The 57671-nt window shown below is 50.2% G+C and carries 40 protein-coding genes (2 of these 40 cut by a window edge); 18 read left to right on the top strand and 22 right to left on the bottom strand.

Annotation, left to right across the window (positions count from 1 at the left end; translation table 11 throughout):
• Both ACYVGO_RS15165 and ACYVGO_RS15160 read left to right on the top strand, forming a co-directional pair.
• Nucleotides 1-768 carry the 3' portion of a hypothetical protein gene (locus tag ACYVGO_RS15165; RefSeq protein ID WP_460970001.1) on the top strand. 576 nt of this gene lie to the left of the window's left edge, so the window shows 768 of its 1344 coding nt (coding positions 577-1344); its start codon lies beyond the left edge, outside the window; it ends in the stop codon at nucleotides 766-768.
• A 23-nt stretch (nucleotides 769-791) separates the two neighbouring features.
• Nucleotides 792-1790 (top strand): vWA domain-containing protein, encoded by a 999-nt coding sequence (locus ACYVGO_RS15160; protein ID WP_460970000.1) that lies wholly within the window; start codon nucleotides 792-794, stop codon nucleotides 1788-1790.
• On the opposite strand, the gene ACYVGO_RS15155 is transcribed toward ACYVGO_RS15160, so the two are convergent.
• From ACYVGO_RS15155 to ACYVGO_RS15070, 18 genes are all read right to left on the bottom strand, one after another.
• Complete coding sequence (locus ACYVGO_RS15155) at nucleotides 1787-3157, bottom strand: histidine kinase (protein WP_246859252.1); 1371 nt, start codon at nucleotides 3155-3157, stop codon at nucleotides 1787-1789. The two genes, ACYVGO_RS15160 and ACYVGO_RS15155, sit on opposite strands and share 4 nt — an antisense overlap.
• Before the next feature lie 237 nt (nucleotides 3158-3394).
• Nucleotides 3395-5065 carry an alpha-amylase family protein gene (locus ACYVGO_RS15150; RefSeq protein WP_460969999.1) on the bottom strand — a complete coding sequence of 557 codons (1671 nt, stop codon included), beginning with the start codon at nucleotides 5063-5065 and terminating at the stop codon, nucleotides 3395-3397.
• 129 nt (nucleotides 5066-5194) lie between these two features.
• Entirely contained in the window at nucleotides 5195-6211 is a 1017-nt protein-coding gene (locus tag ACYVGO_RS15145) for a zinc-dependent alcohol dehydrogenase (RefSeq protein ID WP_460969998.1), read from the bottom strand.
• Between the two features lie 35 nt (nucleotides 6212-6246).
• On the bottom strand, nucleotides 6247-6642 hold the full coding sequence (locus ACYVGO_RS15140) for a VOC family protein (protein WP_460969997.1): 396 nt from the start codon (nucleotides 6640-6642) through the stop codon (nucleotides 6247-6249).
• A gap of 47 nt (nucleotides 6643-6689) precedes the next feature.
• The gene (locus ACYVGO_RS15135; protein ID WP_460969996.1) at nucleotides 6690-8792 is read right to left on the bottom strand and encodes a heparinase II/III domain-containing protein; all 2103 of its coding nucleotides are present in this window, start codon (nucleotides 8790-8792) and stop codon (nucleotides 6690-6692) included.
• Nucleotides 8792-9499 (bottom strand): RraA family protein, encoded by a 708-nt coding sequence (locus ACYVGO_RS15130; protein WP_142774922.1) that lies wholly within the window; start codon nucleotides 9497-9499, stop codon nucleotides 8792-8794. The genes ACYVGO_RS15135 and ACYVGO_RS15130 overlap by 1 nt, the downstream gene beginning before the upstream one ends.
• Nucleotides 9496-10200 carry an SDR family oxidoreductase gene (locus ACYVGO_RS15125; RefSeq protein ID WP_460969995.1) on the bottom strand — a complete coding sequence of 235 codons (705 nt, stop codon included), beginning with the start codon at nucleotides 10198-10200 and terminating at the stop codon, nucleotides 9496-9498. Before ACYVGO_RS15125 ends, ACYVGO_RS15130 begins: the two co-directional genes overlap by 4 nt.
• Before the next feature lie 32 nt (nucleotides 10201-10232).
• Nucleotides 10233-11951, bottom strand: a complete 1719-nt coding sequence (locus ACYVGO_RS15120) for a sodium:solute symporter family protein (protein WP_142774924.1) — start codon at nucleotides 11949-11951, stop codon at nucleotides 10233-10235.
• Between the two features lie 2 nt (nucleotides 11952-11953).
• Nucleotides 11954-13465 carry a glycoside hydrolase family 28 protein gene (locus tag ACYVGO_RS15115; RefSeq protein ID WP_460969994.1) on the bottom strand — a complete coding sequence of 504 codons (1512 nt, stop codon included), beginning with the start codon at nucleotides 13463-13465 and terminating at the stop codon, nucleotides 11954-11956.
• Nucleotides 13466-13487: 22 nt separating this feature from the next.
• Nucleotides 13488-15119, bottom strand: a complete 1632-nt coding sequence (locus ACYVGO_RS15110; protein WP_460969993.1) for a glycoside hydrolase family 28 protein — start codon at nucleotides 15117-15119, stop codon at nucleotides 13488-13490.
• Between the two features lie 115 nt (nucleotides 15120-15234).
• On the bottom strand, nucleotides 15235-16761 hold the full coding sequence (locus ACYVGO_RS15105) for a GH39 family glycosyl hydrolase (protein WP_460969992.1): 1527 nt from the start codon (nucleotides 16759-16761) through the stop codon (nucleotides 15235-15237).
• Between the two features lie 90 nt (nucleotides 16762-16851).
• Nucleotides 16852-18372 carry a GH39 family glycosyl hydrolase gene (locus tag ACYVGO_RS15100; protein ID WP_460969991.1) on the bottom strand — a complete coding sequence of 507 codons (1521 nt, stop codon included), beginning with the start codon at nucleotides 18370-18372 and terminating at the stop codon, nucleotides 16852-16854.
• Nucleotides 18373-18455: 83 nt separating this feature from the next.
• The gene (locus ACYVGO_RS15095) at nucleotides 18456-19607 is read right to left on the bottom strand and encodes a hypothetical protein (protein WP_460969990.1); all 1152 of its coding nucleotides are present in this window, start codon (nucleotides 19605-19607) and stop codon (nucleotides 18456-18458) included.
• A gap of 49 nt (nucleotides 19608-19656) precedes the next feature.
• The gene (locus ACYVGO_RS15090; RefSeq protein ID WP_460969989.1) at nucleotides 19657-20589 is read right to left on the bottom strand and encodes an alpha/beta hydrolase; all 933 of its coding nucleotides are present in this window, start codon (nucleotides 20587-20589) and stop codon (nucleotides 19657-19659) included.
• Nucleotides 20590-20602: 13 nt separating this feature from the next.
• A complete protein-coding gene (locus ACYVGO_RS15085) occupies nucleotides 20603-23398 on the bottom strand; it encodes a GH39 family glycosyl hydrolase (protein WP_460969988.1) in 2796 nt (931 codons plus the stop codon).
• Entirely contained in the window at nucleotides 23395-24093 is a 699-nt protein-coding gene (locus tag ACYVGO_RS15080) for an SGNH/GDSL hydrolase family protein (protein WP_460969987.1), read from the bottom strand. The genes ACYVGO_RS15085 and ACYVGO_RS15080 overlap by 4 nt, the downstream gene beginning before the upstream one ends.
• Before the next feature lie 51 nt (nucleotides 24094-24144).
• The gene (locus ACYVGO_RS15075; protein ID WP_460969986.1) at nucleotides 24145-25557 is read right to left on the bottom strand and encodes a RagB/SusD family nutrient uptake outer membrane protein; all 1413 of its coding nucleotides are present in this window, start codon (nucleotides 25555-25557) and stop codon (nucleotides 24145-24147) included.
• Between the two features lie 14 nt (nucleotides 25558-25571).
• A complete protein-coding gene (locus tag ACYVGO_RS15070) occupies nucleotides 25572-28712 on the bottom strand; it encodes a SusC/RagA family TonB-linked outer membrane protein (protein ID WP_460969985.1) in 3141 nt (1046 codons plus the stop codon).
• A 278-nt stretch (nucleotides 28713-28990) separates the two neighbouring features.
• Here ACYVGO_RS15070 and ACYVGO_RS15065 point away from each other — a divergent pair, with 278 nt between their 5' ends.
• The 3 genes from ACYVGO_RS15065 (at nucleotide 28991) to ACYVGO_RS15055 (ending at nucleotide 33432) form a co-directional block, all read left to right on the top strand.
• On the top strand, nucleotides 28991-29761 hold the full coding sequence (locus ACYVGO_RS15065; RefSeq protein WP_460969984.1) for an SDR family oxidoreductase: 771 nt from the start codon (nucleotides 28991-28993) through the stop codon (nucleotides 29759-29761).
• Between the two features lie 86 nt (nucleotides 29762-29847).
• Nucleotides 29848-30588, top strand: a complete 741-nt coding sequence (locus ACYVGO_RS15060) for an IclR family transcriptional regulator (protein ID WP_460969983.1) — start codon at nucleotides 29848-29850, stop codon at nucleotides 30586-30588.
• Nucleotides 30589-30996: 408 nt separating this feature from the next.
• Nucleotides 30997-33432 carry an ABC transporter permease gene (locus ACYVGO_RS15055; RefSeq protein ID WP_460969982.1) on the top strand — a complete coding sequence of 812 codons (2436 nt, stop codon included), beginning with the start codon at nucleotides 30997-30999 and terminating at the stop codon, nucleotides 33430-33432.
• A gap of 35 nt (nucleotides 33433-33467) precedes the next feature.
• Here the strand turns inward: ACYVGO_RS15055 and ACYVGO_RS15050 are convergent, their stop codons facing one another.
• Both ACYVGO_RS15050 and ACYVGO_RS15045 read right to left on the bottom strand, forming a co-directional pair.
• Nucleotides 33468-34370 (bottom strand): hypothetical protein, encoded by a 903-nt coding sequence (locus ACYVGO_RS15050; RefSeq protein WP_460969980.1) that lies wholly within the window; start codon nucleotides 34368-34370, stop codon nucleotides 33468-33470.
• A gap of 378 nt (nucleotides 34371-34748) precedes the next feature.
• The gene (locus ACYVGO_RS15045; RefSeq protein WP_460969978.1) at nucleotides 34749-36434 is read right to left on the bottom strand and encodes a PQQ-dependent sugar dehydrogenase; all 1686 of its coding nucleotides are present in this window, start codon (nucleotides 36432-36434) and stop codon (nucleotides 34749-34751) included.
• 264 nt (nucleotides 36435-36698) lie between these two features.
• Between ACYVGO_RS15045 and ACYVGO_RS15040 the strand changes: the two genes are divergently transcribed.
• From ACYVGO_RS15040 to kdpA (ACYVGO_RS15010), 7 genes are all read left to right on the top strand, one after another.
• Complete coding sequence (locus ACYVGO_RS15040; RefSeq protein WP_460969976.1) at nucleotides 36699-37712, top strand: zinc-dependent alcohol dehydrogenase; 1014 nt, start codon at nucleotides 36699-36701, stop codon at nucleotides 37710-37712.
• Nucleotides 37713-37808: 96 nt separating this feature from the next.
• Nucleotides 37809-39125, top strand: coding sequence for an MFS transporter (locus ACYVGO_RS15035; RefSeq protein ID WP_460969974.1), 1317 nt, complete (start codon nucleotides 37809-37811; stop codon nucleotides 39123-39125).
• A gap of 134 nt (nucleotides 39126-39259) precedes the next feature.
• Nucleotides 39260-41824, top strand: coding sequence for a TonB-dependent receptor (locus ACYVGO_RS15030; RefSeq protein WP_460969973.1), 2565 nt, complete (start codon nucleotides 39260-39262; stop codon nucleotides 41822-41824).
• Between the two features lie 55 nt (nucleotides 41825-41879).
• A complete protein-coding gene (locus ACYVGO_RS15025) occupies nucleotides 41880-42593 on the top strand; it encodes a LolA-like protein (RefSeq protein ID WP_142774944.1) in 714 nt (237 codons plus the stop codon).
• A gap of 210 nt (nucleotides 42594-42803) precedes the next feature.
• The gene (locus tag ACYVGO_RS15020) at nucleotides 42804-44603 is read left to right on the top strand and encodes a sensor histidine kinase (protein ID WP_460969972.1); all 1800 of its coding nucleotides are present in this window, start codon (nucleotides 42804-42806) and stop codon (nucleotides 44601-44603) included.
• 403 nt (nucleotides 44604-45006) lie between these two features.
• A complete protein-coding gene (locus ACYVGO_RS15015; RefSeq protein ID WP_020599353.1) occupies nucleotides 45007-45087 on the top strand; it encodes a potassium-transporting ATPase subunit F in 81 nt (26 codons plus the stop codon).
• Between the two features lie 19 nt (nucleotides 45088-45106).
• A complete protein-coding gene (gene kdpA / locus ACYVGO_RS15010; RefSeq protein ID WP_460969971.1) occupies nucleotides 45107-46822 on the top strand; it encodes a potassium-transporting ATPase subunit KdpA in 1716 nt (571 codons plus the stop codon).
• On the opposite strand, the gene ACYVGO_RS15005 is transcribed toward kdpA (ACYVGO_RS15010), so the two are convergent.
• Nucleotides 46809-47096: a hypothetical protein gene (locus tag ACYVGO_RS15005; RefSeq protein ID WP_460969969.1), complete on the bottom strand. Its 288-nt coding sequence runs from the start codon at nucleotides 47094-47096 to the stop codon at nucleotides 46809-46811. The genes kdpA (ACYVGO_RS15010) and ACYVGO_RS15005 overlap by 14 nt on opposite strands.
• Nucleotides 47097-47127: 31 nt before the next feature.
• Between ACYVGO_RS15005 and kdpB the strand changes: the two genes are divergently transcribed.
• The 6 genes from kdpB (at nucleotide 47128) to ACYVGO_RS14975 (ending at nucleotide 56365) form a co-directional block, all read left to right on the top strand.
• Entirely contained in the window at nucleotides 47128-49197 is a 2070-nt protein-coding gene (kdpB, locus tag ACYVGO_RS15000) for a potassium-transporting ATPase subunit KdpB (RefSeq protein ID WP_460969968.1), read from the top strand.
• A gap of 18 nt (nucleotides 49198-49215) precedes the next feature.
• Entirely contained in the window at nucleotides 49216-49779 is a 564-nt protein-coding gene (locus ACYVGO_RS14995; RefSeq protein ID WP_460969967.1) for a K(+)-transporting ATPase subunit C, read from the top strand.
• 55 nt (nucleotides 49780-49834) lie between these two features.
• Nucleotides 49835-51547: a potassium-transporting ATPase subunit KdpA gene (kdpA, locus tag ACYVGO_RS14990; RefSeq protein ID WP_460969966.1), complete on the top strand. Its 1713-nt coding sequence runs from the start codon at nucleotides 49835-49837 to the stop codon at nucleotides 51545-51547.
• Nucleotides 51548-51741: 194 nt separating this feature from the next.
• Nucleotides 51742-52863, top strand: a complete 1122-nt coding sequence (locus ACYVGO_RS14985) for a porin (protein ID WP_460969965.1) — start codon at nucleotides 51742-51744, stop codon at nucleotides 52861-52863.
• Between the two features lie 587 nt (nucleotides 52864-53450).
• Nucleotides 53451-54581 carry a sensor protein KdpD gene (locus ACYVGO_RS14980; RefSeq protein WP_460969964.1) on the top strand — a complete coding sequence of 377 codons (1131 nt, stop codon included), beginning with the start codon at nucleotides 53451-53453 and terminating at the stop codon, nucleotides 54579-54581.
• A gap of 2 nt (nucleotides 54582-54583) precedes the next feature.
• Nucleotides 54584-56365 carry a sensor histidine kinase gene (locus ACYVGO_RS14975; RefSeq protein WP_460969963.1) on the top strand — a complete coding sequence of 594 codons (1782 nt, stop codon included), beginning with the start codon at nucleotides 54584-54586 and terminating at the stop codon, nucleotides 56363-56365.
• A 12-nt stretch (nucleotides 56366-56377) separates the two neighbouring features.
• Here the strand turns inward: ACYVGO_RS14975 and ACYVGO_RS14970 are convergent, their stop codons facing one another.
• Nucleotides 56378-57671, bottom strand: partial view of a PVC-type heme-binding CxxCH protein gene (locus ACYVGO_RS14970; protein ID WP_460969962.1) — the end only. Its footprint extends 2171 nt past the window's final position; only the last 1294 of its 3465 coding nucleotides appear in the window; the start codon falls outside the window, past its right edge; its stop codon occupies nucleotides 56378-56380.

Below are 57671 nucleotides of genomic sequence, written 5' to 3'. Positions count from 1 at the left end.
CACTTATTGACCTTCGATTTCGGGAACATAACTAGCCTAGATAATCCAGAGGTAGCAATTGCCAAGCAAAAGACACTGAACAATCCAGCTAATATTCAAAACTGGAAAGCTTCGGTTGGTACACTGGAAGTACATAGTTCAAAAACCCTGGCTTCTTACACGGCACCAGCAGAGGTACCAGACTATGGGTTAACTGCACTGATTACCGTAGAGGTGGCCAACTTTATTCCCCCTGGGCAGGTCAAACGTATAGGAGGCACCGGCCGCGTTACAATGCTCACTACGATTATCATTGAAGGCCAAACGTATTTTCACCTCTTCGAAGATGACGATTCAAGACTGGATGTGACCTATGGAGCCTTTATTTCGGCAGAAGAAGGGGGTGTTATTACCGCATCCATGCGCAATGACCAGGCTTTGGCCATCGTGATCTACGCCGATCCAAATGATTATAGGCGTAGTTATCCCTACTATTTCAGCGAACGGGATGCGACTAAGAATCACAAGGCCGAAATCAGTATGGGAGCACCGGGGAGCCCAGAAAATTGGATAAGTCGCTACGAGGGTTGTACATCAACTGGTGAATTTGACCCGCACGTATCGCCCGGTAGCGTTCAAATTACGGGGCAGGTTGTCCTGAACGGAAAGATGTACCTGACGGGCAGCTTTATAGCTACTCTATATTTAGAAAATGGGGTTTGCGGAAAAAATTACACCCGACAGGAGCGATCGGTGCATGGTGATTTCAGGGTGCAAGTACTTAACTAACTATCCTTTTTTGAACGAACAACATGAAAACAAATCACATTCTCCTGATAGTCTGGGTGCTATTGGCTTCCCTCACCGCCTGCAAACATGAGCCCGACGTTCCACCGAATCCGATTGATGAGTTACCTGACGAGCAGCCTGGTACTGAGTTTATGGCAACAGCGAGTATGGACAAAGGCTTAGCGGTGAGCCTGACCTGGGATGCCCAGATGGGAAATCCTACCTATCGAATTTTACGAGCGTCGGCCAACGATATATACAGTGATCCAACAACAATGACTTACCAGCAGGTAGGGGAAACAAAGGAGCATTCGTTCAATGACACGCAGGTTAACCCGAATTCTGTTTATTACTACAAAGTACAGGCGCAATACAGCGCGTCAACGGTAGTGACGAGCATCGTTACCGTTGGGCGAACCACAAAACCGTCTTACGAAGAATTAGCCGATGTACTTTACACCCGACTCGGTGAAGGTACGGGCGGTAAACGATACGACGCCGATAGCCCCAATGCTGTTTTAGCAACCATTTTCACCATCATACAGGAACAGGCGGGCACTAAGGGGGCCGATGTCGTGATTCTGCTCGATGATACAGGTAGTATGGGCGACGACATTGATGCTGTAAAAGCGGGTCTGAATAAAATCATTAGTGCACTCCCCCCCTCCACCCGATTGGGCGCAGCCACCTACAACGACCTGAATGAACTACCGGATAGCTGGTATAACTGGCGGGATTTAACCACCGACTTTGCGTCGATCCGAACATTTATTAATGCAGCCAGAGCATATGGGGGTGGCGACCGGCCAGAGTCTGTTTATGATGGCATTTACGAAACCCTAACGCGGGTTAGCTGGACTAGTACTAAACGAATTATGATTGTAGTAGGTGATGATCCCCCGCTGGAAGGCAGCAAAACCAAGCATAGCTATGACGATGTGGTGGCAACCTGCAAACAAAAGGGTATTGAGGCCAATCTGTACCCCATTCTGATTAAAGAGGACAATAACAAGAGCAACTAAGAGGCTATTATTTCCCTGCTTTCCAATGGCATAATTAGCGGTAGACGAACAATGAAGAAACCATCCTCTTCCTCAACAACAGGGGCTGGTTGCTCAAGATTACGAAGTTGGCTGGCAATGGTTGATAAGCCAACCCCGTTCGATAATACCCGTACCTGTTTACGCTGAAGGTTGTTACGTACCAGTAGATATCCATCCTCATCGGTATAAACCCAAATGCTTAAGGGACGCCTGGGCAAGGTCACATTATGTTTGACAGCATTCTCCACCAGGAGTTGTAAGGTCAGTGGAGGTAGTAATCTCGTTAGGTGGTCGGCCTTGACCTGAATCGTCAGGTCAAGGCCGCTGCCATAACGGGTTTTTAGTAAACGATAGTACGATTGAATAAAGTCTAATTCGTCCGCTAAGGTGGTTAATACCTGATCATTCGCTTTCAATAAGTAGCGGTAGACTACGCTCAGCTCATCAACGAACTGGCCTGCCCGCTGGGGCTCGTCGTCAATTAACGACGACAGTGAGTTAAGGCTATTGAATAGAAAATGTGGGTTAACCTGCGCCTGTAGGGCTCGGAGTTGCACATCCTTTTTTTCTTGTTCCAATCGCTGTTGGGTAAGCTCGGCTATCAGACTCTCGTGCTGACGCTGTTCACGTTCGTGGCGGAGTTGCTCTTCCACGCGCGTTTGCTCAACGGCACGAGCCACAGCTAGCTGTCGCTGACGGAGCAGCAGACATAGCGAAAAGCTCAGTAACTCAAAAATAATAATGACCTCCATGGAGAGTAATAACCAATTGGCCGTTGCCGATGGGGGACCTATCGGCGTAGCCCAAATTAATCCGCTGAAGGAAATAAGGGCCCGCGCTTCATCCAGAAATACCAAAAAGCTACCCAGTAGAAAAAAACGTCCGACCAGATCCCGGCGCTGGGCCGCCACCCACATGCTGAGCGCGCAGCACCCCACAAAAAAAGCACCCGATAGGACGGTCAGGGACCATACTATCAGATTATGATGTCGGTCGGCACCAGAAAGGTCGATTACAAAATCGACTATCAGGAGACCAACCAGCACCCGCTGGACAATTAAAAACCAATGATGCAGGCGGGAATGTTGTTCTTTAAGGTTGAACAGGCGGTCGACCAGGGCGATGTAACAAATGTGTATTGCCGTCAGAGTTACATCATAGATAAGGTTTCGTTCCAGATTCGTTAGTACCAAATTGAATACCACCGCATTTATTAGCGATGGGAACATTTGAAAGGTGAACAAACCATAGATTGAATCCCGGGAAATCCCCCATTGAACAGCGTTGAGTATGACAATAGACCCAACCGATCCTAAGTAGAAAAACATGACTTCTTGGCCAGCCATATAAACGATATATGTAGTTGCACGTATGATGAAACGTTAAAACTACACCAAAAAACATACTAGGACCAGCTCTTTCGCCACTCAGTAAAAATCTACCTATCGTCCGATGCATTACCTATACGAAAGAACTCCTGAACTGTAGGCTATGGGTTGATTTGTCTCAGACCAGTTCCTTTCCTACTCAAAATCGTTTTTAAGACAAGCTAGTAACGTTATTACTTAAAGACTGAAAAAGCATTACGTCCAGTTAAAGTCAACGACTTTGCCATTTAGTTTCCACTTCTGAGGTAGTGGGTTCGTTAGCCAATCGATCGGTTCGGCCAACGGTTGTGAGTTGGCTGCCTGGGCAAACGCTTTTTTTACGGCTATTTTTTGCGCTTCACCCATAGCTTCCGGCTGGGCCGAAATGAAAAGTGGCGACCCACTTTCAGCTAAGAGTCTAAGCCATTGCTGATTTTTGTCCCAGGCTATGTTGGTTGTCAGGCCAACACAATCGCCATCCACGGCGTAAAACTTATTGTGCTGGGGCAGCCGAAACGCCAGTGTATTCACCCCCATTTTCAAGGTGCGGCTCCATTCCTTACCACTGGTATCGTCCCCAATCCGGCAAAGCTCAACCAGGCCTGCACTCAGGTGGCTCATGGTATTACAGCCAATTATATAGATGCCATTACCTGCCGCGTCTCGGATGGATTGGTAGAGGTGACCTATAATCTCAGCATTGGTTTTACTACGGTCGTAAAAATTCCACCCGGCGGCCGTAAGGCTTTCATTCATCGAAAATCCCCATCGACCCAGTATATCATAAGTCGTAAAATCGTGTTTTACCAGCTCAAACCCCCACGTTTTATACGAATCGAAATTGCGTTTTATCCGCTCAATGTTTTCTGGTATGGTAGGATCGAGAACCGGCATTTTGGGGTTATTACGACCGGCAATTTTGGGCGCCAGCAGACTGGCTTTCTCATCATGGCGCGCACAGAGTGGCCGCATCCACAACCCCGGCCGCATGCCTTCTTTCCTAATGGTATCGGCCATCAGGTGCATGTCTTTAAACTTAGCATTCGGTCTACTGAAATCATCATTCCAGCCCCCATCACCAGGCAACAAGGGCGAGTACGTTGCCCATCCGGCATCAATGACCGAGAACGGCCTGTTATTCACATCAGTTACCAGTTCGGCCATCAGGGCCGTTGTTTTTTTGATCAGCTCAAAGTTATTTGCCCCGTACGCGAAGTACCAGTCATTGATCCCATACACAGGTTTTTTAGGTAACCGTGGCTTGTCGCACATCAGCCCACAGAATCGATGGTCGACCTGATACGGGCTTTCACCCGAGCGACTTTGCATAGTTACCACATCAGCCGCATGTAGCGTACGCTCACCCAGTAACACGCCATTGCCGCCCGAAAGTGTATCACAAGTAAGCTCCAGACTCGTGTTGCTCAATTGCCACCAGCAGATACTGCCAGAGCCGGTTTTAACCCCAAAACAGGCCGTCTGCTTCCCGTCGTAAATGAGTATATACCAGGGATTTCGGTTGGCTTGTGAAAGGGGCTTCCAGCTCAGATCACCGTAGGAACGCTCAAAATGATCACCGACGAACTGGACGTTGGGTTTCGGCGAATAACGCCAGGATAACCGAATAGCCTTTAGGGGTTGCGAAGGCGATTGCAGATAAATTCCACTGGCATTTCCGTTCGTTTTAACCGTAACGACCACATCCTGATCGCTGAATGTATCACCATTGGTGCGTTTCAGACTGATCCATTTATCCTCAAGTTGGGCCCAAATGGCATCGGGTGCATTTAATGCGATTGCCTGAGATACAGAAGCATACGTTAGCCCGCCCGATAAAGCCGCTACTGAAACTGTTGAAGAGAGTTTAACAAATTGTCGTCTGTGCATACTACTTAATCTGTTATTAGAATACCTACGACCGTCTCTTATCCATTACAAATTCTATGATCCTAAACGGAGTAGCCGTTCGCTTGTTTATGCCGCTACGTTTACACGTCTGATTTAAAGGCTTTTTCTTTAGGTAGTGCATTGAAGCAAATATTTCATACCCGCCGGGTTATTGTCGATGGTCTCAAAAACTGCTTGAATATCTTCCAGGGGAGAAATTTGTGTGATAAGCTGATCGAGCGGCAGTTCGCCAGATGCCGCTAGCCGGATGGCTTCATCGAAATCCTCGGGTTCATAGACACGTGTGCCAATGAGCTGTAGTTCCCGCCAGAAAAAGCGAAAGAGATCAACCGGCTTAGGTTCACTATGAATGGCCACCATGACAATCCGCCCCCGCGCCCGCGCCAGCTGCGTCATAACCGCAACCCCCGCAGCCACGCCCGACACCTCAAAAACAACGTCGGCCATTGCGCCATTCGTAAACGTTTCTACAGCCTTCACTAGATCAGTAGTCACAGGATTCACGGCAGACAAATCCAGTTGACGACACAAGGCTAGCCGGGTGGCATTCGGCTCGGAAGTGAGCACATGAGCTCCTTTGTGCCTGGCGACAAGGGCAATCAATACACCAATGGGACCACCCCCAATAATTACCGCATGTTCACCCGGTTGCAGTCGACTGAGTCGGACGTCGTGACAGGCAACCGCCAACGGTTCGGTTAGTGCACCTAGCTGCAGCGGCATTGTTGCGGGCAAACGGTGTAGTGTATACGCCGGAACATTCCAATACGTCTGCATCCCGCCGGGGGTATCAATACCGATAAATTTCAGGTTTTTACCAATATGCTGCTGGCCATTATCCGATGGATCGTTGGCACCCGGCTGTAGCGGTCTCACAGCAACCCGATCGCCCACCTGCCATCCTGAAACACCCTCGCCCAGTTCCGCGATTTCAGCCGATACCTCATGGCCAATTACCTGCGGCATCTGAACGCGCTGATCCATTTTGCCATGATAAATGTGTACGTCGGTGCCACAAACACCGCAGTAAGCCACCTTAAGCCGAACCATACCCGCTGGAATCGGCTCAGGGTGCACGGGCTTCACTTCAAACTGCTGATTACCAGAATAATAGGCTGCTTTCATACGTAATGAGAAAAAGATTTACTTAATAATGTCGTTTATGACTGGATAGGGCCACGTTCCAGAATTTGAAGCATGTTGCCTTCTGGATCAAAAAAATTGCGAACACGACCTCCGCCAATGGCGTTGGTTAACTCTCCTCCCCACTTAACACCCTGCGAATCGAGCCAGGCAACGGCCTGATCAATATTTGCTACACGCAGCGCTACGTGCGACCATCCGGGCGTCCACGTAGTCCGGGCAGGACGTAGCGTCTGATCTTTCGGCATGATTTCCAACAGGGTTTGGTCGGGAGCCAGCAGCATCCAGACCGGCTTGTCGTGGCGAAACCAGCGTTGATAGCCCAGCACCTGGCAGTACCAATCGGTTAGGGCTTCGACATCATCGGCGGCAACAGCGGGGTGATCGACGCCCAGAAAAAGGGATTCGTTCATAGTAGGTAAGGTTTCTGAATGTTGAGAGTTCTGCTGATCCCGAATGGTCAGCCAGGGGTAAGGGTAAAACCGATTTCGTTTTCAGTTAGCGTGTAAATCGTTGTGTTGACAGTCAGCGTAAGCGATAATTTATTTTCGTAAGAACCGGTCAGTTGGCTGGTAAATCCCGGCTTGCTGATTGTCCAGCTTTGATTACCTGTCTCTGCTTGCCAACGGTCAATCGCTGCCAGATCGTCGGCGGCCAGTACGTGAAGTTGATGGATGGATGTCGCTTTTTGCGCAGCTGTGTGGCGAAACACTAGACCGCTTCCGGGCTGCCCTTCGCCCTGTTGAGCTGGCTCAGGATGATAAGCATCGTGCAAATACCCGTAAACGGGGCCAGCTAGTGTACCCTGACCGATATGCCAGAGCTTGAGTCCCGTCTGGTGGCGGTAGAGCGTCAACCTGTTCCCATCGGTTTGTACAATCGATTCGCCGTCCCGATTATTCAGTAGCCAGTTCCAGACAGTACGAACGGGTTCGCTCGCCCGTATACGGTCAATCACGAACGTAAGGTGGGGGCCAACCTGAATCCAGCAGCGCGTAAATTCCTGAATGGGGTAGCCATAGGAAGCGGCTACTTCTGATACTACCAGCGATACGTCGTCAATTCGTTGAACTGTAATCAGTTGCCCCCCTCGTTCAACCGGTGAGCTGATGGAGCCGTCGGGGTGAATTCGCCGGCGAGCCAATACATTCCGCTGTTCCAGTAGCTTGATTTTCGCCAGATCTTCCTGTAAACCCAACGTGTCCTGCTCCAGCAGAAACGTACAGGTAGTATGCGTTTGCGTAGCGCATTCTAGTCCGTGAATCAGATTTCGGTAACAACTGTGACCGGGGTCGGCCAGCAATCGTTCGTGATTATGCACGAGCATAAAGCTATTTAAATCGCCCTGCAAATGACCGGGCGCGTATACGCAATCGTTGTTCCCGCCCTGAATAGCCAGCACCGATTGACCGTTCCAGGCATCGCGTACCAGTGTATTTCCATTTGAAAACGATACGGTCAGGGGCAGATTTGCTTCCTCTGGCGACATTGCGTTTTGGGAACGTAGCAACAAAGGCAATGTTAAAAATCCCCAGTCATTCACCATGCCGAACGTAGCGAGATCGTGCGGCCCCTGCGTTGGATCAGGTTCGTAATAGTCCTGAAATAACCAGCGGGCTAGTCCGGCCTGGCGTGGGTCATTCGAACGGGCCGCTACATGAAGGAGCAAATCGCCAGATGGCCGAAAAAGGGCTGCGGAGTCATTGAAGTTGACCGCTCTGGCTCGTGGAGAGTCACCCCAGTTGCTCATCGGTTTACGGTACAGCATGCTTTGTGCCATCCAGCTCATCCCACGTCCGTAGGCATCCACATCGAGTTGCTGTGCCAGATCAGGATAGGAACGTATCAGTGATTCGTAAGCCAGCATCAAAGCGTTGGCCAGGTAATTGCCGTATTGCAACGACTCACCATACGAGCCATCCGGCTGGAATGCCTGCGCCATACGGACTACGTCTGGAAGTAACGCCACGAGCAATTCTTCATCGGCCAGAGCCGCTGACGCCACCAGTGCACCAGATGCCATAATACCCCGCCAGTTGGCCAGATGGCTGTTTTTGGCCAGCCAACGCTGACAGAGGAGAATACCTTTTTCGTACAGCACCTGACGTACCTCTTCCCGTTCCGTTTCGGTAAACACCGCACCCGCTAATGTCAGCACAGCCGCTACGCCCCAGCAAACATGCGCTGTTTCCAGATGCCCCATAAACGGTTCTGCGTGACTGCGAAACCACGGGCCAACCCAATCCGTTACTGGCAACCGGGCAATATGGAGCGTAGTACTTCGGAGCCAGGATGCCAGAGCATCGGTGGGTTCGAGCGCATAGTGCATAGCTGCGTCAGATAGATACTCGGCCGCCGGATACCACCAGCCAAGCTTGGCCCGGCCCGGCGTTGCCTGACCAAATGCCGTACTGTCTGCCTGAAGGCCAGGTACGGCCAGACGCTGCGTGACTCGAAGGGCAAGCGCCCGCCGAAACCGCCGGATAACCGTATCGTGGCTGGACAGAATGGCGGTTTTTTCAGCTTCTGTCAAAAACAAGGCCGTGGCTCTGACTACCTCCATCAGAAATAGCCGCCGTTTTTAACCACTTCCGTTGGCGTCATGCCACTTTCAACCATTTCCTTAATACCTTCTTCTTTGTGTACAATTTTTTCGGCGGCTACCAGCACATCGTAGGCAATGGCCTGTGGGATAGCGATAACACCGTCGATGTCGCCGAAAATCCAGTCGCCAGGTTGTACGATCACTTCGCCGATTTGCACCGGTTTCTGGTAATAATACATACGGAATCGACCGAGCATTCCCGTGCTGGTTTTGTACTTGTGAAAGACCGGAAAGTCCAGAGACAGGATGGCTTTGGTATCCCGAATACCATTGACGAGCGCTCCCCGGCAACCGGCTTTGAGCGCTGCCATCGTCATCACCTCGCCCCACTGTGAGGTAACTGTGTCGCCCGTACAGTCCCAGATAACAACTGAATCCTGATGCAGATCTTCAAGCATTTGCGCCCGCAGCTCAAACTCGCCATCGGTCGTAATATCAGGGCCACCTTTGACGGTGAACGCCATACCTGCCATTTTCATTTCTTCCCGAAGCGGGGCAAAGGCGGCCGGTAAACTGGAGGCATGCATGTTGTAATTGAAGCGCAGTACATCGTTGATAGCCCCCGTAAAGAGCTGCATGTATCGGATCCGCATTTCCGACACCGGAATCGGGAAGGGAAGAACAGGCTGTTTGCCGTCCAAATGGTGTTTTCCGTTGGATTTCATGATTGTGCCAGAAATTTCATATTGTCAAAATTGATTTCCCGAATGAGGACATACTCCGGCTGGTTGAGCACGAAGAGAATAACCCGGGCTACGTCCTCTACTTTCAGAAATTTTTCGCGCGCTACGTTCCGATCGCCCCAGTAGTTGCTATCGGTTGGTCCCGGATTCACGTCCGTTACCCGAATTCCTTCTTTCAGAACCTGATCGGCCAGACCACTGCTCAGGCCGCGGGCCCCGAATTTGGAGGCACAGTAAACCGGAGCGGTTGGATTCGTCCGTTGTCCAACCATCGAAATGACGGTTACGATATGCCCTTGTTTACGGGGTTTCATCTGCTTCAGTGCTTCGCGGTTGCAGAGGAATACACCCCGCATATTGATGGTAATCATCCGTTCATAGGTCTCCAGATCGGTCGTGGACAAATCGGTGGTAGTCAGACCGATGCCTGCGTTATTGAGGAGAATATCGACCGGGCCAAAGGTTTCCTGGCAGGCCGTAAAACCCGCTACTACGTTGGCTTCCTGACTAACATCTCCTGTAAACGACCGAAGATTTTCGTGGCTCACGTCGTCGGTTAACTGATGAGTTCGGCTAAAATCAAAGACTTTAGCACCTTGGTCCAGCAGCGTGATGGCGGCCGCTTTTCCTATTCCACTCGATGCGCCGGTGATGAAGACGACTTTGTCTTGTAAATAATTCATAGTCAGATTAATTCGCGTGTGTCGTTCATTTTTTAATGCTCATTGACCGTTGTGCCCATGGGTGTTTGGCGATGCGTTGTGTTTTTGATCGGTGCGCCGGGAATCGGTCGGCTGGCTCGATACCAAATTATTGCTGAAAGGACCAGGCAGAGTAGTCCGGCACCCATAGCGACCCGGCCACTGGTTTCGCCCAGCGAGGGTAGGCTCATGGCCATAAATAAACTACCGGTTACGACCAGTGCGACGGCATATAACCGGTTCATGGTCTGCATAAAGCCTGGATTTTCGGCGGGCTTTTCGGCTTCAGTCAAGGGTGTGCGAAGGCGACGAAAGAAGGCTTCGACACGCTGGCGATAGGCATCATTTTGCGAAACGACGACGCCCGAAAGAAGGAATACTACTACGCAGGAAATGATTTCGATCAACGTAGCCCATTCCCACGAAACCTGCGGCATAGCGTTGAGTACCAGCCCTAAAGCCACACCAACAACCAGGGTAGCAAACGCGCCCCAGGGTTGCGGTCGTTTCAGGACAATGCCCAGCACCAGCGGCAAAGTCATTGGAATGGCGAACAGGCCTGTAAAGAGTTTATTCGCTTCAAACGCACCGCCGAAGCCCCCTACATACAACGCACCCAGTGTGACCAGTGCGCCCAGAACCAGCGTCATTAATCGCCCTACCCAAAGCATTTCGTTGTCGGCCGCTTTGGGGTTGAACAGTCGCTGGTAAATATCCCGCGTCAGAACGCCCGCCGTTACGTTGTATTCGCCACTCAGGACAGACATCGTAGCGGCAAACATGGCGGCTACCATCAGGCCCATGATCCCTTCGGGCAACAGTTTCAGGCAGACGCTTACATACGCCATTTCCGGATTTTCAAGGTTCGGTATCAGGGCTTTAGCTGCAATGGATGGGAATAAAAAAATGACAGGGAACAGAAAGAAAAATACGGCCGTCAGCATCCCTTGTTTCTGGCTGGCACGTTCATCGCGGACGCTGTAAAACCGCTGAATAAACGTCCAGTTGCCACTGTATTTAACCAGAATCATCAGGTAATACACCATCAGGTACAGTGGCATTCCCTTCGGCCCGTTGAACCAGGTGAAATGATCGGGAATAGCGGCCATCATACCAGGCAAGCCACCAGCCGCCTGGATCGTCAGCGGGACCAGTATCAACGTAGCAACGATCAGGATGATAAACTGCACGACATCCGTCACGACCACGGCCCATAACCCACCGACCACCGTATAAAGCGCGACAATGATTCCGCAGGCCAGGATGGAGCTTTCCAGCGAGAGGCCCGTGGCTGCTTTCACAAACAGCCCCAGCGCATACAACCGGACCATGTTGTCCAGAATCTTGAAGAGCACGCCCATCCAGGAAAACGTTTGCCGGACGGGCGCATTGAAGCGGGTTTCCAGAAACTCCATGGGGGTCATGATCCCCGCCCGTCGCCAGCGTTTGGCAAAGATGGCTACGCCCAGTAAGGCGGGTAAAACGGTGCTCCAGATCAGCGTCAGGGCCACGAACCCATGTTGGTAGGCAATCCCCGCATAGGCTACGAAGATAAACGTACTGAACTTGGTCATGAAGTTACTGATGGCCCCCGACACCCACGGAATGGCATTCCCCCCCTTGAAATAATCGCCGATGTTTTTGACGAATTTGCCTAAAAACAGCCCAATGCCCGCCATCAGGAGCATGTAAATGGCAATGGCCCAGTAATCCAGTTGTTGTAGCGTTTGCACGGTTAGTTTGATTTAGGCATGTTAGGAGAATTTCGAACGTTTTTAAGCTGCACAGACTCCGGGACAGCCGGGCTTTGCTTCGCTTTCAAACCATTGACTTCCAGCGTATCGACGTCCTCGGCGAAAATGGCCGGGCGGTTTTCCTCGTCCGCGTAATCGAGCGTAAGATTGTCCAGAACTATATTCCTGCCGTGCCGGATATAAAAACCGTAAGCCGGTAATCGGCCGAACATTTCACCGCGTGGGTAGGCATCCGTTTTTTCAGGGACCACCTGATTAACAGGTGGTGGCGCGATGGGTACAGGTTTGCGGGTATCATCGTCGCCCAGTAAAGGTTTGTTGCTTCCATCAAACCGAAGCCGGATTTGTTTCAGGGTTATGTTTTCGACGGGGAAACCCGGAATTCCGGTAATAGAACAACCATAGCCGCCAATCCGGGTCCCCTGCACATTCTCGATCAACACATCTTTTAAGATGCCCGTGGCCGCTTTGGCATTTTTTCGATACGTCCGGTTTCGGGCACCCAGCCGAACGAAAATGGCAGTGCCTTTTACGTTACGTACCGATATGTTCGAGATGTTGATCCGTTCAATACGGGCACCGTCTACGGTCATTAGGCTGATCGCATCGACGCGGGTGTCGAAAACCGTACAATTTTGAACGGTAATATCTTCAAAGGCTCCACTTGTTTCCGTGCCGATTTTGATGCCCGACGCATTGGTACTAACAATGCAGTTGGTAATGGTAATATCGCGGCAGCTTTCGCCGGGTGATAAACTTTTCAGGCAAATGCCGTCGTCGCCACTGGTAATGAAGCAGTTGGATACGCGCACAACCTGACAATCAACCAGATCCATCCCGTCTGTATTTCGGCCTTTGGCGTCCGCATGACGGGATTTTTCGATGTCTTTATTTTCCCGGCTGTCGACTGTAATTCCGTCAATGACCATGTTCCGGCACGACTGGTAAAACTGCACCCACGATCCCGAATTACGCAGCGTAACCTCCCGAACCTGTAGGTTCTCACAGTTCCGAAAATGGAGTATACGGGGTCTGCCACTAAAGGAAGGCGACAGATAAGGCCCGTTAAACTCATCGCCCCGACCATCTATCGTCCCTCGTCCGGCAATTGAAATGTTGTGCGCGTCTTCGGCGTAAATGAACATTTTATCCGTTACCAGCTCCCCTCCGTAGGTCGGATAGTTTGAGGGAATGCTTGGGTAATCCGCTACGTTAGCGCTCCCCAGCAAGGTAGCCCCCGCTTCGACGTAGAGCGTTACGTTACTTTTCAGGTAGATCGTACCCGACAGAAACGTGCCGTTGTGCAGGTACACTTTTCCACCGCCCGCTTCGTGGCAGCGGTTGATAGCTAGTTGAATAGCCTTCGTATCCATCGTTTTACCATCGCCATTGGCCCCATACGCAAAGGCATCCCATACACCGGTGGGTTTCTGGCAAAAACCGGCCGTCGTGAGCATCAGGCAGAAAAAAAAGATAGTGGCTAGGCTATTCATGGAAGCAGGGGAGTTTAACCGATTACTGGATCGTTCCAGATTCTTTGACGGATGCTTTTAAGGATGGGGCTTCTAAAAAGTACATTTGCGCTGATTGCCCCAACTGATTATTTATCAAGGTAATAGCGGATGATTTGTCACCGTAAATCGATAGAAATGAGGTAACAGCTGCCGTTGGTCGCGAATCGGCAATAAGCGTTTTACGGGTATTGATAAGTCGAATCAGTTCCGGTGTTTGCGCTACACTCTGCGCTTTTAAGCCCCTAATTTCCAGCTCTTCCGTATCATCGAAAACCATCGCCGGTCGTTGATCTTCGTTCGCGAAGCGCAACTGTACCTGATCGAACGTAACGTTTCGGGCGTGCCGAACGTAAAACCCATACGCAGGCAACGTAGTACCGAACATCGTTCCAACCGGGTAAGCATCTGATTTTTCAGGTACCGCAGTTGGCTTAAACCCAGTAATTCCCCCTTCGAATTCGAAGTTCAGATTGCGAAGGGTCACATGCTCAACCGGATAGTCGGGCAGGCCCGTAATTGAACATCCCAAAGTGGCCAGTCGGCTCCCCTGGATATTGGTAATCAGGATGTCTTGCAAAGCCGGTGTATTGTTGGTTGTGTTTGTACCGTACTTCTTGTTGCGGGTATTGAGTCGAACAAAAATTCCGGCGCGTTTTATGTTCCGCAGGCTAATGTTTGAGATTGTTACACGCTTTATCTGAGCGCCATCTACCGTCATAATCGCCAGACCATCCCCCCAGGTATCGAATACGGTGCAATTCTGAATGACGATGTCCTCAAAACGACCAGCGGTTTCGGTGCCAATCTTGATGCCACTAGCCCCGGAACTGACGTGACAATTCGTGATGCTGATATTCCGGCAAACTTTGTCGGGCGAAAAACTTTTGATACAGATGCCATCATCACCACTGGTAATAAAACAGTTGCTCACGCGCACAAGCTCGCAATCGACCAAATCCATACCGTCTGTATTTCGGTGCTTAACGGCGTGTTCGCGATTCGGATTCTCAACGTCTTTGTTCTCCCGGCTGTCTACTGTAATGCCATCAATCACCAGGTTTTTACAGGCCTGATAGGTTTGCACCCAGGAAGCCGAGTTCTGTAGCGTTACTCCTTTGATCAGGACGTTTTCACAACCCCGTATGTGAAGGATTCTCGGGCGGTATTTAAATGATGGGCGCAGGTACGGATCATTGGGGCCTCGGTTGTCGAGTATATCACCTCGTCCGTCGATGGTTCCTCGCCCTTCGATACTGATGTTTCGACAGTTTTCTGCGTAGATTAAGGCTTTGCTGGTCAGCGGATGTTCGTCGTAGGTTGGGTAATCGGAGGTCTGGTCTGGAAAGTCAGCGACTTTAGGGCTTCCTAGTAACGTAGTCCCTGCGTCGAGGTAAAGCGTTACATTACTTTTCAGGTAAATCGTACCTGATAGAAACGTACCATTGTGCAGATATACTTTCCCTCCTCCGGCTGTATGACATTGATCAACAGCCGTTTGTATAGCTTTGGTATCCATCGTTTGGCCATCACCTTTGGCTCCATACGCCAGCACATCCCAAACCCCAGAAGGTTTCTGAGCAAAGGCGCTGGTCGTAAAAAGCAGGCAGAATAATAAGTGCGTTACGTATGACATTTAGTTTTGATGGGTTTGAATTTCACCCCTAAATCCCCTGAAGGGGACTATGTCTATGAGCGAACCAAGTCCCCTTCAGGGGATTTAGGGGTCGCGCGCGACTTTGGGGGTTAGGTTACCCAGTTACGTTACTTTTTTCCATAATTAGCATAGGGTAATCGTACAGCGGAAGCTGACGGAAAATCTGGGCTTCGGCACCAACCCGCCATTTGTCATTGTCGAATAGCTTCTCCTGATTCGGAATTTCGAGGATTTCACCGGATAGTAGGTCAACCAGAACCGGGTGTGTAAAGCCACGATCTTCCCAATCCCAGAGGAACAGGTGAACGCTGTCGGCGGGCGGGTTGTCGGCCGCTTTTTGGTCCGACCAATAGGCCAGCACCAGACCATTATCGGTGTTCAACGTAGCGGTGCAGACGCCTTCCAGACTCTTTTTCGTTCCATTGCCAAACGCCTGATATTCTTTCTCCGTCGCGGATTCCTTTCCCGACAACGTATTGACCGTAGCACTACGGGTATGTACGTCACCATGTACCAGACTACCTAAATGTTGTAGCGCCTTATAAGCGATTTTAGGCTTGATTTCGGGCTTCTGCCGCAGAATACCTTTGTAATTCGTGTTGCCTGATCCTTTTGGGTAATCGTGCAGATCGACGATCAGGAACCACAACGTCATGGGTAAGTTGAGCGAGCAATCGGTGAGCAATCGACGTAGCATGACTTTGGCCTGAATAGTTTCCGTCCAGGGCCCTTCGCCCGAAAACCCGGTGCTATTCGGATCAGATGGGAAGCCGTTTTCGCCCTGCCAGATCTTGATGTTCGGATTATAGCGGTCAATTAACTGGCGTAGTCCTTTCGTCCGCTCGGTATAAGCTTCGGGTACCGTCGTGTAGGGATGGAACGAAAAAATATCGATCAAGTCCGCTAATCCTGCTTTAAATAATTCCTGCACGTACAGAATGGGCATTCGCGAAACCACACCGCCGACAATGATGGCGTCCGGGTTATTTTTTCGGATCAACGGCGCCGTTTCCCGTACTAATTGCACGTATTTTTTAGGGTCGGGCTTATCTGGTTTCCAGAAACCCGACAGGTTCGGCTCGTTCCAGATTTCGTAGTGCTGTACTTTTCCTTTGTAGCGTTTGGCAACGGCAACCACAAATTTCTGCCAGGCTGCATTGGCCACGGGGTTGGCCGTTGATGGATAGAAGCCAACTTCGCCCTCCTGATAATTCGTGTTTCCATACCCCACGTTAAAGAATGGCTTTACACCCCGGCTCACCAAGCCATCCACGCTTTCGTCTAGCCACGCCCAGTCGTACTTGCCTTTTTCGCGCTCTACCCGTGCCCAACCCGTTTGCAACCGCCCCCATTTGACCGGCAGATCGTCGATCCAGGGATAGACTTCTTTCGGTTTCCACAGATCCCGATCAAGTGTTTCGCAGCCGATACCGAAGGGTGAGTTTTTGATTTCGGTTGGTTTTTTCAAACGAACGGTGCCGATTTTTTTCAACGGTGCAACTGTAGCGTCCTCACGCGCTGACGTTATCGTTTCTGCCAATCCTGATGTTGGATCGGTTAGTGAAGTCGATAACGGAAGGACGGATAAGGTCTTTAGAAAGGTACGACGGTTATTATCCATGATTGGTTTCGGTTTTACCCCTAAATCCCCTGAAGGGGACTTTGTCTAAGCACGAGCCAAGTCCCCTTCAGGGGATTTAGGGGTAATTATTCACACCACGTTACTTTTTTCCATAATCAGCATGGGATAGTCCTGCAACGGCAATTGCCGAAATACCTGAGCCTCCGCATCCACTCGCCATTTGTCTTTATCGTATATTTTTTCGTGTTCCGTCAATTCGAGAATATCACCCGAGATTGGATCGACCAGAACGGGTTCAGTAAAGCCCCGGCCTTCCCAGTCCCAGAAAAATGCGTGAATCGTGCGGGCCGCTGGTTGGTCGGCCGCTTTGGCTCCCGACCAGTAGGCAAAAACGGTTCCGTTATCCGTATTCAGAACCGCTGTACAAATACCGTCCAGACTCTTTTTTAACCCATTCCCAAACAGGCGATACTCTTTCTCGGTAGCGGGTTCATTACCGGCCACGGCGTGTACAATTGAACTGCGGGTGCGAACGTCGCCGTGAACCAGGCTGCCCAGGTGTTGCAGCGCTTTGTAGGCAATCTTGGGTGTAACCTCCGGCTTTTGCCGCAGGATGCCTTTGTAATTCACCTTCCCGGAGCCTTTTGGGTAGTCATGCAGATCAACAATGAGAAACCAAAGCGTCATGGCGATATCCAGTGAACAATCCGTCAGCAACCGTCGCAGCATGATCTTGGCCTGAATGGTTTCCGTCCAGGGCCCTTCTCCACCATAACCCGTGCTGTTTGGGTCGGATGGAAAGCCGTTTTCGCCCTGCCAGATTTTGAGTTTCGGATTGTGCTGGTCCAGCAATTTGCGTAGCGCTACCGTACGCTCCGAATACGATTCAGGGATGGTTGTGTAGGGGTGGAACGAAAAAATGTCGATCAAATCGGCCAGACCGACCTTCAGCATTTCCTGTATGTAGTAGGTCGGCATCTGCGAAACGACACCCCCTACGATAACCGCTCCAGGGCAGTTTTTTCGGATTATGGGTGCCGTTTCCCGCACCAGTTGCACATACTTTTGCGGATTGGGTTTATCCGGACTCCAGAACCCCGCCAGATTGGGTTCATTCCAGATTTCGTAATGCCTGATCTTGTTCTTGTAACGTTTGGTCAGGGCGGTCACGTAGCGTTTCCAGGCCTCGTTTGCTTCGGGCGAGTCCAGCGGATGATATCCAACCTCCCCCGCCATATAATTCGTGTTGCCGTAGCTGACATTGAAGAATGGCGTTACACCCCGACTTATTAAGCCATCTACACTCTCATCCAGCCAGGCCCAGTCATACTTCCCCTTTTCCCGTTCAACCCGTCCCCAACCCGTTTGCAGCCGTCCCCATTTGATCGGCAAACTATCGACCCAGGGATAGACTTCTTTGGGCTTCCACAGGTCCCGATCAAGTGTTTCGCAGCCGATGCCGAAGGGTGAGTTTTTGATTTCACCTGGCTTTTTCAAGCGAACCGTCCCGATTTTTTTCAAGGGGGCAACGGCTGGATTATCACTCGCAGGCGTTGCCGATTCTGCCAAGCCCGATTTTATATCCATTAACGAAGTCGATAACGGAAGCACTGAGAGTGTCTTTAGAAAATTACGGCGGTTGTTTTCCATACGTTGGTTTAGGTTTGAGCATTATCCCTAAATCCCCTGAAGGGGACTTTGCTTGTGCTTGAAAAAAGTCCCCTTCAGGGGATTTAGGGGTAATTCAATGGTTCGTTGAACACATTGCAGACATGTAATGAATGACTGTTAAAGTGATACGGGCCTTCATAGCCGGTGTCGCCGAGCAGGTGGCTTACCAGCGCGATGGAAAGTGGATAAAACCAGGAACCCAGCATAATGTGGGTGCGATTTGGGTCTTCGTCGCGTAGTTCCGCCCGGGCAGACGTTTCGCCTTCCTGCCAGATCCAGTGAGGGCGCGGCACCCAGTCTTTTGGCTGGCTATCCCGACGATGCAGCAACCAGCCAACGCCATCCGGGCTTTCATGCTGAAGCGCATGGGCCAGATAACGACGACAAGCCGCTTCAACATCGTCCCGACGATAGTCAGTCAATGAGGCTAGATTAACTAATTGATAGGCCCCATCGAAATCGGGGCAGTCAGAGCCACCCGGCCAGAACGAACCATCGGGTAACTGGCAAGCCAGTGTTGAATCGATGGAACGTTCCAGGTGCCGAAGTGGCCAACCTAAGGCGAAATAAATGGGCACGACGTGAATGGTACCAAATAAACCATTCGCGCGATCTGCGCCGAACTGCGTCCCCCAGTAACCGGTCTGGCTGTCCTGCAATTCTTCGAGCGCCGGAAACATCGCTTTCTCCATCAGCGAATCCACTTCCGATGCCCCAAACCAATCCCGCAGCGCAAACAGAGCCGTAGCGGCAGCCAACACCTGGTTACCTGCAGACCACGAATTACGCCAGTCGTAGTGTTTTACCCAGCGGTACAGCCGGTCGGCATCGAGCAGCGGCTCCAGGAAGCGAAGTTCCCGTTCGGGCTTACGATCGAGCATGCGGAGCGCCCAGATGTTCCCACGGGTGTAATGCCAGACGGGTTCCAGTTCGTCCAGCGTCCGGAAACGATTGAATTCCGAGGCTTTTCCTGAGAAAAAGCCCTGTTCGGTCTGCCGACTCTGGAATTGATTCGCCCAGCTATCCAGATCGGCGGCTGGTCGGTTCTGTAATTCACCAAATAAATCCAGCACATGGGCGGCATGATAGGAGCCGTAAAAGCTTTCGCCTTCGTCCTTTTCTTTGCGGTACACACCGGGTTTATCGCCAATTTTCATGGCGTTGACGAAGTTCAGCGATGCTTCCTTAATGCGTTGATAACCGGGCGTTTCCATCTTATTGTTAGTTGTATTCGGACTATAGTTTACGTATGTCTTTTCCTGATCAGGACCGATGTAAAAAGCCTCGATTGCGCAGCCAGATTTCCAGTTGCGTCATCCAGGAATCGGGTAGGTCAGGTTTGATGCCGAAGCCGTGACCTCCTTTTTCGTAGAGGTGTAGTTCGGCAGGTACATTCACCTTTTTGAGCGCTTCGTAGAAACGGATGCTATTACTGAATGTCACCGTCGGATCATCACCAGCATGGACCAGGAATGTCGGAGGTGTAGCGGCTGTTACGTGTTCTTCAGGTGAGTAATCGGCCAGTTGCCCGGCGGCTGGATGATCGCCCAGCAGGTTTTTTACCGAACCCTGATGGGCAATGTCGGGCCGGAAGCTGACGACAGGCCAGCATAAGACCAGAAAATCGGGCCGTAGGGCGGTGGTGTCTTTCCCCAGCTCAAACGCCTTTGTAAACCGGGTTGCTGCCATAGCGGCTACATGTCCACCCGCCGAAGAACCCAATATTCCCACTCGATTAGGCTGAAGTTGCCATTCTATTGCTCGCTGGCGCACCACACGAAGCGCCTGTTGAGCATCCTGAAACGGCCCCACTGTCCGATCCTGCATCAGGCCATCGGCGGGTAACCGATATGTTAAAACGAAGGCTGTAATGCCCCATTGATTGAGTCGCTGGGCGATGAACCGGGCATTTTCGGTATTCAGATTCCGGTAGCCACCACCCGGACAGATGATCAAACCTGTCCCATTGGGGGAGGCAGCCCGGTAAACGATCAATCGCGGAACAAGCACATGGGATACGGCTGTCAACCGTCCAGCCTCATCGTATGTCCGTTTTTCGGGCTGTTTAGTGGCCACCGAGTTTGGAACACCGTTTGGATACAAGGGCACTTCTGGCTCTTGCTGGGCCATCATTCGCCCAGGCAGCAGGATGGCTGCCAGCAGAAGATAGGGTATTCGTGCCCTTGTTGTGTTCATGACGCGTTAGAACTTATTGATTTTCAGACAGGCTAATGATCGATCGGTCGGCAATCAGAATGGGTGAATCGTAGAGCGGAATCTGACGAAATAGATTCTCCTTTTTCCGCCAGCTATCTTTCGGAATTTCATACACAGTTCCGGCAATCAAATCCACCCAAACCGGGTTTTTGAACCGGGCATTGGCAAAGGTGAGATCACACAGGATTTGCTCGTTGTTGTTGGACGGTACATTGTCTTTGATCCAGACCGTTACGGCCTGAAGCTGGCTGGCTTTATCCGCAAAGGCATATACTGATAGGCTGCTGTTATCCTCTTTTTTAGCCGAATACGGATACGTATCTAAGCGGCCCAGGCGGTCGTCGAATACCGAAATCAGATTCTGAAACGCGTAATAAGCGGGTTTGGCATAGGCCACGGTCATATCCTCTTTCGCTTGAAGCAATCCTTTATGGTTCCATTCCTGCGGGGTTTTGGCATCCATGATCGTAAAGCAGCACGACTCTTTATCATGGCCCAGATCGGTCAGCAGTCGGCGCAGAATGTGTTTTGATTGTGTCAGTTCCGTCCAGGGATAGTTGTTCATGGCGAAATTTTTATTCCACTCCGACGGGCAACCGGCTTCACCCTGACGAATCCGGATTTTCGGAAGACCAGTGCTCCGATTGTATTTGGCCACAACCTTCTCCAGTTCGATCTCGGGTTCCCGGTTGTCGGGATTTGCAATGTGCCGATGATGACTAATTTCGTCTACTAAATCGAGCTTACCTTTTTCCTTAAGGATTTTCAGTACGTTATCGGCGAATTTGTAATCGACTCCACTGCCGAGGGCAAACGCAATAATACGTGCCTTAGGTTGTATTGATCGGACGGTTTCGGCGCTCGTAATAAAGAAGTCGGCATAATCAGGAATGGCAATCTTATAGTTTGGTTCGTTCCAGATTTCCCATTCAGTTACCTTATCGCGGTAGCGATTGACGATGGCGGCCACGTAATTCTTCCAGCCTTCCAATGCTTCGCCCGAGTAGGGAATTGCTGCATTCAGCGTAGTACCGCCCCCGCCCGAATAAATGGGATTACCGTACGACAGATTGATCCAGGGCGTTACGCCTTGTTTCACCATGTCGTTCACAATCTCATCCAGCCACGCAAAATCATACTGTCCCTTCACCTTCTCGCACTTCGCCCAGCCCGACTGAATGCGCGCTTTTTTGACACCGAGTTTGCCCAGATAGTCTTTCCAGTTGGCGTAAACCGTGTAATCCCGGTCCATGTATTCGGCCCCCACCGACCAGTTAGACGAACGAATATCGCGTGACTGTTTTGGGGCTAGTTTTCCCAAATAGTTAAAGTTCGGATTGGCCGATTGACCCGTAGGCGTTGTAAGCGATAACGCCGATTTTTCGGCAATTACCAGGGGATAATCCACCACCGGAATGGCGGTAAATGTGTAGCTATTGCCCGATTTTTTCCAGCCGCTTTTCGGGATCTCATACACACGTCCTGTGATCAGATCGGCCAGAACAGGCATAGTAAATTTCCCTTCGATCGTTACGTCGGTCAACTTCGGCTCATAGGTTTCGGCGGGTCGCGCTTCACCACTCCACAGCGTAATAAGGCTGCCCCCATTTTTCCGGTGGCGGTACTGAAAAGCGGATACGGTTGCCTGGCTGACAGTCGGTCTGGCTTTATCAAGAAGCTCAAGCTGGTCATCGAACGTAGTAAATACGTGTTGGGCCGCTTTGTAGGCTAGTTTAGGCCGGTCGATGGTTTTGTCGGGGTTGGTTTTTAGCAAGCCTTTTGTATTGACACCCGTCATGTGGTCGCCCGCTGCGTAGTGAATATCGCTGATGGTAAACAGGTTGGTTGCGATACCCCGGCCATGATCGCCCAGCATTCGGCGTAAATCCCATTTGGCCTGGCTAAGTTCGGTCCAGTCGTACTGTCGTAGTGCCCCGATAGTGACGGCACTTGCCGTTGACGGAGCACCGTTTTCGCCCTGCATGAAAATAACGTTTGGATTATACCCCCAAACCAGTTTGCGCATTTCTTCGATCTTTGGGTACGATTCATCAGGATTCGCGGCATAGCCGTGATAGGTTAGAATGTCGATCAGATTGAGCGCGTTTTCCTTTTTGAGCCTGTCCAGGAAAGGTTTCATGAACGTCTCGCGTGGCACCCCGGCCATACCCAGCGCAATCAGTTTGGCATTGGGCTGAATCGACTTCACCAGCCTGGCCGTTCGGATGTAAAATACAGCCACTTCGTCGCCGGTATTCTCTTTATTCAGATCCGGTTCGTTCCAGATTTCCCACTCCGGCACCTGAGCTTTATAGCGATTCACGATGGCTTTCACCCAATTGTCCCAGGCCGTGAGTCCTTCCTCCGACGTTGGAATCCGGCCGCCTAACTTCGGCTCGCCACCACCCGCGTAAAGCGGGTTGCCATACGACAACTCGACCCAGGGTGATACGCCCCGTGCGTGAGCATCCGGGATAACGGCATCGAGCCAGGCAAACTCATACTCACCCTTTACTTTCTCACACTTGGCCCAGCCGCCCTGCAATCGGATACGTTTAGCGCCTAATGGCCCCAGATACGGTTTATAGGACTGATAATCGGTGTAATCGCGATCCAGGGTTTCGCCCCCAATGGACCAGGTTGAGGCATTGATTTCTTTCGCTGATCGCGGACGCAACTGCCCGATCTCCCGAAAACCTTTGGGTTCGGGAGGAGCCTGGCCAAAAGCTGTTGGCAGGCTTATACTGAGAAGACTTACAGCGAGAATAGAGTGATTGAGTAGGCTCATTTTCGTTTAGGCGTTAAGGGAAGCAGGCCTTGTAAAAAACCAGCGATGTAGCCCGCCTGTAATTGCATAGCCGAATCATCGTAGTGCACATGATCCACGAAATGCTCGCTGCCCAGACTCCGTGTGAAGGTGTACAGGTCAATGATCGAAACGCCATGTTTCCGCATTACGTCATCCGCAATGGCATTGTAGGCATCCAGATCACGGGCATACCGTTTGAACGCTTTCGAGCGGGTGTTATGCCGTTCGTCCTCCACCGAAGTGGTACGCATCCATACCAGCCGGATATTCCGTTTATGAAGCAGTTGATAAATGGCTTCCAGGTTTTTGCGATAACTAGCCGAATCTACCTGAATCGCGTTCGTTTCCGGATTTCGTTTAATGTCGTGCAGGCCACAGTTCAGGAGCAATACATCCGGTTGAAAGGACTTGTCGGGCGCTTTCAACTTCAGGTATTCCAGTACCATACGGGAATCCCCCCCGTTGGCTCCGACGGGTACGTCCAGATTTTTGGCGGCCTGTCCATCATCACTTTTCCGGTCGTACTGCCAAACCCCCTGTACGTATTTTTCCAGGAATGGCCCGTATCGCATCGAAATACTGTCGCCAATGACGTATAAATTCGGCAACGATGGAGCAGCACCGAGGAGCAAATAAGCAAGCAGGACAATGGGTATGATTTGGGGAAGTTTCATAGAAAACAAGCGTTATAATCGGAATCGACTGCGAGCTGATTGAGCATAAACTCAGTAACCCGGATTCTGCTTCAGGCTTTTATTTAAATCAATCTCCCGCTGTGGAATCAGAAATAGCGTGTTGAAGTCCTGAACTTTAAGCCCTTTCGCGTTCATAACTGTAACGTACCGGCCCGTCCGAACCAGATCGAACCAGCGCTGATTCTCAAAGGCAAACTCAACCCGCCGTTCCTGCTCGATGGCCAGTCGGAAACTGGCCTGATCCGCGGCTTTCGTATCTGCCAAACCGGCTCGCTTACGGACCTGATTCAAATAGGTTACGGCCTCCGGATTAAAGTCCACTTCGTTGAGCGCTTCTGCATACATGAGCAGTACATCGGCGTACCGAAGCACGGGGAAGTCGATATCGGAATCGCTGGCTAAGGCACCGAACTGAACGTATTTGCTGACGTAACGCTGATTAACAAGTTGCCCGGTAGCGTCGAGATAGGACGATTTCATCGAGAAGCTTTTGCGCTGATCACCAGCCTCGTAAGCCGTTTCCATATCGGCCGTTGGGTACCGCATACTACCGCCGGTAATGCGGGCTCCTTCACTGGCCTGCACAGGTCCGAAACCGCTTCCCTGACCTGTATTGCCCGATTTATATTGGACGTTGAACAGGATTTCGGCGTTCGTTGGGGTAGCGTAGCTGAACACATCGGCGTATTTCGGTAATAGTTGGTATTTACCCGACGTGATGACTTCTTTTAATTTGGCAGCCGCCGTAGCCCAGTCTTTACGCGTCAGATACACCTTACCCAGCAGGGCCTTGGCTGCGCCTTGTGGCACCCGCCCAATATCCGCAGTTCCGTAGGAAATCGGTAGCGCTTGTTCCGCACTTTGCAGGTCGCTGATGATCAGCTTATACACGTCCTCGGCTGGTGTCCGGGTTAAACTGCTGGCGCCATCAGGGGTTGTAATTTCAGTAGTGATCAGCGGAATATCCCCAAACAGGCGGACCAGGTCGAAATAGAACAGGGCTCGTAAGAACTGCGCTTCGCCTTTGTACTGCATTTTCAGGTTATCCGCAATTTTGGCGCTTTCAATCCGGGTCAGGATAGCATTGGCGCGGCTGATACCTCGGTAGTGATCCCGCCAGGCCGAGAAGATAATGTCATTGAGCGAGGTATAGGTATGATCGACGAACTGAAAATTATCGACGTTAACAGCCTGTCGGGTGTTTACGCCAAAGTCGGTGTTATCAGTCGATACTTCACCCATCCAGTACAAGGATGTGCCGTATACGCCCGACAGTTTGAGCGCATTATAGGTACCAACAACCGCATTATTAAAGTCGGCGGCCGTCTGATAAAAATTGGTGGTGTTCCGATCCGTTTCCGGCGTGAGCGACAGAAAATCGTCGTTACAACTGGCCAGCGAAAGCAGACTCAATAGCGGTATAAAAAGATGCTTGATTTTCATGATAAATGGGCTGGCTAGAAGGTGAGACTTAAACCAAGCGTGTAGGAACGAGAGGGTGGATACCCCAGGTAATCAATGCCGGAAGCCAGCATATTGTCGCCCGAGTTACTGATCTCGGGATCGTAGCCAGGATATTTTGTGAAGGTGTACAGGTTGTTGGTGGTCAGATAAACCCGTCCGCCCTGCATCCCAATCCGTTTCGCCAGATTTTGCGGCAGATTGTAATTCAGCGTTACGTTCCGAATCCGCAGATAAGATCCGTCGAAGTTGAAAAAAGAGCTGTAACGCAGGTTGTTATTCAACGCGCCCCGGATAATGCGGGGAGAATTGCCATTGCCGGGTTGCGAGGGCGATTTGTAGTAGTTTTCGATGACTTCGGCGAGGTTGTTCTGTACGCCATGATACCCACGCACAAACACGGCACCCGCCCAGAATACGTCTTTGCCCTGAACACCGTTCATCAGAATGTTCAATGACCAGTTTTTATAGGTGAACGTATTGTTGAAACCGTAATAGGCTCTGGCCTGCGGATTCCCCAGAATGGTCCGGTCGGCGTCGCTGATTACCCCATTCCCGTCAATGTCTTTGTACATGAAATCGCCGAGCTTAGCCCCCGTTTGTTTAGCATGCGTTGATAGCTGTTCCTGGGTCGTGAAGATACCTTCAACCTGGTGGCCGTAGAAACTACCGATGGGTTGGCCTACCTGCGTGATGCTGACATCGCCCCGGCCACCGTCGGAGAAGAGCTGTTCACCTTCCGTACCGAGACGTAGCACTTTGTTCCGGTTGAAGGTGATGTTGAAGCTACTGGTCCAATTGAAATCGCGCGTGGCGAGCGGTTTGCCCGACAGTGCCAGTTCGACGCCTTTGTTTTCCAGTTCGCCGATATTGACCCAGGCGGAGGTATAGCCCGTTGTCGACGGAATAGCTTTATTGAGGAGCATATCCGTGTTACGGCGGTTGTAGTAATCGCCAGTGAATTGCAGACGACCATTGAAAAAGGCCAGGTCTAGACCAATATCCACCTGCTTGCTGGTTTCCCAACCCAGGTTATTATTTGTGAAACTTGCTTGCGATAGTCCCGGAACCTGCGTGTTACCCAGCACATAATTGGTTGCCGACAGTAAGCCCAGGTAGCGATAATTGCCAATGGAGTTGTTACCGGAAAGCCCATAACCGGCCCGAATTTTGAAATCGTCGAATAGATTCAGGCTTTTCAAAAAAGGCTCTTCTGATAAGCGCCAGCCAACGGAGAACGAAGGGAACGTACCCCAGCGATTCGCCGAACCAAACCGGGACGAGCCATCCGAACGAACGGTCGCGGTTACCAGATAGCGGTCATTATAGGCGTAGTTGACCCGGCCGAGATAAGACATCAGCGACCACTGTCCTACGCTATAGCTACCACCCGTAATCTGTCCACCATTGATATTTTCGAGGAGGTCATCGGCGAAGTTCGTAGCGTTCGTTGTGGTTGCGGTTCCGGTTGATTTCTGGATGGTGAAGCCACCCAGCGCATCGATGGAGTGAGCGCCAAAGTTTCGGCGGTAATTGAGCGTATTTTCATTCAGCCAGTTCACATCCGACGAATTGACGATGCTGGCGGTGGCTGGTGATACGGAGGCACTCGTCGATAAGGTCGACGGTTTAAAACTATTCGTTGTGAAGTAGTTAAAATCCGTTCCTACGCTCACTTTGAACTTAAGGCCTTGGATAATCTCATATTCACCAAATAGATTACCCAGTATCCTGAATTGCGAGTTGGTGCTTTTGTACTCGTTAGCGGTTTGAACCGGATTGGGGATAGCCCCCATCCCTAGGTTTGTCAGGGCATTGGTATTGCCATAGGTACCGTCTGGATTGTAAACCGGAATCATCGGAGGCATAGACAAAGCCTCGGCTACAATATTAAAATCGCTGTAGTGGCCTGACGATGGTACGTTGTCGGTGGCCGTATACGTAGGTGCTAAATTCATGCTGACCTTTAACCGGGGAGTAAGCTGACCGTCAAGATTGATGCGGGCTGAAAAACGCTCAAAACCGGAGCTGATAAGAATCCCTTTCTGGTTGAAATACCCGCCTGACATAGCATACCGTAACTTATCATTGCCGCCCGTGGCGCTGATCTGATAATTCTGGATGGGAGCTGTACGAAAAATGACCTTTTGCCAGTCGGTATCCACCTTTGGGAGATTGTTCAAGTCCTGCCATTCTTCCGGTATCCGGTAGGAAGTAGACCGTACGCTGTTAGGGTCGGTGATTTTAGCGTTAGGACCGCCATTGTCGAGCCACCCATTGTTATGCCCTTCAATGACGAATTCAGCAAATTGCCGGGTGTTCATCATCTTTAGCAGTCGGGCGGGTTGCTGAATACCAGTATAGGCATCTACTGTAATCTGCGCCTTGCCTGATTTACCACGCTTGGTTGTCACAATAACGACGCCATTAGAGCCCCGTGACCCATAAATAGCCGTGGCAGATGCATCTTTCAGCACTTCTATGGATTCAATATCACCCGGATTGATGGTGTTCAGCGGATTCCCCACGCCCGCATTGTTGATTGGAAATCCATCGACGACAAACAAGGGGTCATTCCCACCGGACACCGAACCGATACCCCGTACCAGAATATTGGTGTTCCCTCCCGGTGCACCCGATGTGGAGGAAATCTGTAAGCCAGGAACCTGCCCCTGCAACGCCTGATCCAATCCCGAAACGGGCAGTCGCTGAATATCTTTAGCGGTGACTGAAGCTACAGCCCCGGTCAGGTCTTTTTTCTGCTGCGTACCATAGCCAATGACGACCACTTCGTTCAGGGCTTTATTGTCTGGTGCCAGCTGAACATTAATGACTGAACGATTATCAATAGCAACTTCCTGACTCGTATACCCAACATACGAAACAACCAGCGTTGCATTTCCAACCGGTACCGATAGTCGATAATCACCTTTGGCGTCGGTGGTGGTACCGTTACTACGGTCCGCCGATGCGGTATTCTTGACAAGTACAGTAACACCCGGTAGGGGCTGCCCCGATTCGTCGGATATCCGCCCTGCAACTGTGTTGTTAGATTGGGCTAGCAATTGGCTTATGGTCAGAAGCCAGCTCAATCCTAACAGCCAGGCTCGACTTCGATAGAGTGAAAGGTTATGCATGAGAGTTTAGTTATTATTTATCATTGATAAATTAATATTTATCAATGCAATACTATATTCTAACAGGGTATTTGTCAACTTTTTCACTTATTATTTTTTTTATAGAACTATTCTCATTTGATCCACTACTCGAATAATTACAACCTACTCTATTTTTACCGCCAGTATCCTTAATTTGTACTTAGAAAAGTACAAATAGCTCATCTTATACTTAATTATACTCTTTGTAATTCCACTTTAATCATGTAATCTTGCGATTACTATCACAATGATACAGTATGAGTATTTTGCAATCTTTTGATTTATCGGGTAAGACAGCAGTAGTTACAGGCTGTAAACGAGGAATTGGCCGAGCTATGGCAGTAGCCCTGGCCGAGGCAGGCGCTGATATACTTGGCGTATCCGCATCGCTCGAACTTGAAGGCAGTGCCGTTGAACAGGAAGTACGGAAACTGGGTCGATCGTTTCGGGCCTATCAGGCTGATTTGAGTAGTCGGTCGGGCGTGTATACGTTCCTGGAAGCCTTGCAGACCGATGGCGCAGTGGTTGACATTCTGGTAAATAATGCCGGAACCATTCTACGAAAACCTGCCGCCGAACACCCCGATGACTATTGGGATACCGTCATCAATACCAATCTAAACGCTCCCTTTATTCTGACTCGCGAAATTGGTCGGGGTATGATTGAGCGCGGTTCTGGCAAGGTCATTTTTACGGCTTCCCTGCTGACCTTTCAGGGCGGCATTACCGTACCTGGCTATGCGGCTAGCAAAGGGGCTATTGGCAGTTTGGTAAAAGCCTTTGCCAACGAATGGGCGTCAAAAAATGTCAATGTCAACGCCATTGCACCGGGCTATATCGCAACTGATAACACCGAAGCCTTACGCCAGGACACCGAACGCAGCCAAAGCATTTTAGCTCGTATACCGGCGGGGCGTTGGGGTGAGCCGGAAGATTTTAAAGGGATTACCGTTTTTCTTGCTTCTGAAGCCTCCCGATACGTTCACGGCACCATAATTACAGTAGACGGCGGATGGATGGGCCGATAATCCGTAGGATGTATGCCGTAAACGTCGACGTTTACAGCATACATCCTACAGCGTACCTCTTATATCTCACATCATACATAGTCAACATGGTATTAGTTATTGTAAAGGCACTGGACATTCTGGAGCTTGTGGCGCAGGATCCTGGCCGGGCACATTCGCTTACGGAGATTGCCGAAACACTGCAAATGAACCAGGCAACCTGTGTTAACATCCTGAAAACACTCGTTGATAAAAACTATCTGGAACACTTGGGCCGGAAGAAGGGGTACCGTTTGGGGCCAATGGCGTACAACCTGACGAACAATCTTTCCTACAGCCAGGATTTAGTGCTGGTGGCAAAAGATATTATGCAGGACTTGACCCATCGGCTCAACGAAACGTCTATTTTGGGGATTATTCGCAATCAGAAACGATTCATTGTCCATTTAGTCAATAGTGATCAGGATCTCCAGGTACGAAGCCGCACGGAACGCAACATTTATGAAACAGCATCAGGGCGATTACTACTGGCTTTCATCTCTGGCAAAGAGTTGGAGAGTCTAATTAACTCTATTGGCTTTCCCACCCCTGACATTTGGCCCAATGCTACCACCCCACAGGGTTTAGACGCTGAGTTAGCAAAGATTCGCGTTCAGGAGCTATCCATGACTCGCTCTCAAACGCATATCATTGGTCTGGCTGTACCCATCCGTCGTCAAAATCTGGTGATTGCCAGCCTAAGTATATTCCTGCCCGAGATTCGCTGTAGCGCCAGTCGCCAGAAAGAAATTGAATTGGAATTACGATCAGCAGCCCAATTAATTAGTCGGCGACTTTCTGTGTCCTAACTGTCGTACGCCAGGGATTAAGTTATCCTCCGTATTCAATGATGCCTGCACAATCCGATGATTTCAGAACGGGTCGACGGAACCACCCGCTCAGCTCTGACCAAACCAAGTCAAACCAATAAAAGACGCTCGATCCTTTACCAAGTTAGTGTTGTGGCGCCAGTTTTGACCGGTGGTCACCTTCATCCCATTTTTTGCCCAATTCGCCCCATTTTTTCATTCTGCTTGTACTAGCCGGGTATACTTGCATCAGGTTCTCGTGCCGTCAAAGCGAATACGTCGGGTGGATTGTACGATCCCACCAGGCCGCGTCGAGCAAAGCTGATCTATAGTGTCGATGCGGTTAAGTTTATCAGAAGTTATCGAGTACGAAGACCAAAATGGGTTAACCTGTTTATCAACTGGATCATGATCGGAAGCTACATCAAAACATCGCGACGCAACTTAATGCGCAACAAGCTGTTCTCGTTCATCAATATTGTTGGCCTTGCCATCAGTATGTCCGTCGGGTTACTACTGATTGCCTTCCTGTTCGACCTGCATTCGTACGATAGGTTCCACGAGAATGGAGAACGGATCTATCGCATCACCAACGTGCTGACTACCAATGGTGAACAGAGGGGCAAGTTTGCCACCACATCCATAAAGACAGGAAAGCGTATCCGACAGAGCGTGTCCGGAATTGAGGCCGTAGCTATTGTGCGCAACGACTTTTCGAAGGACGCGACGGTTGGCGACAACACGCTCCCGATCAAGGGCTTCTGGACGGAACCGTCATTCTTCAGCATCTTTACTTTTCCGATGCTGGAAGGCAATCCCGAGACGGCCCTGAAAGATCCTTACTCGATCGTTCTTACAGAAACGGCCGCCAGGAAACTGTTCGGTAACCAATCGGCACTGGGTAAGGCAATCCGGTTCGATACACTCGATTATCAGGTAACCGGCGTTATGAAGGATGTTCCGTTCTTTTCGCACATCAACTTCGAAGCCCTGATTTCGCTCTCAACGGCCGAGCAGCTCAATAAGAACAACGGCGAAAAATGGGCAAACATGCCGTCGAATTACGTGTACCTCCGGTTACCTGCCACGGCCAACGTAGCGTCGATCCAGTCGCAGCTCAACGTCCTTGCCGAGGAGGAAAACCGCGCTGATGAAAACACGAAGATCCAACTTGAGCTGCTGCCTTTATATCAGATCGTAGTTGGCGAGAGCCTCCGCCGTTCTGAGGGGGGCGCTGGCTCGGTAGGCCCGCATATGCCTCCGGTTGTGCTTTGGATACTCGGCGGGCTGGCACTCGTTGTAATCCTGTCGGCCTGTTTCAACTATACCAATCTGTCGATGGCACGAGCTATGCGCCGTTTTAAGGAAGTCGGTCTTCGCAAAGCGATCGGAGCCGGAAAGAGCCAGGTATGGCAGCAGTTCCTGGTGGAGGCAATCATGATCTCCCTGGCAGCCCTTCTTCTTTCTTTCCTGCTATTTCTGGTATTGCGCCCGCAACTGATAAACCTGGCCCCGGAGATGCAGCGCACGGTGAAGCTCGAGCTTAGTCCGGCTATGGTCCTGGCCTTTATCGTTTTTTCGGTCACCGTAGGCGTTATTGCCGGTTTATTGCCGGCCCTCTTCTTTTCCAAAGTCAGTGCGATCAATGCGCTCCGAAATGTGTCTGCTCCAGTATATCGGTCGGTGAGCGTTTTCAAACACCTAACCCTACGACGCGCTCTGGTAGTAATTCAATACACATTCACCCTGATCTTTATAACCACAACCGCCATTGGCTATGTGCAGTATAAAAACATACTCGCCTTCGACCTGGGATTCAATACCAAAAACATCCTCAACATTACGATGCAGGGTAATAAACCCGATGCGTTTATGAAGGAACTGAGTGAGATGCCCGAAGTAACGGCCCTATCCCGCTCATTAATAATCACCAGCGTGGGGAACGCCTGGGGTGGTTATATGAAATACAACGATACGCGCGACTCGGCGCTGGTCCTGACCAACAACGTCGATGAAAATTACCTGGCTCTGCATGAATACAAGCTCATTGCCGGAGGTAATTTCAGGGCACGACCCACTACGGCCGAAGCGGTCAGCGAAGTGATTGTTAACCAGCAGTTCTTAAAGCGATTTAACATGGGTACTAACGACCCCGAGAAAGCAATTGGCAAGGAAATTACCTTCAGTAATTTCAACGTACATGACCGTAAAATGACCATTGTTGGCGTCATGAAAGACTTTCATTATGGAAAAGTCGACAACCTCGTTGGGCCGGTAGCCTTCATGTTCTGGACGCCTACCGACAGAGCAGTCATTAATGCCAAAATAGAAAGCCGGGACATGCTGGCGACCCGAGCTAAGATCGAATCCGCCTGGAAGAAAATGGATCGTGTTCATCCCTTTCAGGCTGAATTCTATGACGAAGCCATCGAAGAAGCCTACAGTGAATTTTCTGTTCTGATCAAGATCATTGGCTTCCTTTCGTTGCTTGCTATGTCAATTGCATCGATGGGCTTGTTCGGCATGGTGGCGTTCACGACCGAAACCCGGCTGAAGGAGATCAGTATCCGCAAAGTGATGGGTGCCAGTGCCGGTAACCTGGTCTACCTACTGAGCCGCGGTTTTCTTCTACAACTGGCGCTATCGGCCCTCATCGCGCTGCCCGTAACCTACCTTTTCTTCGAAAATGGGGTACTCACCCGTTTCCCATATCACACACCCGTGCAGATGGTTGAGTTGTTGATCGGCTTGCTGGTGGTATTGGTAATCGCCTTCCTGCTGATCGGATCGCAGACGATGAAGGCCGCAAAAAGTAATCCGGTCGATGTTCTGAAGAGCGAATAGGGATACTGATCACCCAATCTGGAGTAATTGGTGTCTCAGAACGACTCATACTCAAAATATAAAGTTCCTCTTACAGAATGGTCAGGCAAGGGACTTCGAGCGGTCCGACTGATAGGCAAGCCTGAACTAGTATACGTATAGCTATACTCATTATAGCCATCAAACAGGATATTATTCCGGCTCAGCGATAATAAATTGGCGATACCGTCATTCTTGGGCGGATAGACAAAAACCGATATAGGAGCAATGGTGACGGGGTCCTGGTTAAGGGTGGCAATAGGCATGATGATTCCGTAAAAGGGGTTTATTTTGGAATCATAGGTAAACGTATATTCGAAAGATTGGCCGCTCGGGACAAAGGTTACATGAGCTTTCGTTAGATTATTATTGGAATATGTATACTGGCTGATAAATTGAACTGACTCATAGCCATTATAACTATCAACCTGATTTCCATCTAGCTGATTGGCAGCATCATAATGGGGTTTACATACAAAAAGAAGACCATTGGCCGCATTATTGACATACCGTATTTCTGCAATTTGGCCCGCCCCTGTATAGCTAAAAGTATAACTGTCGGTTTTCGTTATTGGCGGTTCCTGGGGTAGTACAGGTAGTATAATCTGGATAACCCGTTGTATCTGACCTAACCGATTTTGATTATCATAGATATAGGTGCTTTGCTCCCATCGAGCTGAGTCTGACTTTTGTGTTTTAATGCCGCTTAGCCTTCCTTGTTGGTCATATTGAAACTGACTAACCAACTGTAAACTAGCACTTTGTTCGGTAAGGGTTTTCAGCCGGACTCGACTTGGACTTAATCCCGGAAACCGGTGGTCATTACAGGCAAAAAGGGTGGCTATCAGTAGGAAACTAATTAACCTCAACAGTATAGGATGGCTAAACATGATCGTGAAAATTGGTTTTGAATCAGTCATTGATTACCTCTACAAAGAACACGTTCTGGAAGGTGGCCTACTATGATGATTATCAGGAAGTCACATGATATTAATAGAATAACGGCCTTCCCAGGCGAGAATCAGCTAGTCAACTAGGTGATAGGCATGACATACATTGCCCTAATTTACCGTTTCTTAAACACCTGTATAAGGAAACACCTTCTCTCCGAAGCTTTCTGACTACATCCTTAAAACCGTCTCAAATCGCAATTCGTACCGCTGCCGCATACGGTCACAACGGCGGAGCGTCGACGACCCCGTTACAAATCAATGTAGCAGCCGTGCTGGCTTACCTTTTAAATCTTTACTGTGTTTTTGATACAGTTACTGGTAGCATTGATGAGAAAAAATGGGGGACTACTTTGAAACTTTATACATCATCCCATCCGCCTTGGTGAACAGATACATTTCACCGGCGGCATCCTGCCCGATTCGCAAGTCCACTTTATTGGCTTTGCTAAGCTCTTTCAGGGTTGTCTGTTGGCCATCTAGAGCGATAGAAAATTCATGAATGGTCGCCTGTGAGCCTTCCTTTATCTCGTTGGTATTTACATAGAAAACCCGTCCCCTAACGATCTCGCCAAAAATGTACTTGCCTTTTAACTGAGGTATCTGACTTCCCGTATAGTCGAAGCCGCCCATAATGGCGTTTCCCTCGTCGTGATCGAATTGAACCACCGGGTAGGTATATCCATAGGTAGCGTCATTTTTAGGCAGGGGATACACGCTGTTGGTTCTGGCAGGCGACTCAATGAGAAAGGTACCCTCCCGATCGGGCCAGCCGTAATTTTTACCGGGCTTCAGCAGGTAAATGGATTCGACTTGCCGTTGTCCTATATTGGAAACCAGTATCCGCCCATCTTTTGTCCACGAAATTCGGTTCGGGTTACGAAACCCTTCGGCATATACTTCATCCAGTCCATCTTTATTAACATACGGGTTGGAGTTCGGGATACCATATTTCCCATTTTTACTTGTTCTGCCCGTGGGGTCTATCCGAAGTACCTTTCCCCAGATATGGTTTTTGTTTCTGGGAATAAACGGGTATCCCTGTTCAACGGCACCACCATCGCCCATGCCAATGTAGAGTAGCCCATAATCGGGATCGGCTGGCTTTGCGTAGGGATTGAAGGCAATTTCCTGCATGCCATGAATCTGGTCGACTACATTTACCCGAAGCAATTCGCGAGGTTTTCCGCTAAAAACGCTCGAGCTGGGGTTGTCCACCGTCCATTCCGTAACTACCCATTGCAATCGGACGGGGATACTGTCGGCATACGTAAAATCTGCTTTTATGGTCGTATTTGGTTCGGAATGGGTCGTATAAAAAAGCCCATTTTTAGCATAGTCTGGATGAAAGGCAAAGCTGCCTAAGCCCGTTGCCAGGCCAGGCGAGTTGGTGAAGTTTTTAAAATGGTCTGTGGCCTCAAAATACACCTCGGGCTGATAGTTGTTAGTCAATCTGTAGATTTTTCCTTGTAGGTCTTCAACCAGAATTTCCTTTGTGATGGGATGAACGCCCATCTTATTGATCCGTGTGCGTGGCTGCGTTTTGTTCGTAAACGGGAACTGGGTTATTTTCTGGATAGTCAGAACAAGATCCGACTTGGCAATCGAAGAAACTATCGGGTTTTCTAAAGCAGCTTTACCGGAAGAAACCGCAGCTTTAGGAGCGGGCTTGTCCAGAATAAAGGCTGTTAGATCATTGATGTCTTTTTCGCCTAACTGCTTAAAATCAGGCATTAATGTGCCAAATTTTTTGAATTTATCTAAAGCCCGGGCAACCCTTGCATCAATCATTGTCCTGGGACTTTTGATAAATTCGGCCATATAGCCTGGGGCCACGATTCCTTTCAATCCACCAAGCTGTGGACCAATACCATCCTGTTTGAAATTATGGCAACTGGCACAGTTAGCGTCAAAGAGAGCTTCGCCCTTTAGTTTATTCTGTGCCCATGAAGCGTCAATGCTTACGAAAGCAAGTAGTACACACACAAATAATCTGCCTACAGTGAACTGTAACGAGTAGCTAGGTTTATTCATAAGTTAAACGCGAGGCTTTGAACTATCAGCCGAATGAATTTGGCATTCATTTGTACAATAACAATCGTTTTCGGGCTGTACTAACTAATTTTTCAGTAAATCTTAGTAGAAAGGCTCTCAATTGGCGGTCATAACTATTCGTCCGGTACTTTTTGGGCAATTCTTGGTACTTTTGAACCATTTTACGCAGGAAAACTAGCAGGGTAGTCATCTTTGATTGCGTATAGTATTCAGTGTAGAAGTAGATTCTATTGATCGCAATTTATGAAAGCTGCTTTCCTTCAAGCGCCTAAACACATTCATGTACAGGACATTTCTATCCCAGAACCAGGCTTTGGCGAAGTACGTATAAAGTTGAAACAGATTGGTATTTGTGGCTCTGATGTACACCTGTTTTTGGGCCATCGCCAGTTAGACACGCCAACTGTTATTGGCCACGAAGGGCTAGGCTATATCGATAAAATTGGGGCGGGTGCCTCGGATCGTTCACTGGGCGAACGGGTTGTTATTGAACCCAATATTCCCTGTCGGCACTGCCGCTATTGTGTATCTGGCCGGGGTAACATCTGCATCAATAAGCGGGTCATAGGTCTGAATGAAGCCGGGTGCTTTGCCGAATACGTTGTAGTGCCCGCCGATTTCTGTTGGAAGGTACCCGATAGCATTTCTGACGACGATGCCGTGACCGTTGAGCCCATGGCCGTAGCCTTACATGCGCTACTAACCTCCAGTGCCAAACCCGGCGATACAATTGCGGTTATTGGCCTGGGTGCCATTGGATTATTGGTTACGCACCTGGCGTTATCCCTTGGCTATCAGGTATTCGTAACCGAAATCAGTTCAACTAAAGTACGATTAGCCGAAAGTCTGGGCGCTATTGCCCTTTGCCCAACGGGAAGCCCGGCTGAGCAACAGACGGCTTTAGCGGAGGCTTGGCTAGCCAACGATGTGTGCGCCGTATTTGAATGCGCAGGAGCTGCGGCTACAGCATCTCTCGTAACGGCGGCAGCGCCCCGTGGGTCAGAAATTGTGCTGGTGGGTCTGTCGGGACATGCAGCTACGTTTACGCCACTCAAGATCGCCCGCGAAGGTATTCATATCGTTCCGTCCATCATTTATGACCACCCCTTTGATTTTAAACGGATACTCCAGTTGATGGCAGCCCGCATCATTCGTCCAGGCTTTATTATCTCCCGAAAAATTGAACTCGACAACCTGCAATCCGCTTTGGAACTGGCCGCGCTGGGTGAAGACAGCAAAATTTTAATTACTATATAAAAATGATTGTAACACAGAGATATACGGAGAGAAAAGGGGATAAACAGAGTTAGCTATTTTCTCTCTGTATCTCCGTGTTACAACTTTTCTCCAACTATGCTTACCAAACCCGCTCCGCCCGACCTGAAAACACTGCTGGACACCCAGCCAATGAGCTCCTTTCAGATTCTGATGGTAGCCATCTGCTTTATTCTGAATATGAACGACGGTATCGACGTGCTGGTGGTGTCGTTTACGGGCTCGGAGATTGTCCGCGAATGGTCGTTGTCGAAAAGCGAGTTGGGGTATATTTTCAGTGCCGGGCTAGCGGGAATGACGGCGGGCTGCTTTTTGCTGGCTCCTTTCGGGGATAAAATTGGGCGTCGTACGATGTTTATCATTGCTTTATCCCTAATTACCACCGGCATGCTGCTATCATCTCTGGTAGGTGCCTATTACCAGTTACTACTCTGCCGACTCATCACTGGGCTGGGCATTGGCGGTATTCTGCCCTCTCTGGCAGCGGTGGCGGCTGAGTTTTCCAATAATAAACGACGCGATTTCAGCGTGGGCTTTGTCCAGGCTGGTTGGCCAATCGGGGCTATTCTGGCGGGCTTTTTTACGGCCTGGGCTATTCCTCTGTTTGGCTGGCGGTCAGCGTACTTAGCTGCTGGATTGGTTTCGGCACTGATGCTGCTGAGCATTGTCCTGTTCATGCCCGAATCACTGGCGTTTCTGATCGGGCGGCAGCCTAAAAACGCCCTCCGTCAGGTCAATCAGCTACTAACTCGCATGGGGCAGGCCACTATTAGTGTGCTCCCTCCTACGGCCACCAGTCACGCTGCGGTACCAATTAGCGACTTATTCACGCCGGAATACCGGGCATCCACGATACGCTTGTGGATCGGCATTTTCTTTGGGATGATGACCTTATATACCGTTATGAGCTGGGTACCCACACTGGCTAAAGATGCGGGAATGCCATTTGAACTGGCTACTTATATTGGCACAGCGCTAAATCTGGGGGCCTTTAGCGGGAGTCTTTCGTTTGGGCTGCTGGCAGGTCGCATTGGGTTGCGTAAACTGATACTGCTGTTTATGGTCATTGCCTTTGGCAGTATGGTTTTGTACGGCAATCTCTCGATGACCTATTGGCTGATGTTCATGATGACGTTCTTCATCGGTTTTTTTGTGCAGGGCGGCTTCAATGGTTTCTACCCGACCACGGCCCGCGTGTACCCGGCCCGCATGCGCACCACCGGCGTAGGGCTGGCCATGGGTATCGGGCGATTCGGCGCAATACTGGGTCCCACGCTCTTCGGGATGCTGTCGGATGCGGAACTTAGCAAATCACTGCTGTTTGTTCTGTTCTCAGCTCCGCTGCTGGTGGCCGGTGTCATGGCCTTTACAATTCCTTCCAAAAACCTGGATTGATGGCTTTTACTAGATTGCGATCTGTCTCTCATCAGCATTAAACCTATATCCATCCGGTTAAATCAGCGCTTCATCCAGTTTCGCTTTTGGACATTAAAACTTGGGGTAACCTTTGTTAGGTCAAAAGCAATCTCATGAAAACGAACGTTCTACTTATCGCTGTCTTTTTACTAACTCTCGGTTTTGTTTCTCCCCTCCGGGCTCAGTTCCCCACAATGGGCGGCTCTACACAACCAAAAGCCCTTCCTGGTACGGCTGGAGATCAGAGCCCCAAAGGGAGCGCCAAAATCATTGGCTCCATCCTTGATTCGACTCAGGCAAAAGGGGTTGAATTTGCCAGCGTCGCCCTCTACAATAAATCAACAGGTAAAGCTGTAGATGGTACGGTAGCCGACGAGAAAGGTAAATTTGCCTTAACGAAACTGGTTGCCGGTGATTACCGGATTCTGATCAGCTTTGTTGGTTTTCGCAATAAAACGATTGAGAACCTGACCCTGACAAATGGACAAAGCCTCGATCTGGGTGTTATCAAACTGGCTTCCAGTGTAAAAACCCTGGAAGAAGTGACCGTGGTCGGTCAGGGCGCCATGATTGAAGAGAAAGTGGACCGGCTGGTTTACAATGCGGATAAAGACATTACCGCTAAAGGTGGTGATGCTACCGACATTCTACGTAAAGTGCCCCTACTCACGGTTGATCTGGATGGAAATGTATCCCTGCGGGGCAGCTCCAATATACGGGTGCTGATTAACAACAAGCCTTCTACTATCGTGGCCAGCAGTGTTGCCGATGCCTTGAAGCAAATCCCTGCGGACCAGATTAAAACCGTCGAAGTAATTACCAGCCCATCGGCCAAGTATGACGCGGAAGGTTCGGGTGGTATCATCAACATTATTACCAAAAAGAACAGCTTACAGGGTCTGAATCTGAATGTCGATTCGGGTGTGGGTAACCGGGGTTCGATGCTTTCGCTCAACGGCAACTACCGCAAAGGCAAAGCAGGTTTTACGCTGGGTGGCTTTGGCCGGGCAAGTTACAACACCATCACCAAAACCAACCTCGACCAAACCAGTCAGGTAAACGGTGTGTCGACGCTGACCCGTCAATCGGGCGATGGCCACAGCTCATTCCTGTTCGGGCAATATAACCTGGGCTTCGATTATGACCTGGCCAAAAACCAGAGTTTAACGGCGGGCGTACGGTATGGTGCGCGTAACATGCTCAGTCAGCAAGATTTAGTGACGCAATTATTCACCAACGGAGTGGCTGGTTCAACGGCTTACCGGAACGTGGATGCCAAGAACCTATCAGGCACGGTAGATGCGAACATTGATTACCTGCATACCTTCAAACCCCAGCAGGAATGGAGTATTTCGACGCTCTACAGCCGGAATGACCTGACCAACAACTTCGACGCCGACTTACTGAGTGGTGCCCGTGAGCTAACTGGCCGTCAGCGAAACCTGAACAAAAACGTTAACCAGGAATTTACCCTGCAAACGGATTACCAGACGCCGATCAAGAAAAACCAACTCCTTGAGTTTGGGGCGAAAGCTATTCTCCGGGAGGTCAACAGTGATTACAAGTATTTGCTGGCTGGCCCATCGGGCACGTTCACGACAGAAGCCAACAATACATTGGGCGAGCTGACCTACCATCAGAACATTGCTGCCGGGTATAGCTCATACACCTATACGACTAAAAACCGCTACACATTTAAGGCTGGATTGCGTTATGAGCACACCTTCATTGATGCCAGCACCCGCGAAGGTGGTAATCTGGGAGTTGGCGATTATGGCGTATTGGTGCCCAGTGTGAACGCATCGAAGACCTTTAAAGGAACTACGTTTAAGCTCGGTTTCAACCGCCGGATTCAACGTCCTGGTCTTCAGCAGTTGAACCCTAACTTCAACGCTGCCAACCCGCAGAACATCACTATTGGTAACCCAACCCTACGTCCTGAATTAACTAATAACTTTGAACTGGGCTTGAGCAAAACCATCAAAAAGACGTTCATCAACGCTACGTTCTTTGGCCGGGTAACCAACAATGCCATCACGCAGATTAGCCGGCCTTCCGATACCCTGGCCGGAGCCATCGTTACGACCTATCAGAACATTGGCCGTCAGTATACCTATGGCACTAACATCTTTGGTAATGTGGCGGTGACCTCAAAAATCAACGTGGGCGTGTTTTTGAACACGTTCTACACCAGTCTTACAGGCCAAACGGCGGGTGCAGACGGTGTATCTACAACGCTGACCAATACGGGGATTAACATAAGTGGTGGTTCCTTTGCGTCGGCTCAGTTTAAAAATGGCTGGGGCGCACAGGCCTTCGGATTTTTACAGGGCTCGCAGGTGCAGTTGCAGGGACGCCAGGGTGGTTTCGGCTTCTACACCGTTGGGGTTAAAAAGGACTTCAACAGTAAAAAAGGTAGCGTTGGTATAGCCGCAGAAAACTTCCTGAATAACCGGTTCAACATTCACACGGTACTCAATTCGCCCCTGTTCAGTCAGGTCAACGATGTGTATCTGTATAACCGGGGTATCCGTCTGACGTTTACTTATAAAATTGGTAAAATGACCATGGAAGCTCCTCGTAAGAAAGCTAAGTCTGTCAATAACGATGATGTCAAAAGTGATGGACAAACACAATCAGGCGGTACAACCACAGGTGGAGGACAACCTCGTCAGTAGATTATAGGCCATTCTTATTTCTTACCCTAGCAGTTAACTTAATTAGGCTTACCCGATGAAAATCAACACACTTCTGGCCTCAACCCTGGCCATCTTCGTCTCGATCAGTGCCAGTGCTCAAACCGTGGACGAAATCATTGACAAACACGTTGCGGCCCTGGGTGGCATGGACAAACTGAGCGCTGTAAAAACGCTCTATACCGAACGGTCACTGTCGGTACAAGGCATGGAAATCCCCAGTAAATCAACGGTTTTGGTCGGTAAAGCATTGCGCACCGAATCGTCGGTAATGGGCAACTCAATGATTCAGGTGGTGGATGGCACAACAGGCTGGATGATTCGTCCGGCCATGATGGGTGGCACGGGCGATCCTGAGGATATGCCTGCCGACCAGGTTAAACAGCAACTGGGCCAGCTTGATCCATTCGGGCCGCTGATAAATTACAAAACCAAAGGCAATACGGTTGAGTTGGTCGGCAAAGAGAAAGTAGACGGCAAGGATGCCTACCATTTGAAAGTGACCACCAAAGAAGGCCAAACGTTGGATGAATTCATCGATGCAACTTCGTATCTGGCGAGCAAAATCAAAATGACGATGAATGGTCAGGCTGGTGAAATAAACTTTTCAAATTATAAAGATGTAGATGGGATCAAGTTTGCCAACACCATGGACATGACGTCGGCACAGGGGAACCTCACCTTTACAACCGAGAAAGTGACGGTTAATGGCAAAGTAGACGAGTCTATTTTCAAGAAACCAGCCAAGTAAGCCAATCTCTGGTAACGATAAGAACGTACTTCCTAGTGACGAAGTTAACCGGGTTAATTCGGTTAACTTCGTCACTATTTTTTGTAGATCAAATCAGCTATTTACAACTAATAAAGTAACTAAAATCGATTCGACACACCTGAATCTGACAACTTCGTAAACATTTTCCTTTCTGGTTTGTCTAATTTTAACTAGCCATACCTCGCACTCTTGAGAACATTTAATACCAACTATAACTATCCTTTTCTAAGCGGAGGGGGTGAACTGGGTGAACTAATCCGAACCTACGATTGGTCAACATCGCCCCTGGGTACACCAGACCAGTGGCCCACCAGTCTGCGTACGCTAGTCAATATGATGCTTACCTCCCGCTTCCCAATGCTCATTTTCTGGGGACCGGAACTGATTACCTTTTATAACGACGCCTTCCGGCCCAGCCTGGGCGACAATGGGAAGCACCCTTCTTCTTTAGGGCAACGGGGCGAACAAAGCTGGGCTGAATCATGGCCGGTTATCGGCCCTATGATTTACACGATCATGGCCGGTGGCGATGCGGTATGGTTTGAAGACCAAAAGCTGCCTCTATATCGGGATGGCCAGATGGGTTATGCTTACTGGACGTACAGTTTCAGCCCCCTTATTGGCGACACTGATTCGGTAAATGGTGTTCTGGTCACCTGCTCAGAAACCACCAAAGCGGTAGAAAGCCTGCAACAACTTAATGAGACAAATGCGGAACTGAAACAGTCGCTGGAGCAGAATATTGCACTACGGGAGGAGCAACATGCCTCCCAGCAACAGACAAAAGAAAGCGAAGCCAAATTCCGAACGCTGGTTGAACAGGCACCCATAGCGGCTTGCCTGTTTATAGGCCGGGAACTCCGCATTGAGATTGCCAACCAGATCATGCTTCGGTTCTGGGGTAAAGACGCTTCTATTCTGGGGCTACCCCTGGAAAAAGCTCTACCCGAGTTGAAAAGTCAGCCGTTTCTAAAAATCCTCGACGATGTTTTTACCAGTGGAACGACCTATGAGGCCCGCGATACCCGCGTTGAGCTAATGGTCGATAATCATCTGGGAGCGTACTACTTCGATTTAACGTACAAGCCTCTATATGATGCTGACGGCAACGTTTATGCCATTATGGCCATGGCCATTGATGTTACCAAGCCGGTTCAGTCCCGAATTACGTTAGAAGAAAATGAAGCCCGCTTACAGGAATTGTCGATGGATCTGGAGCGACAAGTTCAGGAGCGCACTCAGCAACTGGAAAACTCGGTTCAGGAATTGAAACGATCCAATGAAAACCTCCAGCAGTTCGCTTATATTGCCTCCCATGACCTACAGGAGCCACTGCGTAAAGTCCAGCAATTCGGGGATTTGCTAAAGAATCAATATATAGATACGCTGGGTGATGGGGCTATCTATTTGGAACGAATGCAGTCGGCGGCCAGCCGCATGTCTACCCTGATTCGAGATCTGCTCAGTTACTCGCGCATTTCAACCCGCCAGGATCACACAACGTTAGTGTCGTTGCAACAGGTGGTTACTATGGTCCTTGTTGATTTAGAACTGCGCATTCAGGAAACAGGGGCGCTTGTGGAGGTGGAGGGCTTACCCGAAGTTTATGGCGATCAGGCTCAGCTGGAGCAGCTTTTTATGAATCTCATCAACAATGCGCTGAAGTTTCACAAACCGAAGACCAGACCCGTTGTGACTATCCGTGTTCAGACCTTACCCTCGGTAAAGCTCTCGTCTTCGATTAAATTGGCGCGCCCAACCCTGGCCTATCACCGCATTGATATAGCAGATAATGGCATTGGGTTCGATGAAAAGTATCTGAACCGCATTTTCCAGGTCTTTCAGCGCCTACACGGCAAAAGCGAATTTGCCGGTACAGGTATCGGACTGGCAATCTGCGAGAAAGTAGTATTTAATCATGGTGGCGCCATTACGGCCCGTAGTAAGTCTGGTCAGGGAGCCACCTTTAGCGTGTACCTGCCCGTATAAGATCTCAGTTTTTATTATTTATTGTTCCACGAACGCCCGGGTAGTAAGCCGGGCGTTCGTGTTTTTGAGCGGCCCAAAGCTCGTAAGTCAGACCTCTATTGATGCGTTCGGCTTACCAGAATGAAAATCAACCCTACCATTTTGGTAAGATTTTCTTCCCAGGCAATTTCCCCTCTCTCGTAGCAAGAACAAGCAACTACCTGAATTTCAAAATATTAAGAAATCAGTAACCGATGAATTCAACTACTGGTCAGCTTTTTGGCATACTGAGTTCGAACTAAACAGTATCACTCACAAACTATGGGTACGCTTCTGCTTCTAATCGGTTCGGCACTTTTATGCTTTGTCATTTTCTACAAAGCCATCGAGTGGTTCGAGCACATTTAACTAACCATCAATCACCATGATTACGCTCGTTTTTATTGTTGCGCTGCTGGTTTTCGCCTACATGCTGTATGTGCTGATTAAACCGGAAAAGTTTTAACCTATTTCTCTACTACACAATGACAACCGAATGGATAGGCGTTATCGTCATGTATGGGCTCACGGTCCTGCTGGCAATTCCGCTGGGCAAGTATCTTGCTAACGTATTTAAAGGCGAACCCACCGCGTTCGACTTTATGAAGCCGCTGGAACGGCTCATTTACCGCATCGGCGGTGTTGACGAAACCGTCGACCTGACCTGGAAACAGAATTTAGCCGCCCTGCTGACCATTAACCTGGTTTGGCTGGTGCTGGCGTTTGTACTGCTCCTGACCCAGGGAAGTTTACCCCTCAACCCCGATGGCAACCCCTCGCAGACTCCCGATCTGGCCTTTAACACGGCCATCAGTTTCATGGTCAACTGCGACCTGCAACATTACTCAGGTGAGTCGGGGGCAACGTACCTGACGCAACTGGCGGTGATGATGTTTCTGATGTTCACCTCGGCGGCCACCGGGATTGCCGCAGCGGTACTGTTGTTCAGGTCGTTCATGCCGAAGATGACCGAAACGGTCGGCAATTTCTACGTCCTGTTCACCCGCTCGATCACGCGTTTGCTGTTACCCGGCTCCCTCGTGATTGCCCTCATTCTGGCTTTCAACGGCACGCCGACCAGCTTCGACGGGAAAGATACGATTGTGAGCATGCAGGGCGATACGGTTGGGGTTTCGCGCGGGCCAGCCGCGGCTATGATCGCGATTAAACACCTGGGCACCAATGGTGGAGGCTGGTTCGGAGCCAACTCCGCCCACCCACTGGAGAACCCGAACTACCTGACCAATATGGTCGAAATGATTGCGCAGATGCTGATTCCAATCGCCATGATCTTTGCGCTGGGCTTCTTCATCAACCGCAAACGGTTTGCCTGGGTGATTTACGCGGTGATGACCATCGGGTTTCTGATCCTGGTCATCCCAACGATCTTTAGCGAACTGGGTGGCAACCCGGCCATTGCCCACATGGGCATTGTGCAGCCAACGGGAGCTATGGAAGGCAAGGAAGTGCGGTTTGGCCCCCTGGCCTCGGCCTACTGGAGCATTGCCACAACCATTATTTCGACTGGCTCAGTCAACTCCATGCACGACTCGTCGATGGCGATGTCGGGGATGATGGAACTGCTGGGGATGATGGTCAATGCCTTTTACGGCGGTGTCGGTGCGGGTCTGTTGAACTTCTATTATTTCCTGATCATCGCCGTATTTATTTCGGGACTGATGGTGGGCCGAACGCCCGAACTGTTTGGGCGAAAAGTAGAAGCGCGGGAGATCAAGATCGCGTCGATTGTGGCCTTACTGAGCACGTTGCTGGTAAAAGGGGGTACAGCCCTGGCAACCTGGCTGTTTATCAATCATGGCGATGCCGCCTGGGCCGTGCAGCCCTCGGCCTGGCTCAACAACCCTGGCTTTCACGGATTTTCGGAGATGCTGTACGAGTTCACATCGGCCAACGCGAATAACGGCTCAGGCTTCGAAGGCCTGGGAGACAACAACTTCTTCTGGAACTTCTCAACGGGTATCGTCCTGATTCTGGGGCGGTTCATTCCCATCATTGGTCCGGTGGCTATTGCGGGTCTGCTGGCCCGGAAGAAGTACGTTCCTGAATCCTCGGGGACGCTACCGGTCGATACACCCACGTTTGGCCTGATGATTTTCGCCGTCATCTTCATTATCACGGCTCTGTCGTTCTTCCCGGCCCTCGCGCTGGGACCACTGGCCGAATATTTTAGTCTGAAGTGAGTTGACTGGCAGTGCGAATCACCTCTAGCTCGGCCCGCCAATCCATACTATCATCCTCGCGTTCAAACAGCCCAAACTGGGTCAGTTCATTAAACTTCGCAGCAAATTCAATGTAGCCCATACCGTATTTTTTCTCGAACCTGTCTACGGCCTCTAAACTGATTTTTAGTTCTCGCAGCAGCTCTTCACGGGCTTTCTTCACGGCATAATCTGCCATCGACGTATAGCCCATTTCCTGAAAAGTACTCTCTAAGGCCACCTGTTCAACTGTCATAACGAATCACATTTTTTCAAAGTTAACAAAAATGGCAAAGCAATCATCCTCCCCTAGTTTGTTCCAGCGTGAGCTTGTTGGAACGGCCATTCGGGAGTCATTTATCAAATTAAATCCGGCCATCCTGATCAAGAATCCGGTGATGTTTACCGTCGAAATTGGCACCCTCATTATGGTGTTCGTAACGATTTACATCGCACTTTCGGGCGATACGACGCAGGGATCGCTGGTGTATAATAGCATTATTACCCTGGTTCTGCTCATCACGGTACTATTCGCCAACTTCGCCGAAGCTATTGCCGAAGCACGGGGCAAAGCACAGGCCGAATCGCTCCGCAAAACCCGTCAGGAAACACCCGCTAAAGTCATTCGCTCTGTGGGCAATATGTACACAAGTGAAGTACAGCTCATTTCATCGGCTCAACTAGTTAAAGGCGATGTGTTTCTCTGCGAACCGGGCGACATTATCCCCTCCGATGGCGAAATCATCGAGGGTCTGGCCACCATCGACGAATCGGCCATTACGGGCGAATCGGCCCCGGTGATTCGGGAAGCGGGGGGGGATAAGTCGTCTGTAACGGGTGGTACGAAAGTGCTGTCGGATCGGATTAAGGTACAGGTAACCACCCAACCCGGCGAATCCTTTCTAGACAAAATGATTGCGCTGGTGGAAGGGGCTACCCGGCAGAAAACGCCCAATGAGATCGCACTGACCATTTTACTGGCAGGCTTTACGCTGATTTTTATCATCGTCTGCATTGTGCTCAAACCCTTTGCCGACTATGCCAATACGCCCATTACGATTGCCGCGTTGATCTCGCTCTTCGTTTGTCTGATTCCAACCACCATTGGTGGGCTGTTATCTGCCATCGGGATTGCCGGTATGGATCGGGCCCTGCGGGCGAACGTCATTGCCAAATCAGGCCGTGCGGTGGAAACAGCGGGTGATATTGATACCCTACTGCTGGACAAAACGGGAACAATTACCATTGGGAACCGAAAAGCAACGAGCTTTTACCCTGCACCGGGCATTGCAATAGATGACATGATCCGTGCCTCGGCGCTAAGTTCACTGGCCGACGAAACTCCGGAAGGAAAATCCATCGTCGAACTGGCAGGACCGAAAGTAACCACCCGGCTCTCAACGGAAGGCTCAACGCTGATCAAGTTCACCGCCGAAACTCGTTCCTCGGGCATTGATATGCCAACGGGCAAAAATGGCTCGATGGTACGGATTCGGAAAGGGGCCACGGATTCTATTCGGAACATTGTGACGCGGGCCGGAAACCTATTCCCTTCCGAGACCGAAGAGCAGGCGAAGAAGATTGCGGCTAACGGTGGAACACCGCTGGTGGTCTCGGAAAACGAGGTAGTCAAAGGCGTCATTGAATTGCAGGACATTATCAAGCCCGGCATTGCCGAACGCTTTGACCGGCTACGAAAAATGGGCGTTAAAACCGTGATGGTCACGGGCGACAATCCCCTGACGGCCAAGTTCATTGCTGAGAAAGCGGGCGTCGATGATTACATCGCCGAAGCCAAACCCGAAGACAAAATGAACTACATCCGGCATGAACAAACCGGTGGCAAGCTGGTAGCCATGATGGGCGACGGTACAAACGATGCCCCCGCGCTGGCCCAGGCCGATGTAGGTGTCGCGATGAACTCGGGAACGCAAGCCGCTAAAGAAGCCGGTAACATGGTGGACCTGGACAACGACCCCACGAAACTGATCGAAGTGGTTGAAATTGGGAAGCAGTTGTTAATCACGCGGGGTACCCTGACGACCTTCTCGATCGCCAACGACGTAGCCAAATACTTTGCCATTGTACCGGCTCTGTTCACGCTGTCGATTCCGGCGCTGCAAGCGCTGAACATCATGGGCTTACACTCGCCTGAATCTGCGATTCTATCGGCCGTAGTTTTCAACGCGATCATCATCCCGATGCTGATTCCGCTGGCCTTACGGGGTGTGGAGTACAAACCAATTGGCGCGTCGGCCCTGCTTCGCCGGAACCTGTTCATCTATGGTCTGGGCGGCATTGTTGCCCCCTTCATTGGCATTAAACTGATTGATCTGGTCGTCGGACTATTTGTATAACAACACAACAACAAAATCATGAAAACTCACATTGGACCAGCCATTCGACTCACCCTGGTCATGCTGGTATTACTAGTCGTTATTTATCCCTTGGTTGTGGCCGGTATTGCCACGTTAGCCCCCGGTGGCGGCAAAGGAGAGACTGTTACCGTCAATGGCAAAGTCGTTGGCTATAAGCTGATTGGCCAGAAATTCACGGAAGATCGCTATTTCAACAGTCGCCCTTCGGCGGTAGAGTACAACGCAGCCGGGTCGGCGGGTTCTAACAAGGGCCCATCTAACCCCGATTATTTGAAAGCCGTGCAGGCTCGTATCGACACCTTTCTGGTACACAATCCAGGGGTTAACAAAGCCGATATTCCGGCTGAATTGGTAACGGCATCCGGTTCGGGTCTTGACCCGGATCTCTCGCCCGCCGGGGCTACCATTCAGGTGGCCCGGATTGCGAAAGTCCGTGGTATCTCTACCGAACTACTTACGCAGTTGGTCGATCAGCAAACAGAAGGCCCATTGTTAGGCATTTTCGGTCCTGCCAAAGTCAATGTGTTAGCCCTGAATGTGGCACTCGATCAACTGAAGTAATGGCTTGCCCCTCGGTCTAGTCGAAAACCCGGCTGAGGGGTTTTTAATCATCACTATGATTACGCAACGTATTGGGCTCAGCCTGATTTTTGGCCTGGCCCTTGGTGTAGCCATTTTACTTGGACGCTACCTGAGCCGGGTGTTTAACGGAGAACGGAATGCGTTCGATTTTCTGGCTCCCTTGGAAACGCTGGTTTACCGGATCGGTGGCATTGATCCCAATAAATCGATGACCTGGCGGCAATATGCCGTGTCACTGCTTACCATCAACGGGTTATGGCTGGCATATGCCTTCATACTGTTGATGACCCAGGCCGGTATTCCACTCTGGAATCAGGAAGGAATACCCTCGATGGAATGGACACTCGCGTTGAATACAGCCATCAGTTTTCTGACCAGCACGAACTTACAGCACTACTCGGGCGAAAGTGGCGCTACCTATTTTACCCAGATGGCGGTGCTGACGTTTTTGCAGTTCGTATCGGCGGGAACGAGCCTGGCGGTTGGAGTAGCCGTCGTGCGGTCGTTGCAGGATAAAGCCAGTACCAGCGTGGGGAATTTCTATCAGGATTTTGTCCTGTCGATCACGCGGGTGTTTCTGCCGTTATCATTGCTGGGTGCGATGTTGCTCATGCTGACAGGGGTTCCAATGACGTTTGAGCCGTACTCTATCATTAAAACCCTGGAGGGTGCTGAGCAAACAGTGGCCAACGGGCCAGTAGCGGCCATGTTGCCCATTAAACATCTGGGCTCTAATGGGGGTGGATTTTTCGGCACCAATACGGCCCATCCGTTTGAGAATCCGTCGTTCGTTAGTTATATCATTAACTTGCTCAACGTCTTTCTACTGCCGCTGGCGTTTGTCTTTTTCGTCGGTTATTTTCTGAACCGGCGGAAGTTAGCCGTCATTCTGTTCACGATTATGACCGGCTGCTGGTTAGCCCTGACCATCCCGACCATTCAGCAGGAACTGGCGGGCAATGCAGCCATTAACCAGATGGGCATCGACCAGTCGGGAGGGAGCCTGGAAGGGAAGGAAATGCGGTTTGGCACGCTGGCATCCGCCTTTTGGTGTGGCGTAAACGTGGTGATTCCGGCCGGCACACTCACCTCCATGCACGACAGCTATACCCCGCTCTCAGGCGTGTTCATGCTGCTGGGCATGCAGGTCGATGCCTTCTACGGGGGCGTTGGAACTGGTTTTCTCTACATGTTTCTCTATATCATCATCGCCATTTTTATTGGCAGTCTGATGATCGGTCGAACGCCCGAACTGTTGGGCAAGAAAGTGGGGATCCCGGAAATCCAGATTGCATCATTTGTGGTTGTGATGATGCCCCTGCTCTACCTCGGCGCGACCGGTATTGCCGTAGCCATTCAGAATGCCAATCCGGACATCGGCTGGCTGAGTAACGGGAACTTTCACGGCTTCACGACGATGCTCTATGAATTCGTTTCGTCGGCGGCTGGCAACGGGTCGGGGTTTGAGGGACTAGGCGATAACACGCCCTTCTGGAATGTATCGACGGCGATTGTCATGGTGGGCGGGCGATTCATTCCGATCATCGGGCCACTGGCCATTGCCGGAATACTGTTCGAGAAGAATTACATACCACCCACCTCAGGCGTACTCCCCACGGAGTCGTGGACATTCGGGCTCTTGTTAACGGCTGTTATTATTATCATCGGGGCATTGTGTTTCTTTCCCGCATTAGCCATTGGCCCTATTGCCGAGTATTTTACCCAGGCGGACATTTTTAAACAATAAATCCAAAACTCCTGCTGGTCGTGCGGTGCTAGTGGTGTCGGTTACTTTTAACCGACACAGATAGGTTTCTCAAAACCTATTGATAGTGAGTGATTAGGTTTTAAGAAACCTATCCGTGTCAGATGAAAGCATCTGACACCACATAAACCAGCCGCAGGAATGAAAACAAAACCGAATACAACAAAACCATAAACATGAAACGAGTTTTAACCACATCGGCCTTTGTGGCTGGTGTTATCACCGCATCGATGGCGCAGATTACCGACACGACCAAAACCGCTGTGCCCAGTTCAGGGCTAACCGTATCGGGTTATATCGAAGCCTATTATAGTCACGACTTTACGGCACCGAAAACCAGTCAGGAACGTCCCGGCTTTTTGTACAACCACAAGCGAAATCGCGAAGTAAACGTTAATCTGGCGTTCCTGAAAGGTGCTTATGCCAGCGAACGTGTTCGCGCCAATCTGGCTATTCAAGTCGGTACCTATGCGCAATACAATTATGCAGCCGAGCAGGGATTAATGAAAAATATCTACGAAGCCAACGCAGGTGTCAAACTCAGCAAAACGAAAGATCTGTGGCTCGATGCGGGTATATTCTCCTCGCACATTGGCTTCGAAAGCGCCATCTCGAAAGACTGCTGGACGCTGACTCGCAGCATTCTGGCCGAAAACTCACCGTACTACCTATCTGGTGCCAAGCTGACGTATAACACAGCCAATGGAAAATGGACGTTATTGGGATCGGTGTTGAATGGCTGGCAGCGGATAGCAAAATTGCCCGGTTACAGCGGCCCTGCCGTAAGTACGCAAGTGCAGTATCGCCCTTCACCGAAGGTAACGCTGAACTGGAGTACGTTCATCGGCTCCGACCGGCCAGATTCGCTGAAGCAGGGACGGTTCTTCAATAACTTTTACGCCATCATTAACCCGACTGGAAAATTTGGGGTGATTCTGGGCTTCGACATTGGGGCCGATCGGAAGCCAATTGGTCAAACTGGAAACCGGGTAGGCACGGGCAGTTATGTCTGGTATTCGCCCGTGGTCATTGCCCGGTTCGCTACCAGCGATAAAAGTTATGTGGCAGGACGGGTTGAGTACTACAATGACAAAAACGGGGTTATCATCAGTACGGGTACGGCCAATGGTTTCCAAACGCTCGGCTACTCGCTGAACTATGATTATGCCATTTTGCCCAATGCGCTTTTCAGAATCGAAGGCAAGGTTTATAACAGCAAAGACGCCATTTTTGAAAAGGAAAATGGATTGAGTAAAACCAATGCATCCCTAACTACGAGTTTGGCCATTAGTTTTTAAGTGATTTGGCTGTACCCACGGGCTTCAGCCCGTGTTCTATTTTAAATACGGTCTAATTGATTTGTATCAAAGAATCGCCATTTTGATTTCAGTAACTGTCCACCCCCTAAAGGGCAGGGCTGTTAAGTGCTGAATTTAGATTAGTGAAATTAACTTTTTAAACGCCTGTCCATTACCCCCCCCTGAAGGGGGAGTACTCCGAAGTGGATTTTCTCCCCCTTTAGGGCAGGGCTGTTAAGTTCTAATCCCGAAGGGATGAAAGGATTATAGAGAATGGAGAAATGATCCATTCAGAACCCTGAAAGGGTGACATTATTTCACCCTTTCAGGGTTCTGAATGAAATTGAATTTACGTTTTGTTATAATCATAACACGCCTTCGGCGTTGAGGTCCAGAACTTAACAGCCCTGCCCTTTAGGGGGTGGGGGGTAAAATAAGACAATAAAAGAGGCTGATTAAGTAAAGAAAATTCAGCACTTAACGGCCTGCCTTTTAGGGGGTGGGGGGTAGAGCGACTAATTCATTTCGGCGTTTAAATTTTTCAACTTAATAAGCCCTTGGGTACATAAATACGGCCACCTACTACTATGCAACCCGACGACCGCGATCAATCCGCCGACCACTTCCTCCGGCTCATTAAAGAGTCCAGGCGGGGTAAGTTCAAAATTTATATTGGTATGAGTGCGGGCGTCGGCAAGTCCTACCGCATGTTACAGGAAGCCCATGCGCTGTTGAAAAGTGGCATCGATGTAAAGATTGGCTTTATCGAAACCCATAATCGGGCAGAAACACATGCCCTGATTGACGGACTACCCATCATTCCCCGACGAACGTTATTTTACAAGGGTCGCGAGTTAGCCGAGATGGATGTGCAGGCCGTCATTAATATACACCCGGAGCTGGCCATTGTGGATGAGCTGGCGCATACCAACATCCCCGGCTCTAAAAATGAAAAACGCTGGCAGGATGTACTGGAAATTCTGGATGCGGGCATCAACGTCATTTCGGCGGTTAATATTCAGCATATTGAAAGCTTGTACGATGATGTTCACCAGATAACGGGCATCGACGTAACCGAGCGGGTGCCCGACCGGGTGCTGCACCTGGCCGATGAAGTGGTGAATATTGACCTGACTGCCGATGAGTTAATCAACCGGCTTAAAGAAGGAAAAATCTACGATCAGGCGAAGGTGGCCACGGCGCTGACCAATTTTTTTCAGGCCGAGAAAATCCTGCAACTGCGCGAACTGGCCCTGCGGGAAGTAGCCACCGCCGTCGAACGAAAAATTGAAACCTCGCTCCCACCGAACGTACAGACCAAGCCCGAACGGTTCCTGGCCAGCATCAGCTCGAACCCCGACATTGCCCGGCGGGTCATTCGCAAAACAGCGCGGCTGGCGGCTTATTTTAACTCCCGCTGGTATGTGCTGTACGTGCAAACACCCGCCGAATCTCCGGATCGCATTCGGTTGGATGTTCAGCGCCATTTGATCAACAACCTGAAACTGGCAACAGAATTAGGGGCGGAAGTGATTCAGGCCAGGGGCGACAATGTGGTAAACTGCATCATGGAGGAGGTTGAAAAACGGAACGTAACAACGGTCTGCATTGGTAAACCCCATTTCAACCTGATTCAGATTATTCTGCGCACATTTGCTTTCAATCAGCTCCTCAACCGGCTTTCTGAGTCGGATACAGACCTTATTATTCTTTCGTAACAATGACGCTCAGAACCAAAATATCACTCTCACTGGTCTTTCTCTTTAGCATTATTATGATGCTGGGCGGATTAGGAGCGTTTTACCTGAATCAGTTGGCAGAAGACTCCAGGGCAATTTTGAAGGATAATTACATCTCGCTGGAGTTCGTCAGCACTATGCAGAAAGCCTTAACCACGCTCGACGACCCCGATGCGCTGGCTGATTTTGAGTCAAGCTTAAAAAAACAGGAAGCTAATCTCACGGAAGTAGGCGAATCTCAGGCCACCAGAGCTGTACGTCGGGAGTTCACTCGGCTACGGGCGGGCGCTACCGATCTAGCCACCATCAACCGTATCCGAATGCATCTGTTTGCCATCGATGATGTAAACCGACAGGCCATTGTCCGAAAAAGTAAAACAGCCGAACAAACGGCAAAGGATGCGTTGCTCTGGCTGGGCAGTATCGGTACGTTCTGTTTTTTGATTGTTTTCTCTTTCGTCATTAACATTCCCAGTTACATTGCGGGTCCGCTTCGAGAGTTAACGCGCGGTATCAAACAGATTGCCAGCCGCAATTTTGAGGAGCGATTGCATTTTAGCTCCAGTGACGAATTTGGCGAACTGGCCCGCTCTTTTAATTCCATGGCGCAGAAGCTGGATGAATACGAACACTCCAATCTGGCCAGGGTGCTGTTTGAGAAGAAACGGATCGATACGCTGGTGGAGATCATGAGTGAAGGCATCATCGGTCTGGATGAGAAACGTCGGATTCTGTTTATCAATCCGGTAGCCGAGCGCTTGCTGGGTGTAGAACGAAATCGGCTCATCGGCCAATACGCCCCCGATGTAGCCACCTCCAACGATTTGTTACGGGCGCTTATTCAGGACATTATGCCCGACTCGGCTGCACTTCACGCCCAGCCTGCACCCGACCTGCTACGGTCTGAAACAGGGGGCGATCTGTTGAAAATCTATGATCCCGGCCTGAATGGAAAAGGGAAGGAAAGTTATTTTACCAAGGAGATTCACGCAGTAGAGGTAACCCCCACCGGCGAAACCCAGACGGTGCAGGCGGGTTACGTAATTATGCTGCTCAACATTACCTCCTACAAAGAACTGGATCTGGCCAAAACGAATTTTATCGCCACAGTTTCCCATGAATTAAAAACGCCTATTTCGGCCATCAAAATGAGCCTGAAACTCCTGGCCGACAAACGATTAGGCACCCTGAATAGCGAGCAACAGGAAATGGTGAACCATGTAGAGGAAAACGCCGACCGGCTATTACGATTAACCGGCGAGTTGCTGAATATGGCCCAGGTGGAATCAGGACAAATTCAGCTCCAGATTCAGGCTACCAACCCGGCCGAACTGGTCCGGGTAGCCACCAGCGCACTCCGAACGCAGGCCGAGCAGAAACAGATCAGGTTTGCCCTGAACCTGCCCACCGATTTACCCGCCGTGAAAGCCGACTCCGACAAAGCTTCCTGGGTCCTGATCAATTTCCTGTCGAATGCAATACGGCATAGCCCGGAACAGGCATCTATCGATATTACAGCTCAACAACTGAACGATCAGGTTGAATTTACCGTACGCGATTACGGCCCCGGCCTTCGGGAAGAACACCGCGACCGCGTTTTTGAGCGCTATTTTAAAGCGCCAGGGCTGAATGGCCCCTTTAGTGGAACGGGCTTAGGACTAGCCATTTCCAAAGAGTTTATTCAGTCGATGGGTGGCCAGATCGGGTTGCACGCGGAGGTAACTCCAGGGGCCGCATTCTATTTCCGGCTGGCCATTGCCTGATGGCCCAGACAATTACCGTCCCATAACCAGCCTTGTTTGCGCAGGAGAGCTCTCCGCATCCTGTAACTGAATACTCAGTGGATCGTCTTTATGCACCGATCTGTCAATAGCCACCGTGAAGGTGTGAATCCCTTGTGCCAGATCGGCCAGCAGGCCATTGTTCGTTAGTTTGACTGGCTTTTGATCCACCCAGACGGTTAGCCCTGCCGTTGCGTTCAGCGCCAGACTTACATTTCCCTTGCTAACTACTTCAATGTCAAACCGAACAATGCTGTACGGTTTGTTCGCGTTTGTAACGATTACGGGCAGTTCATCAATGGGCAAATCACCCGAAACTTTACTGTAGGCGGGTTGTAGTGCTAGTTTGGTCGACTCCTTCACAACAGTGCCCACGCCTTCCTCTTTGAGCTTCCGGGCCAGTTCTTTTGTGCCCGAAACGGTGTTCCAGCGACGAATAAAACGGGCGGTGGGTACCCGAAACTTGCCCGATTCGCCCATTTTGGAGAGGAAGCCTAACAGGTTGATAAACTCTTCTTTATCCAAACTGGCCGTTAATCCAGCAGGCATCAGTGAACCTGGTACTTTTTCAATGCTGTTGACCTGACTTTTAGGGATGGAAACCTCTAAACCTGATACGTCACGTATCACCAGTTCAGACGTGCCGTTGCTAACCAGATAGCCCAGTTGTTCGCTTCCATCTTTTTTCACCAGCCGTTGTAGCTCGTAGCCTTCTTTGATGGACAGGTTTGGGTAAAGAATGGACCGGGTGATGGTTTCGATGGGTGAGCTTGTACCAAGACTGCTTAGATCGGGTCCAATGCGCCCCCCGGCTCCACCAATGGCGTGGCAGGTCAGACAGGTCAGGTTGCTCTTTCGGAATACCAGTTCACCTTTCACCGGATCGGCGGTCTCTTTTACCGTTTTAGCCAGGCTGGTTATCTCCTGGGCCGTAAGTTCCTGCGGCATTTTTTCAATGGGCAAAACCCCACCAGAGGCTTCCAACGCCTTTGCCAATAGCTTAACATCGTCGCTGTTCCGTCGATTAAAGGGCACACTGCGCTGCATAATCTGCCGACTGGCGATGGCCATTTTTTCGGGTATTTTTCGGGCCGTCAGTTCGTCGGCAAGCGCCTGTACCCCTTGTTTGCTGGTTAAAAAGGCTTTGAGCAAATCAGTTACATCGGTTTGTTCCAGTACGGTTCGTAACAGGTCAGCACTGATCCGGGCGGCCTCCGTGGCATTTACCGAAACAAGTTGCGAGGCAGCCGCCAGTCGTAATTCGACTGGATTTTTAGCTGTTGTCAGG

It is taken from the genome of Spirosoma migulaei (genome assembly GCF_054776855.1).
Note: the sequence above shows the minus strand (reverse complement) of the source record. Positions and strands in the feature narration are given on the sequence as shown.

Excerpts from the sequence above, each read along its gene's own strand:
- ACYVGO_RS15160 (WP_460970000.1), top strand. The coding sequence starts at position 792 with ATGAAAACAAATCACATTCTCCTGATAGTCTGGGTGCTATTGGCTTCC.
- ACYVGO_RS15155 (WP_246859252.1), bottom strand. The coding sequence starts at position 3,157 with ATGGCTGGCCAAGAAGTCATGTTTTTCTACTTAGGATCGGTTGGGTCT.
- ACYVGO_RS15150 (WP_460969999.1), bottom strand. The coding sequence starts at position 5,065 with ATGCACAGACGACAATTTGTTAAACTCTCTTCAACAGTTTCAGTAGCG.
- ACYVGO_RS15145 (WP_460969998.1), bottom strand. The coding sequence starts at position 6,211 with ATGAAAGCAGCCTATTATTCTGGTAATCAGCAGTTTGAAGTGAAGCCC.
- ACYVGO_RS15140 (WP_460969997.1), bottom strand. The coding sequence starts at position 6,642 with ATGAACGAATCCCTTTTTCTGGGCGTCGATCACCCCGCTGTTGCCGCC.
- ACYVGO_RS15135 (WP_460969996.1), bottom strand. The coding sequence starts at position 8,792 with ATGGAGGTAGTCAGAGCCACGGCCTTGTTTTTGACAGAAGCTGAAAAA.
- ACYVGO_RS15130 (WP_142774922.1), bottom strand. The coding sequence starts at position 9,499 with ATGAAATCCAACGGAAAACACCATTTGGACGGCAAACAGCCTGTTCTT.
- ACYVGO_RS15125 (WP_460969995.1), bottom strand. The coding sequence starts at position 10,200 with ATGAATTATTTACAAGACAAAGTCGTCTTCATCACCGGCGCATCGAGT.
- ACYVGO_RS15115 (WP_460969994.1), bottom strand. The coding sequence starts at position 13,465 with ATGAATAGCCTAGCCACTATCTTTTTTTTCTGCCTGATGCTCACGACG.
- ACYVGO_RS15110 (WP_460969993.1), bottom strand. The coding sequence starts at position 15,119 with ATGTCATACGTAACGCACTTATTATTCTGCCTGCTTTTTACGACCAGC.
- ACYVGO_RS15105 (WP_460969992.1), bottom strand. The coding sequence starts at position 16,761 with ATGGATAATAACCGTCGTACCTTTCTAAAGACCTTATCCGTCCTTCCG.
- ACYVGO_RS15100 (WP_460969991.1), bottom strand. The coding sequence starts at position 18,372 with ATGGAAAACAACCGCCGTAATTTTCTAAAGACACTCTCAGTGCTTCCG.
- ACYVGO_RS15095 (WP_460969990.1), bottom strand. The coding sequence starts at position 19,607 with ATGGAAACGCCCGGTTATCAACGCATTAAGGAAGCATCGCTGAACTTC.
- ACYVGO_RS15090 (WP_460969989.1), bottom strand. The coding sequence starts at position 20,589 with ATGAACACAACAAGGGCACGAATACCCTATCTTCTGCTGGCAGCCATC.
- ACYVGO_RS15085 (WP_460969988.1), bottom strand. The coding sequence starts at position 23,398 with ATGAGCCTACTCAATCACTCTATTCTCGCTGTAAGTCTTCTCAGTATA.
- ACYVGO_RS15080 (WP_460969987.1), bottom strand. The coding sequence starts at position 24,093 with ATGAAACTTCCCCAAATCATACCCATTGTCCTGCTTGCTTATTTGCTC.
- ACYVGO_RS15075 (WP_460969986.1), bottom strand. The coding sequence starts at position 25,557 with ATGAAAATCAAGCATCTTTTTATACCGCTATTGAGTCTGCTTTCGCTG.
- ACYVGO_RS15070 (WP_460969985.1), bottom strand. The coding sequence starts at position 28,712 with ATGCATAACCTTTCACTCTATCGAAGTCGAGCCTGGCTGTTAGGATTG.
- ACYVGO_RS15065 (WP_460969984.1), top strand. The coding sequence starts at position 28,991 with ATGAGTATTTTGCAATCTTTTGATTTATCGGGTAAGACAGCAGTAGTT.
- ACYVGO_RS15060 (WP_460969983.1), top strand. The coding sequence starts at position 29,848 with ATGGTATTAGTTATTGTAAAGGCACTGGACATTCTGGAGCTTGTGGCG.
- ACYVGO_RS15055 (WP_460969982.1), top strand. The coding sequence starts at position 30,997 with ATGATCGGAAGCTACATCAAAACATCGCGACGCAACTTAATGCGCAAC.
- ACYVGO_RS15050 (WP_460969980.1), bottom strand. The coding sequence starts at position 34,370 with ATGACTGATTCAAAACCAATTTTCACGATCATGTTTAGCCATCCTATA.
- ACYVGO_RS15045 (WP_460969978.1), bottom strand. The coding sequence starts at position 36,434 with ATGAATAAACCTAGCTACTCGTTACAGTTCACTGTAGGCAGATTATTT.
- ACYVGO_RS15040 (WP_460969976.1), top strand. The coding sequence starts at position 36,699 with ATGAAAGCTGCTTTCCTTCAAGCGCCTAAACACATTCATGTACAGGAC.
- ACYVGO_RS15035 (WP_460969974.1), top strand. The coding sequence starts at position 37,809 with ATGCTTACCAAACCCGCTCCGCCCGACCTGAAAACACTGCTGGACACC.
- ACYVGO_RS15030 (WP_460969973.1), top strand. The coding sequence starts at position 39,260 with ATGAAAACGAACGTTCTACTTATCGCTGTCTTTTTACTAACTCTCGGT.
- ACYVGO_RS15025 (WP_142774944.1), top strand. The coding sequence starts at position 41,880 with ATGAAAATCAACACACTTCTGGCCTCAACCCTGGCCATCTTCGTCTCG.
- ACYVGO_RS15015 (WP_020599353.1), top strand. The coding sequence starts at position 45,007 with ATGATTACGCTCGTTTTTATTGTTGCGCTGCTGGTTTTCGCCTACATG.
- kdpA (WP_460969971.1), top strand. The coding sequence starts at position 45,107 with ATGACAACCGAATGGATAGGCGTTATCGTCATGTATGGGCTCACGGTC.
- ACYVGO_RS15005 (WP_460969969.1), bottom strand. The coding sequence starts at position 47,096 with ATGACAGTTGAACAGGTGGCCTTAGAGAGTACTTTTCAGGAAATGGGC.
- kdpB (WP_460969968.1), top strand. The coding sequence starts at position 47,128 with ATGGCAAAGCAATCATCCTCCCCTAGTTTGTTCCAGCGTGAGCTTGTT.
- ACYVGO_RS14995 (WP_460969967.1), top strand. The coding sequence starts at position 49,216 with ATGAAAACTCACATTGGACCAGCCATTCGACTCACCCTGGTCATGCTG.
- kdpA (WP_460969966.1), top strand. The coding sequence starts at position 49,835 with ATGATTACGCAACGTATTGGGCTCAGCCTGATTTTTGGCCTGGCCCTT.
- ACYVGO_RS14985 (WP_460969965.1), top strand. The coding sequence starts at position 51,742 with ATGAAACGAGTTTTAACCACATCGGCCTTTGTGGCTGGTGTTATCACC.
- ACYVGO_RS14980 (WP_460969964.1), top strand. The coding sequence starts at position 53,451 with ATGCAACCCGACGACCGCGATCAATCCGCCGACCACTTCCTCCGGCTC.
- ACYVGO_RS14975 (WP_460969963.1), top strand. The coding sequence starts at position 54,584 with ATGACGCTCAGAACCAAAATATCACTCTCACTGGTCTTTCTCTTTAGC.